General features: G+C 65.3%; 49 protein-coding genes, 1 other RNA gene and 1 riboswitch (1 of these 51 cut by a window edge). Of the genes, 19 read left to right on the top strand and 31 right to left on the bottom strand.

Translation table 11 applies throughout. The features are described 5' to 3' along the window. The 3 genes from RTQ83_RS15205 to RTQ83_RS15195 all read right to left on the bottom strand — a co-directional run. Positions 1 to 598, bottom strand: partial view of a thiol:disulfide interchange protein DsbA/DsbL gene (locus RTQ83_RS15205; protein ID WP_312516291.1) — the 5' portion only. It extends 74 nt beyond the left edge of the window; the window shows 598 of its 672 coding nt (coding positions 1–598); the start codon lies at positions 596 to 598; the stop codon falls past the left edge of the window. Between the two features lie 158 nt (positions 599 to 756). Beyond that, complete coding sequence (locus RTQ83_RS15200; protein ID WP_312516290.1) at positions 757 to 1,086, bottom strand: hypothetical protein; 330 nt, start codon at positions 1,084 to 1,086, stop codon at positions 757 to 759. Then, positions 1,083 to 1,745 carry a thiol:disulfide interchange protein DsbA/DsbL gene (locus RTQ83_RS15195; RefSeq protein WP_312516288.1) on the bottom strand — a complete coding sequence of 221 codons (663 nt, stop codon included), beginning with the start codon at positions 1,743 to 1,745 and terminating at the stop codon, positions 1,083 to 1,085. The genes RTQ83_RS15200 and RTQ83_RS15195 overlap by 4 nt, the downstream gene beginning before the upstream one ends. Positions 1,746 to 2,003: 258 nt before the next feature. On the opposite strand from RTQ83_RS15195, the gene RTQ83_RS15190 reads away from it, so the two are divergent. After that, positions 2,004 to 2,825, top strand: coding sequence for a class III extradiol ring-cleavage dioxygenase (locus tag RTQ83_RS15190; RefSeq protein ID WP_312516286.1), 822 nt, complete (start codon positions 2,004 to 2,006; stop codon positions 2,823 to 2,825). On the opposite strand, the gene ylqF is transcribed toward RTQ83_RS15190, so the two are convergent. The 4 genes from ylqF to RTQ83_RS15170 form a co-directional block, all read right to left on the bottom strand. Then, on the bottom strand, positions 2,826 to 3,773 hold the full coding sequence (ylqF, locus tag RTQ83_RS15185; RefSeq protein ID WP_312516284.1) for a ribosome biogenesis GTPase YlqF: 948 nt from the start codon (positions 3,771 to 3,773) through the stop codon (positions 2,826 to 2,828). A 330-nt stretch (positions 3,774 to 4,103) separates the two neighbouring features. After that, entirely contained in the window at positions 4,104 to 5,309 is a 1,206-nt protein-coding gene (locus tag RTQ83_RS15180) for a hypothetical protein (protein ID WP_312516282.1), read from the bottom strand. Then, complete coding sequence (locus tag RTQ83_RS15175) at positions 5,299 to 6,171, bottom strand: hypothetical protein (protein ID WP_312516280.1); 873 nt, start codon at positions 6,169 to 6,171, stop codon at positions 5,299 to 5,301. The genes RTQ83_RS15180 and RTQ83_RS15175 overlap by 11 nt, the downstream gene beginning before the upstream one ends. 100 nt (positions 6,172 to 6,271) lie before the next feature. Then, on the bottom strand, positions 6,272 to 7,204 hold the full coding sequence (locus RTQ83_RS15170) for a histone deacetylase family protein (protein ID WP_312516278.1): 933 nt from the start codon (positions 7,202 to 7,204) through the stop codon (positions 6,272 to 6,274). Between the two features lie 205 nt (positions 7,205 to 7,409). Here RTQ83_RS15170 and RTQ83_RS15165 point away from each other — a divergent pair, with 205 nt between their 5' ends. The 5 genes from RTQ83_RS15165 to RTQ83_RS15145 all read left to right on the top strand — a co-directional run bounded on the left by RTQ83_RS15165 (position 7,410) and on the right by RTQ83_RS15145 (position 13,311). Further along, the gene (locus RTQ83_RS15165; RefSeq protein ID WP_312516276.1) at positions 7,410 to 8,330 is read left to right on the top strand and encodes a MoxR family ATPase; all 921 of its coding nucleotides are present in this window, start codon (positions 7,410 to 7,412) and stop codon (positions 8,328 to 8,330) included. Then, positions 8,330 to 9,322, top strand: a complete 993-nt coding sequence (locus RTQ83_RS15160; RefSeq protein WP_312516274.1) for a DUF58 domain-containing protein — start codon at positions 8,330 to 8,332, stop codon at positions 9,320 to 9,322. The genes RTQ83_RS15165 and RTQ83_RS15160 overlap by 1 nt, the downstream gene beginning before the upstream one ends. After that, positions 9,319 to 11,349, top strand: coding sequence for a DUF3488 and transglutaminase-like domain-containing protein (locus tag RTQ83_RS15155; RefSeq protein WP_312516272.1), 2,031 nt, complete (start codon positions 9,319 to 9,321; stop codon positions 11,347 to 11,349). Before RTQ83_RS15160 ends, RTQ83_RS15155 begins: the two co-directional genes overlap by 4 nt. Then, positions 11,346 to 12,524 (top strand): lytic murein transglycosylase B, encoded by a 1,179-nt coding sequence (gene mltB / locus RTQ83_RS15150; protein ID WP_312516270.1) that lies wholly within the window; start codon positions 11,346 to 11,348, stop codon positions 12,522 to 12,524. The genes RTQ83_RS15155 and mltB overlap by 4 nt, the downstream gene beginning before the upstream one ends. 448 nt (positions 12,525 to 12,972) lie before the next feature. Next, positions 12,973 to 13,311: a hypothetical protein gene (locus RTQ83_RS15145; RefSeq protein WP_312516267.1), complete on the top strand. Its 339-nt coding sequence runs from the start codon at positions 12,973 to 12,975 to the stop codon at positions 13,309 to 13,311. Between the two features lie 223 nt (positions 13,312 to 13,534). Here RTQ83_RS15145 and cysM read toward each other — a convergent pair whose 3' ends face one another. The 16 genes from cysM to gyrA all read right to left on the bottom strand — a co-directional run bounded on the left by cysM (position 13,535) and on the right by gyrA (position 31,316). Further along, a complete protein-coding gene (gene cysM / locus RTQ83_RS15140; protein WP_312516265.1) occupies positions 13,535 to 14,437 on the bottom strand; it encodes a cysteine synthase CysM in 903 nt (300 codons plus the stop codon). 71 nt (positions 14,438 to 14,508) lie between these two features. Beyond that, complete coding sequence (locus RTQ83_RS15135) at positions 14,509 to 15,888, bottom strand: M20/M25/M40 family metallo-hydrolase (RefSeq protein ID WP_312516263.1); 1,380 nt, start codon at positions 15,886 to 15,888, stop codon at positions 14,509 to 14,511. Between the two features lie 112 nt (positions 15,889 to 16,000). After that, positions 16,001 to 16,345 carry a helix-hairpin-helix domain-containing protein gene (locus RTQ83_RS15130; protein WP_312516261.1) on the bottom strand — a complete coding sequence of 115 codons (345 nt, stop codon included), beginning with the start codon at positions 16,343 to 16,345 and terminating at the stop codon, positions 16,001 to 16,003. Positions 16,346 to 16,455: 110 nt separating this feature from the next. Next, positions 16,456 to 17,433 (bottom strand): D-glycero-beta-D-manno-heptose-7-phosphate kinase, encoded by a 978-nt coding sequence (gene rfaE1 / locus RTQ83_RS15125; RefSeq protein ID WP_312516259.1) that lies wholly within the window; start codon positions 17,431 to 17,433, stop codon positions 16,456 to 16,458. Between the two features lie 56 nt (positions 17,434 to 17,489). After that, complete coding sequence (gene lapB, locus RTQ83_RS15120; protein ID WP_312516257.1) at positions 17,490 to 18,665, bottom strand: lipopolysaccharide assembly protein LapB; 1,176 nt, start codon at positions 18,663 to 18,665, stop codon at positions 17,490 to 17,492. A gap of 19 nt (positions 18,666 to 18,684) precedes the next feature. Then, positions 18,685 to 19,008, bottom strand: coding sequence for a LapA family protein (locus RTQ83_RS15115; RefSeq protein WP_312516255.1), 324 nt, complete (start codon positions 19,006 to 19,008; stop codon positions 18,685 to 18,687). A 159-nt stretch (positions 19,009 to 19,167) separates the two neighbouring features. After that, a complete protein-coding gene (locus RTQ83_RS15110) occupies positions 19,168 to 19,473 on the bottom strand; it encodes an integration host factor subunit beta (protein ID WP_290417414.1) in 306 nt (101 codons plus the stop codon). Positions 19,474 to 19,502: 29 nt separating this feature from the next. Beyond that, a complete protein-coding gene (gene rpsA, locus RTQ83_RS15105; protein WP_312516251.1) occupies positions 19,503 to 21,209 on the bottom strand; it encodes a 30S ribosomal protein S1 in 1,707 nt (568 codons plus the stop codon). A gap of 406 nt (positions 21,210 to 21,615) precedes the next feature. Continuing rightward, complete coding sequence (cmk, locus tag RTQ83_RS15100) at positions 21,616 to 22,278, bottom strand: (d)CMP kinase (protein ID WP_312516249.1); 663 nt, start codon at positions 22,276 to 22,278, stop codon at positions 21,616 to 21,618. Between the two features lie 18 nt (positions 22,279 to 22,296). Further along, positions 22,297 to 23,628 (bottom strand): 3-phosphoshikimate 1-carboxyvinyltransferase, encoded by a 1,332-nt coding sequence (gene aroA / locus RTQ83_RS15095; protein ID WP_312516247.1) that lies wholly within the window; start codon positions 23,626 to 23,628, stop codon positions 22,297 to 22,299. Then, positions 23,625 to 24,527 carry a prephenate dehydrogenase gene (locus tag RTQ83_RS15090; RefSeq protein WP_312516245.1) on the bottom strand — a complete coding sequence of 301 codons (903 nt, stop codon included), beginning with the start codon at positions 24,525 to 24,527 and terminating at the stop codon, positions 23,625 to 23,627. The genes aroA and RTQ83_RS15090 overlap by 4 nt, the downstream gene beginning before the upstream one ends. Further along, positions 24,528 to 25,643: a histidinol-phosphate transaminase gene (gene hisC, locus RTQ83_RS15085; protein WP_312516243.1), complete on the bottom strand. Its 1,116-nt coding sequence runs from the start codon at positions 25,641 to 25,643 to the stop codon at positions 24,528 to 24,530. A gap of 24 nt (positions 25,644 to 25,667) precedes the next feature. Then, complete coding sequence (gene pheA / locus RTQ83_RS15080) at positions 25,668 to 26,738, bottom strand: prephenate dehydratase (RefSeq protein WP_312516241.1); 1,071 nt, start codon at positions 26,736 to 26,738, stop codon at positions 25,668 to 25,670. A gap of 172 nt (positions 26,739 to 26,910) precedes the next feature. Beyond that, positions 26,911 to 27,996 (bottom strand): 3-phosphoserine/phosphohydroxythreonine transaminase, encoded by a 1,086-nt coding sequence (gene serC, locus RTQ83_RS15075; protein ID WP_312516239.1) that lies wholly within the window; start codon positions 27,994 to 27,996, stop codon positions 26,911 to 26,913. Positions 27,997 to 28,015: 19 nt separating this feature from the next. Beyond that, positions 28,016 to 28,591 carry a DUF2059 domain-containing protein gene (locus tag RTQ83_RS15070; protein ID WP_312516238.1) on the bottom strand — a complete coding sequence of 192 codons (576 nt, stop codon included), beginning with the start codon at positions 28,589 to 28,591 and terminating at the stop codon, positions 28,016 to 28,018. A 109-nt stretch (positions 28,592 to 28,700) separates the two neighbouring features. After that, entirely contained in the window at positions 28,701 to 31,316 is a 2,616-nt protein-coding gene (gene gyrA / locus RTQ83_RS15065) for a DNA gyrase subunit A (protein ID WP_312516236.1), read from the bottom strand. 375 nt (positions 31,317 to 31,691) lie between these two features. On the opposite strand from gyrA, the gene ompA reads away from it, so the two are divergent. The 8 genes from ompA to RTQ83_RS15025 all read left to right on the top strand — a co-directional run bounded on the left by ompA (position 31,692) and on the right by RTQ83_RS15025 (position 40,237). Continuing rightward, positions 31,692 to 32,399 (top strand): outer membrane protein OmpA, encoded by a 708-nt coding sequence (gene ompA / locus RTQ83_RS15060; RefSeq protein WP_312516234.1) that lies wholly within the window; start codon positions 31,692 to 31,694, stop codon positions 32,397 to 32,399. 132 nt (positions 32,400 to 32,531) lie between these two features. Then, positions 32,532 to 33,236: a bifunctional 2-polyprenyl-6-hydroxyphenol methylase/3-demethylubiquinol 3-O-methyltransferase UbiG gene (gene ubiG / locus RTQ83_RS15055; protein WP_312516232.1), complete on the top strand. Its 705-nt coding sequence runs from the start codon at positions 32,532 to 32,534 to the stop codon at positions 33,234 to 33,236. A 14-nt stretch (positions 33,237 to 33,250) separates the two neighbouring features. Next, a complete protein-coding gene (locus RTQ83_RS15050; RefSeq protein WP_312516230.1) occupies positions 33,251 to 33,958 on the top strand; it encodes an HAD-IA family hydrolase in 708 nt (235 codons plus the stop codon). Between the two features lie 176 nt (positions 33,959 to 34,134). Then, on the top strand, positions 34,135 to 34,755 hold the full coding sequence (locus tag RTQ83_RS15045; RefSeq protein WP_312516228.1) for a glycine zipper 2TM domain-containing protein: 621 nt from the start codon (positions 34,135 to 34,137) through the stop codon (positions 34,753 to 34,755). Between the two features lie 379 nt (positions 34,756 to 35,134). After that, positions 35,135 to 35,493, top strand: a transfer-messenger RNA (tmRNA) gene (ssrA, locus tag RTQ83_RS15040). A 198-nt stretch (positions 35,494 to 35,691) separates the two neighbouring features. Beyond that, positions 35,692 to 37,401, top strand: a complete 1,710-nt coding sequence (locus RTQ83_RS15035; RefSeq protein ID WP_312516226.1) for a hypothetical protein — start codon at positions 35,692 to 35,694, stop codon at positions 37,399 to 37,401. Between the two features lie 304 nt (positions 37,402 to 37,705). Beyond that, entirely contained in the window at positions 37,706 to 39,448 is a 1,743-nt protein-coding gene (locus RTQ83_RS15030) for a hypothetical protein (protein WP_312516224.1), read from the top strand. Positions 39,449 to 39,495: 47 nt separating this feature from the next. Continuing rightward, a riboswitch (yybP-ykoY riboswitch) is annotated at positions 39,496 to 39,655 on the top strand. A gap of 24 nt (positions 39,656 to 39,679) precedes the next feature. Then, positions 39,680 to 40,237, top strand: coding sequence for a manganese efflux pump MntP family protein (locus RTQ83_RS15025; protein ID WP_312516222.1), 558 nt, complete (start codon positions 39,680 to 39,682; stop codon positions 40,235 to 40,237). Between the two features lie 21 nt (positions 40,238 to 40,258). Here the strand turns inward: RTQ83_RS15025 and RTQ83_RS15020 are convergent, their stop codons facing one another. From RTQ83_RS15020 to tssF, 3 genes are all read right to left on the bottom strand, one after another. Further along, the gene (locus RTQ83_RS15020; RefSeq protein ID WP_312516220.1) at positions 40,259 to 40,870 is read right to left on the bottom strand and encodes a type 1 glutamine amidotransferase domain-containing protein; all 612 of its coding nucleotides are present in this window, start codon (positions 40,868 to 40,870) and stop codon (positions 40,259 to 40,261) included. 151 nt (positions 40,871 to 41,021) lie between these two features. Beyond that, positions 41,022 to 42,062, bottom strand: a complete 1,041-nt coding sequence (tssG, locus tag RTQ83_RS15015) for a type VI secretion system baseplate subunit TssG (RefSeq protein ID WP_312516218.1) — start codon at positions 42,060 to 42,062, stop codon at positions 41,022 to 41,024. Next, positions 42,062 to 43,906, bottom strand: coding sequence for a type VI secretion system baseplate subunit TssF (gene tssF / locus RTQ83_RS15010; protein ID WP_312516216.1), 1,845 nt, complete (start codon positions 43,904 to 43,906; stop codon positions 42,062 to 42,064). Before tssF ends, tssG begins: the two co-directional genes overlap by 1 nt. Before the next feature lie 164 nt (positions 43,907 to 44,070). Here tssF and RTQ83_RS15005 point away from each other — a divergent pair, with 164 nt between their 5' ends. Both RTQ83_RS15005 and RTQ83_RS15000 read left to right on the top strand, forming a co-directional pair. Next, the gene (locus RTQ83_RS15005; RefSeq protein WP_312516214.1) at positions 44,071 to 45,519 is read left to right on the top strand and encodes an MATE family efflux transporter; all 1,449 of its coding nucleotides are present in this window, start codon (positions 44,071 to 44,073) and stop codon (positions 45,517 to 45,519) included. A 106-nt stretch (positions 45,520 to 45,625) separates the two neighbouring features. Next, positions 45,626 to 47,845: a S9 family peptidase gene (locus tag RTQ83_RS15000; protein ID WP_312516212.1), complete on the top strand. Its 2,220-nt coding sequence runs from the start codon at positions 45,626 to 45,628 to the stop codon at positions 47,843 to 47,845. A 175-nt stretch (positions 47,846 to 48,020) separates the two neighbouring features. Here RTQ83_RS15000 and RTQ83_RS14995 read toward each other — a convergent pair whose 3' ends face one another. Next, positions 48,021 to 48,242 carry a CsbD family protein gene (locus tag RTQ83_RS14995; protein ID WP_312516210.1) on the bottom strand — a complete coding sequence of 74 codons (222 nt, stop codon included), beginning with the start codon at positions 48,240 to 48,242 and terminating at the stop codon, positions 48,021 to 48,023. A 177-nt stretch (positions 48,243 to 48,419) separates the two neighbouring features. On the opposite strand from RTQ83_RS14995, the gene RTQ83_RS14990 reads away from it, so the two are divergent. Beyond that, the gene (locus RTQ83_RS14990) at positions 48,420 to 49,526 is read left to right on the top strand and encodes an AI-2E family transporter (RefSeq protein ID WP_312516208.1); all 1,107 of its coding nucleotides are present in this window, start codon (positions 48,420 to 48,422) and stop codon (positions 49,524 to 49,526) included. 105 nt (positions 49,527 to 49,631) lie between these two features. Here RTQ83_RS14990 and RTQ83_RS14985 read toward each other — a convergent pair whose 3' ends face one another. The 3 genes from RTQ83_RS14985 to RTQ83_RS14975 all read right to left on the bottom strand — a co-directional run bounded on the left by RTQ83_RS14985 (position 49,632) and on the right by RTQ83_RS14975 (position 52,632). Continuing rightward, positions 49,632 to 49,808, bottom strand: a complete 177-nt coding sequence (locus tag RTQ83_RS14985) for a CsbD family protein (RefSeq protein ID WP_312516206.1) — start codon at positions 49,806 to 49,808, stop codon at positions 49,632 to 49,634. 71 nt (positions 49,809 to 49,879) lie between these two features. Beyond that, positions 49,880 to 50,497, bottom strand: a complete 618-nt coding sequence (locus RTQ83_RS14980) for a class I SAM-dependent methyltransferase (protein WP_312516204.1) — start codon at positions 50,495 to 50,497, stop codon at positions 49,880 to 49,882. A 68-nt stretch (positions 50,498 to 50,565) separates the two neighbouring features. After that, positions 50,566 to 52,632 (bottom strand): M13 family metallopeptidase, encoded by a 2,067-nt coding sequence (locus RTQ83_RS14975; protein WP_312516202.1) that lies wholly within the window; start codon positions 52,630 to 52,632, stop codon positions 50,566 to 50,568. Between the two features lie 252 nt (positions 52,633 to 52,884). Here RTQ83_RS14975 and RTQ83_RS14970 point away from each other — a divergent pair, with 252 nt between their 5' ends. Further along, positions 52,885 to 53,166: a flagellar protein FliT gene (locus RTQ83_RS14970; RefSeq protein WP_312516200.1), complete on the top strand. Its 282-nt coding sequence runs from the start codon at positions 52,885 to 52,887 to the stop codon at positions 53,164 to 53,166. 366 nt (positions 53,167 to 53,532) lie between these two features. Here the strand turns inward: RTQ83_RS14970 and RTQ83_RS14965 are convergent, their stop codons facing one another. Then, positions 53,533 to 54,666, bottom strand: coding sequence for a hypothetical protein (locus tag RTQ83_RS14965; RefSeq protein ID WP_312516198.1), 1,134 nt, complete (start codon positions 54,664 to 54,666; stop codon positions 53,533 to 53,535). A gap of 126 nt (positions 54,667 to 54,792) precedes the next feature. Here RTQ83_RS14965 and fumC point away from each other — a divergent pair, with 126 nt between their 5' ends. Beyond that, positions 54,793 to 56,187: a class II fumarate hydratase gene (gene fumC / locus RTQ83_RS14960; protein WP_312516196.1), complete on the top strand. Its 1,395-nt coding sequence runs from the start codon at positions 54,793 to 54,795 to the stop codon at positions 56,185 to 56,187. Positions 56,188 to 56,317: the final 130 nt, after the last annotated feature.

Below are 56,317 nucleotides of genomic sequence, written 5' to 3'. Positions count from 1 at the left end.
CTTCGATGCCGGTCGCCTCGGCCACCACATCCGGCGAGGTCATGTATTTGCCGTCGACGATGATGGTCGGGGTGCTGTTGACTTTATAGGCCTGGGCCTGCTGCGCCAGGCGGCGCAGCCTGGTCTGCACGCCGAACGAATTCCATGCTTCCATGAACTTGGCCTTGTCCAGTCCGTTCGACGTGGCCCAGGCGATGATGTCGTCGTCGCGCATCAGGCGCTTGCGCTCGACGTGCACGGCGCGGAACACACGCTCGTGGTATTCGCCCAGCTTGCCCATCGCTTCCAGCGTCAGGAACAGGTGCGCCTCTGGATCGGCCGGACCCTGGAACGGCATGTGGAAGCGGCGCATCACGATGTTGTCGCCCTGTTTTTTCGCCCAGGCGTTCAGGGCCGGCTCCAGCATATTGCAGGCCGGGCAGTGGTATGCGAAGAACTCGATTACCTCGACTTTCTTGCCCACGGTCTGGGCCGGCTGCGGGGTGGCCAGCGTGATGTACTCGGCGCCGCTGCGCGGTGCGGTTGGGGAAGCGTTGGCAAAACCCGTCACCAGGGCGGCGGCAACGAGGGCAAGGCGCAGGGAACGCGGGAAGCGCATGGAAATCCTTTGATGGGGTGGGAAGCGAACAACTTGCAGATTAGCATCGTTGACTCCCATGCGTCCATCTGCCGAAGCGCATGCGGCATGCAAGCACACGGGATGTGCTTGCATGCGCAGATGATGCAGCTGTGGGTGCGGGTAGCTGCGCAGGACGCCTAGCGGCGCGCGTCCGACACTTCCGGGCGTACGTGGGTGACGCCGTACCACAGGTGTTCCCACCAGTGGTCGCGCGAGCTGACGGTGACGAGGCACTTCTTGTCCACGCCGGTATTGAAGACCTGGTCGGGACACATATTGTTGACGAGCGCGTTGCGCTGGTTCTCGGCATTGACCAGAGCGATGCAGAGCCAGATGACGGCCAGTCCGAAGACGGCCGCCAGCGACCAGGCCACGTGGTTCACGTGGCTGGTCTCAAACAGGTCGTCCTCGTTGGGTCGGGACCCTTCGTACATCTTGAGGACTTCGCGTTCGACGTCATTGCTCATTTGCTTGCGGCTGCCTTTGCGACCAGTGCGTCCAGCACCTGGGTGGTTGCCTGCATCAGCTGGCCCATGTCCTGGATCTTGTTAGCCTGCGACACCTGCGATGGCGAGGTCACGAACTTGCCGTCGACGATGATGGTCGGGGTGCCGCTGACCTTGTAGGCGTCGGCCTGCTGCGACAGGCGACGCAGCTTGGTCTGCACGCCGAACGAATTCCACGCTTCCATGAACTTGGCCTTGTCCAGGCCGTTCGAGGTGGCCCAGGCGATGATGTCCTCGTCCTTCATCAGGCGCTTGCGCTCGACGTGCACGGCGCGGAACACGCGGTCATGGTATTCGTTCAGCTTGCCCATGGCGTCGAGGGTCAGGAACAGGTGTGCTTCCGGATCGGCCGGGCCCTGGAACGGCAGGTGGATGCGGCGCATCACGATATTGTCGCCCTGCTTTTTGACCCAGGCGTTCAGGGTTGGTTCCAGCGCGTTGCAGGCCGGGCAGTGGTAAGCGAAGAACTCGACCACTTCGACTTTCTTGCCCACGGTCTGGGTCGGTTGCGGGGTCGCCAGCGTGGTGTATTCGGCGCCGTTACGCGGGTCAGTCGGCGAAGCATTGGCGAAACCGGCAACCAGGGCAGCGGCGACGAGGGCAAAACGCAGGGAACGCATAGGTATCCTTCCACAAATGAGTGAGCAAACGACCGGCAGATTACCATTTTTTGGAGTTCCCCTGCGTGAGAGGCGCTATTTTTTGCATTTGCTTACCGGTGAAACAAAAGCCTCGTGCAAATGCGGCATCGCGTTGCGGCGCCTGCCTCCGGCGAGCGCCTCGGTCCACACTGCGATGATCGGCCTCGCGGCGGGTCCCCGGCAAGGGTCGTCCGGATCGGTTAGCATCGATTCTTTGACGCGTCGCAAGGAGCATTCATGGCCACTCTTCCCACCTATTTCGTCTCGCACGGCGGCGGTCCCTGGCCGTGGATGAGGGAACAGTACGGGCCGGCGTACGACAAGCTGGCCGAGTCGCTGGCGGCGATCCGGCGTGCGGCGGATGCGAGTGGCGCAGTGCGCGCGGTGCTGGTGGTGACCAGCCACTGGGAAACGCCGCAGTTCATGGTCTCTTCCGGCACGGCGCCGGGCATGATCTACGACTATGGCGGTTTTCCGCCGCATACGTACCAGGTGAAATATCCGGCGCCGGGCGAACCGGCCCTGGCGCAGCGCGTGGCCGACCTGTTGAATGCGGCCGGCCATCCCGCCGGGCTCGATCCGGAGCGCGGCTTCGACCATGGCACCTTTTCGATGCTGTATCCGGTGTATCCGGAAGCGCAGATGCCGGTGGTGCAATTGTCGCTGCGGCGCGACCTCGATCCGGCGGCGCACCTGGCGGCGGGACGCGCGCTGGCGCCGCTACGTGACGAAGGTGTCTTGATCATCGGCAGCGGGCTGTCGTTCCACAACCTGCGCCAGTTCGGGCCGAGCGGCAAGATCGCGTCGCATGCCTTCGACGCCTGGCTGCGCGATACGCTGCTCGAACACGATCCGGCGCAGCGCGAGGCGGCGCTGCTGCGCTGGGACACGGCGCCGCAGGCGCGCGCGGCCCATCCGCGCGAGGAGCACCTGATTCCGCTGATGGTGGCGCTCGGGGCAGCCGAACAGGAGCCGGCCGCGTGCGTGTATCACGAAGACGATTTCTTCGGCAGCCTGGCGGTGTCGAGCTTCAGGTTCGGCCAGGCGGCCGGCGGCTGATCAGGTCCCGCGCTTGCCGCGCGCCGCCAGCTCGGCCTTCTCGGCTGCCTTCTCGGCGGCGATGCGCTCTTTCTCGGCCATCTCGGCCGCGTGCGCCGCCAGGCTGGCGGCGCGCGATTCGGGGGTTTCCAGGCTGATACGGCCCAGCGCGCCCTGGCGGTAGTCCTGCAGCAGCGTGTGCGCCGCCTTTTCGTAGTCGTATTCGCCGCCGCGCACGCGGAAGCCGCGCCGCATCGCCACGCCTTCGACCACGTCGACGCCGTCCATGCCCTCGGTCTTGAGGCCATAGCGCGCGGCCAGCAGCTGCGGGTAGCGCTGCAGCAGCAGGCCGCCCAGGTACTCCGCCACTTCTTCCTCGACCAGCGCGTTGGTGCCGATCGCGTGGCTGGCGGCCAGCATCAGGCCGTCGCTCGCCATGGCGATCTTCGGCCACAGCATGCCGGGGGTATCGACCAGCACCACGTTCTTGTTCAGGTACAGGCGCTGCTGGGTCTTGGTCACCGCCGGCTCGTCGCCGACTTTGGCCACACGCTTTTTCAGCAGCGCGTTCATCAGGGTCGATTTGCCGACGTTGGGGATGCCCATGATCATGATGCGCAGCGGCTTGGTCGGCACGCCGCGGTGCGGCGCCAGCGACAGCGCCAGGTCCGGGATGCGCGCCACATCAAGCGGCTTCTTGGTCGTCATCGGGTAGGCCGTGACGCCGTCCTGGGCGTCGTAATACGCTTTCCAGGCCGCGGTGGCGGCCGGATCGGCCAGGTCGATCTTGTTCAGGACCTTCAGGCAGGGGCGCTGGCGGAACTTGCGCAGCTGGTCCACCAGCGGGTTGCAGCTCGCCTCGGGCAGGCGCGCATCCAGGACTTCGATCACCAGATCGATGTTCTCCATCTGCTCGGCCGCTTCCTTCTTGGCCGCGTTCATGTGCCCAGGGAACCATTGTATCGACATGCTATTGCTCTCTTAATCTTGCGTTTAACGTGCTATTTTACGCTGGTGCGGCACTGTCCAGTATCCTCGGCGCCACAATCGCCCTCCCCCACGCGCGTACCGTTGAGCGGTTGCAACACTGTTGACATATTCGGCATGCACACTGGCCGCTTGTCTGCACGGGTCAGCCAGGGAGCCAGGGAAAATGCGCATACGGGAAAAGGTGAAACGGTCGGTGGCCCGCTGGGGCGGCGTGGCGATGCTGTGCTGCGCGATCGTGGCGGCGTCGATGGCCGAGCACTTGCCGTTGTTCGCGGGCTGAGCGGATTGCGGTTGGACGCGTCGGCAGCGCTAGCGCAACCCTGCCTTGTCCTCGCCAGCCGACACGCAAGCACTGGCCGGTAACTCCACGCCCGGATCGAACTGCGCAAGCCTGCCACGCGCCGCACTGCGATCCTTGGCATACTCGGCCAGATAGCGGCTGCGCTCCTCGCTCTGCCATTCGGCGTTCGACATGCCATCCAGCGAGCGCGCCGCGCTGCCGAGCACCTTGCCCTCCAGGCGCGGCAGCAGCAGCCGGTCGGGATCGGCATTCTCGCGCAGCAGGTAGCCGTCGACGTCGCGCAGCACCAGCGGCAACGCCGGCGCGCCGTCGTGCAGCAGCTTGCCGAACACGGTCAGGCGCACTTCCCGCGCCCCCATCCCCAGCAGCTCGTTGAAGGTGGCCAGCGCGAACGGTCGCCCCTCGGCATCGTCGACCCGGCCGCTGACCACGTAGCGTCCCGGCTGGCGCACGTCCAGGCCCAGCATGAACTGCAGCGAACCGTCCTCGCGCGCCTCGCGCCGCTGGCCAGACCACACTGCAGGCAGCGCCGGCGAGTACAGCACGTCGAACAGCACGAAGCCGTCGCGCCCGTTGACGTGGTAGCGCACCTCGGTGCGGATGGTGCCGTGAAAGCCGGCCAGCCCGGTCTGGGCCGGCGTCAGTGCGGCGCTCCAGGCGCCGGCGCCGCCGTCGGCGAAATCGAGCGTCACGCGCGGCGCCGGGCGCTGGGCGCCATAGCTCATGCCCTGCGCCACGGCGCGCATCACCGTCAGCGGCAGCGCCTGGCCGCGCCCATCCACCGCGCGCAGCGACAAGGTGGCGCTCTCGCCGGCGGCCAGGTAGACCCGCGACTGCGTCGTCTGCAGCATCACCGACGGGTCGCTGTCGCCGCCCTCGATCCGCATCGGATTCGACTCCAGCAACGACCGGTTCGGGTACAGCTGGTCGGGATTGTGGCCGGCCGGGCGCGATTCGTGCGGGTAGCGCGAGTTCTGCAGGTAGCTGCAATAGGTGTGGTCGGTGAGGCGCACCTGTTCGATCAGCTGGCGCCGCTGCAGCTCCCTGGCGGCGGGCGGGACTTCGACCGCCGGTATCGGGCCGAAGAACTGCAGCTTGGTCGGCGTCATGGCCGCCACCTGCGGCTGCGGCGCAGCGTCGCGCGCCAGGTACCAGGCCAGCGCCGCCAGCACGGCGCACGCGACGACCGGCCAGATGGCGCGCCTAGTTTGCACTGGCGGCTACCGCGGCGCGCACCACGCCGATGATGCCGGCCCAGTTGCCGTCGCCGTAGTGGTTGTAGTCTTCGCCATCGTCGCGGAACTCGACCGAGTGGTAGCTCCACTTGGTGCTGCCGCCCTGGTTGGCGGCGGTGCCGAGGCGCAGGTCGTCGCACAGCCAGTCGCCCGGATTGCACAGCGAGCGCCCGCCGCTGCCGGCCGCCGCGCCGCTGCTGTGGTAGGCCACCACCTCGTCGTCCTGGCCCGGCAGCAGGAAGGAATACGCGGTGCCGCGCGCGCCGGCGTACATGTAGAACCAGATGTTGCGCGTGGCGTTGTGGTTGTACATGGCGCGCGCGGTGCCGACCTTCAGGTCCTGCACCAGCGGTTCGGAGGTGGTCCAGGCGCCGGCATCGGCGATCTCGGAGCCGCCCGCCGCGCCCGAGGCGACGCGGACCCACTTGATGTTCCAGCCGGTCTGGGTGCCGCCGGCGGCGCCGCAGACGCCCGCCGCGTTCGGCGTGGCGTTCTTGCGCTCGCGCGCCGAGCCGCCGTAGTTGGCCAGCGTGTAGCCGAGCAGCAGGTCGCCGGCGCTGTAGCTGGCGATGTAGCACCAGTTGGCGCCGGTGCAGAAGCAGTCGAGCGCGTCGCGCACGCGGCTGCTCTGCGAGGCGATGCTGCTGCGGCCGTCCCAGTTGACCGCCTTCTTGTTGACGCCGGCCTGCACGGTGTCCGGGCCCCAGTAGCGGAAGTCGTTGTAGTTGCCGGGGGTACCGCCGGCGTTGCGGCCGTTGATCCAGAGGGTGTAGTTGGCGGCTTGGGCGAGGCTTGCGGCGGACAGCAGGCACAGCGTGCACAGGGCGTGTTTCTTGTTCATGGTCGTCTCCTCTACGCATGGCCGGCGCGTGTGATTGCCGGGTTAGCGTTAGTGGCCGCGAGACGATGTTGGGTTCCCGCCGCCGCGAAAACGAAACCGTTTACTCCAATTCCGCCAGCACCTTCACGTGCGCGACCACGCTCCTGCCCAGCGACGACAACTCGTATCCCCCCTCCAGGCAGCTGACGATGCGCCCGCCCGCATGCGCCTTGGCCACCGCCATCACCTGCCGCGTAATCCACGCGTAATCCGCCTCCACCAGCCCGATCCCGCCCATGTCGTCATCGCGGTGTCCGTCGAACCCGGCCGAGATGAAGATCATCTGCGGCCTGAACGCGTTCAACGCCGGCAGCCACTGCTCGCGCACCAGCTGGCGGATCGCGTCGCCGTCGCAGTAGGCCGGCACCGGCAGGTTGACGCGGTTGGGCGTGACCGGCTCGACCTCGCTGTACGGGAAGAACGGATGCTGGAAGAAGCTCGCCATCAGCACGCGCGGATCGTCCCTGAAGGCGTCGGCGGTGCCGTTGCCATGGTGGACGTCGAAGTCGACGATCGCCACCCGCTCCAGCCCGTGCGCCTCGAGCGCGTGGCGCGCGGCGATGGCGACGTTGTTGAACAGGCAGAAGCCCATCGGCTCGGTCGGCGTGGCGTGGTGGCCCGGCGGGCGGACCGAGCAGAAGGCGTTGTCGATGCTGCCGGCGATGACGGCGTCGGTGGCCGCCACCGCGGCGCCGGCCGCGCGCCGCGCCGCCTGGTAGCTGTAGTGATTCAGCGAGGTGTCGCCGTCGAGCGGGTAGTACTCGCCCGGCGTGGCCGGCACCTGGTCGCGCACCAGCGCCAGCGCGCCCGGCGTGTGGTTGCGCAGGATCTGCTCCGGCTCGGCCAGCGGCGCGCTGCGCTGCTCGACCAGGTCCGAGACCCGTGCCAGGATCAGCTGGTCGTCGATCGCCTGCAGGCGCGCCGGGGATTCGGGGTGCCAGCTGCCCATCTCGTGACGCATGCAGTCCGGGTGGCTGTAAATCGCTGTGCTCATGGTGCTCGTGTCTCCGCATGTCATCCAACTCCCCCTGCGGCGCCGTTCTCGCATAGAATTCCCCGACGGCTTGTTGCTTTGCAGCAGGTGGGTTGCCAATGGCGTTAATCTACCATGACGGCAGCACGCTTCGCACGGGCCGCCGCACCGCCGCACAGAGTAACGCCACGAACCAGAAGAACCAGACAACAACCGGAATCGATCCATGTTCAACAAACTGCACGCCGTCGCACGCCAGGTCAACGAAGTCGTGGTCGGCAAGGACCAGCAGGTGCGCCTGGCCCTGACCTGCATGCTGGCCGGCGGCCACCTGCTGCTGGACGACCTGCCCGGCGTCGGCAAGACCACGCTGGCCCATGCGCTGGCGATCTCGCTCGGCCTGAAGTTCAACCGCGTCCAGTTCACCAGCGACCTGCTGCCGGCCGACGTGGCCGGCATTTCGATCTACGAGCGCGAGAAAAGCGAGTTCGTGTTCCACCCCGGCCCGATCTTCACCCAGGTGCTGCTGGCCGACGAGATCAACCGGGCCACGCCCAAGACCCAGTCGGGCCTCTTGGAAGCGATGGAAGAGCGCCAGGTCTCGGCCGACGGCGTCACCCGCCCGCTGCCGCGCCCGTTCTTCGTGATCGCGACCCAGAACCCCGCCAACCAGGTCGGCGTGTTCCCGCTGCCCGAGTCGCAGCTTGACCGCTTCCTGATGTGCCTGACCCTCGGCTATCCGGACGCCGCCGCCGAGCGTGCGCTGCTGATGGGCGAAGACCGGCGCAGCATGCTCAAGACCCTGCAGCCGGCGATGCAGGCGGCCGAACTGTCGGTGGCGCAGCGCGCGCTGAAAGAGATCCACGCCTCGCCATCGCTGGTGACCTACGTCCAGGCGCTGGCCCAGGCCTCGCGCCAGAACGGCCTGTTCGCCGAAGGCCTGTCGCCGCGCGCGGCGCTGGCGCTGCTGCAGGCCGGACGCGCCTGGGCCGCGCTCGAAGGGCGCGACCACGTGCTGCCGGAAGACATCCAGGCGGTGCTGGTGCCGGTCTGCGCGCACCGCCTGCGTCCGCTGCGCGCGGCGCACGGGATGGCGGCGGCCAGCCGCGACCTGGTGCTGCAACTGCAGAAATCGGTCCCGGTCTGATGGCGCAGGGTTTTCGCGGCTGGGTACGGCGCAGCACCGGCGCCTGGCTGCCGCGCGCCGGCAAGTTCGACGCCGCCGAAATCGAGATCAAGAGCCGGCGCGTGTTCATCCTGCCGACCCGGGCCGGCCTGGGCTTCGCGGCGCTGCTGCTGGTGCTGTTGATCGGATCGGTCAATTATTCGCTCGGCCTGGGCTTCGGATTGACGTTCCTGGCGGTGTCGTGCGCGCTGGTGGACATGGTCGCCACTTACCGCAACCTGGCCCACCTGCGCCTGCAGCAGGGCCGCGTGGCGCCGGTGTTCGCCGGCCAGGAAGCGCAGTTCGAACTGCTGCTCACCAACCGCACGCGCCTGGCACGCTACGCCGTGTGGGCCGATTTCTCGAACGTCGCCGAGCCGCGCCACGTGGCCGACATCGCACCCGGCGCCCAGGCCACCATGACGCTGTCGCTGCCGACCGTTGAACGCGGCTGGCTGGCGCCGGCGCGGGTCAAGCTGTTCACCCGCTTTCCGCTCGGCCTGTTCCAGGCCTGGAGCTACTGGCGTCCGGCGGCGCGCGCGCTGGTCTATCCGCGTCCCGAAGACGGCGCCCCGCCGCTGCCGCTGGCCGGCGGCGCGGGCAACAATCCTCGCCCCGGCGGCAACGACGACTTCGCCGGTGTGCGCAGCTACCAGGCCGGCGACTCGCCGCGCCAGATGGCGTGGCGCCAGATCGCGCGCCTCGATCCCGAGATCGGCGGGCAGCTGATGACCAAGCATTTCGAAGGCACCGGCGGCGACCAGCTGGTGCTGGACTTCGACGCCGTCCCCGCCTGGCTCGATGTCGAACTGCGTCTGGCGCGCATGACGCGCTGGGTACTGGACGCCGAAGCGCAAGCCCTGCCCTATGCGTTCCGCCTGGGCGCGGTACGCTATGACGCCGCCAACGGCGCCGCGCACCAGGCCGCGTGCCTGCGCGCGCTGGCTCTGTACGGCAGGGTAGAAGCCCCATGAAAAGCCAGGTGAAACCGGCGACCGCCATGCTGCCGCTGTCGCGCGACAAGGCCGACACCATGCTGCTCCTGGCCAGCGCGGTGCTGGTGCTGGCGCCGCACGCGGCCCACCTGCCGCTGTGGGTGTCGGCACTGTGCGGCGTGACGCTGCTGTGGCGCGCCCTGATCACGCTGCGCGGACGGCGCATGCCGCCGGCGCTGGTGCTGCTGCCGATCGCGGCCGGCGCCATGATCGGTGTCCAGTTCAGTTACGACACCCTGATCGGCAAGGATGCCGGGGTGGCGATGCTGGTGCTGCTGGTGGCTTTCAAGATGCTCGAGATGCACGCGCGGCGCGACCTGTACGTGGTGATCTTCCTGTGCTTCTTCCTGGTGCTGACCAACTTCTTCTACGCCCAGGGCATCGGCACCGCGCTGTTGATGGTGGCCTCGGTGCTGCTGTTGCTGACCGCCCAGATGTCGTTCGCCTTCACCGGCGCGGTGCCGCCGCTGCGCACGCGACTCGGCATGGCGGCGCGCACGCTGGCCTTCGCGGCGCCGCTGGCGGCGCTGCTGTTCGTGGTGTTCCCGCGCATCCAGGGACCGCTGTGGGGCATGCCGGGCAGTTCGGGCTCGGGCAAGTCGGGGCTGTCGGAACAGATGGCGCCCGGCCAGATGTCGAACCTGGCGCTGTCCGAAGAACCGGCCTTCCGCGTGCGCTTCTTCGGCCACGCGCCGGAAAAAGCGCAGCTGTACTGGCGCGGCCCGGTGCTCGACGTATTCGATGGTCTGACCTGGAGCCGCGGCCAGGGCCGCGTCTCGGGCCGCAACCTGCACCTGGCGGTGGGCGAACCGGCGCACGACTACGAAGTGACGCTCGAACCGTCGCAATCGCGCTGGGTGTTCGCGCTCGAGATGGCGGGCGAACTGCCCGAGGTTCCGGGCCACCAGGTGCGGCTGTCGTCGCAGTTCGAACTGACGTCCGACGCGCCGCTCGATGCGCGCCTGCGCTACCGCGCCAGCTCGCACACCGACTATGCGCTGCAGCGCGGCGAGCAGCTCGAGAACGCCGAGCGCTGGCTGCTGCTGCCCTACGGCTTCAATCCGCGTGCGCTGGCCGAAGGGCGTGCGCTGCGCCGGCTGGCCGATCCGGCCGCACGAGTCGAGGCAGTGCTGCGGCGTTTCCGCGAGCAGCCGTTCTCGTACACGCTCGAGCCGCCGCTGCTGGGGCGGCACGCGGTCGACGAATTCATGTACGGCGCGCGTGCCGGCTTTTGCGAGCATTACTCCGGCGCGTTTGTCTTCCTGATGCGCGCCGCCGGGGTGCCGGCGCGCGTGGTGACCGGCTACCAGGGCGGCGAGATCAACCAACTCGACGGCTTCATGACGGTGCGCCAGTCCGACGCCCACGCCTGGGCCGAGGTCTGGCTGGCCGGACGCGGCTGGACCCGGGTCGATCCGACCGCGGCGGTGGCGCCCGAGCGCGTGAACCGCGGCCTTGGCGCGTCGGTACCGCGCCCCGCCCCGTTCGGCATCGACGCGCTGCGCGGCATGAACCCGTTCGGCAGCGATGGCCACGCCTGGCTGGCGCGGCTGCGCGACGCGGTGAATGCCGCGAATAACGGCTGGAACCAGTGGGTGCTGAACTACACGCCGGAGCGCCAGCGCAATGTGGTGCAAGGACTGCAAGACAAGCTGTTCGGCTGGCCTTTTGCCGTCTTGCTAACGCTTGCCTGCGCCACGTTGCTCATCGTTAGATTTTTGCGGCGACGTCGGGAAATTGATCCGGTCGATGCTCTATACTCGACCCTGTGCAAGCGCCTCGGGCAGGCCGGACTGGCCCGGGCCGCGGACGAAAGTCCGAGCGCGTATGCGGCGCGCCTGATGCTCGATGCCAATGCTACAGTCCCTGCTGGCAAGCTGGCGCCGCAGGCACGCGCAGCGGCGCTCGAATTCCTGCGCCGCTACAGCGCCTGGCGCTATGCGCCGCCAAACGCCGATCCCCGATTCACCGCCACGTTGAAAAATCTATTGTCGCAAGTCAGATGAAATTCGTTCCCCTGTTTGCCGCGCTGGCGCTCGCTGCCGCCGCGCATGGCGACGCGTTCGCCGCCACCAAAGACACTCCGCGTTCCTCCAAGGCCAAGGCGGTCGCCAAGACCAAGCCGGTCAAGGCCAAGCGCGCTCCGGCCCGCGTTGCCAAGACCGCGCTGGCTGCCGGCGCGGCAGGCGCCACCGTCGCTGCCGCCACGCCGATCGACGGCGAGCACGTCAACTTCCTGGAGTGGATGCCGGTACGTGAATTCGTCAACGAGATGGTGACCCAGCGCGGCTTCGAGCGCGCCGCGCTCGAGTCGCTGTTCAAACAGGTGCGCTTCGTCGATTCGGCGGTGCAGCTGGTGAAACCGGCGCCGCCGGGCAAGCCAAAGAACTGGCAGGCCTACAGCGCCCGCTTCATCGAGCCGATCCGCATCAACGCCGGCGTGCGTTTCTGGAACGAGAACGCCGAGGCGCTGGCGCGCGCCGAGGCCGCGTATGGCGTGCCGGCCGAGATCATCGTCGGCATCATCGGCATCGAGACCATCTATGGCCGCGACACCGGGCGCTTCCGCGTGGTCGATGCGCTCACCACTCTCGCCTTCGCCTATCCCGAGACCCCGAACCAGGCCGCGCGCAAGGCCTTCTTCCGCGACGAGCTGGCCAACACGCTGGTGCTGTCGCGCGAGCACAATGAAGATCCGTTCTCGCTGCTGGGCTCGTTCGCCGGGGCGGTAGGGATGCCGCAGTTCATGCCGGGCAATATTTTGAAATATGGCGTCGACTTCGACAACAATGGCCACGTCGATCTGCGCGGCTCGAGCCAGGATGCGATCGGCAGCGTCGCCAACTTCCTGGTGCAGCATGGCTGGAATGCTGAACACCGCGGTCCACCGGTGTTTGCGGCCGACGTCTCGCCGACGCGCGCCTGGGAAAGCCTGCTCGATCGCGGCCTGAGCGCGACCCTGCGACCGGAGGAGCTGCGCCAGGCCGGCGTGGTGACCTCGACTGCACTGCCGGCCGACCGTTTATATGGCCTGGTCGACCTGCAGAATGGCGCCGAGCCGACCGAGTACTGGGTGGCCAACGATAATTTCTTTGCTATCACCAAATACAATCGCAGTTATTTCTATGCCATGTCGGTCGTCGAGCTCGGCCGAGCAGTACGTCTGTCACGCGGCAGCTGACCTTTCCAAGCGGGAAAGTTTGTAATCGTTTGTAACACGTTTCCCGCCTGCTCTTCTATTTGTCCTGCATCATCGAGGCGCATACCCCCAGGGGTATGCACCTCATGCTTTCCTCTGTTCTTAGCGGAAATACCACGTTCCCTTCCATACCCCCCGGTTTCTTTCAATTTAGTCAGCAATTTTCGTACCGTGCGGCATCATAATCTTGTGTCCCGTACACTGATGATTAATCAAAAAACAATTATTTAATCAGTGAGTTTATGAGAGAATTGCATTGCGGCTATTGTTGCAGCTAGACAACATCAGTCGTGATCGCGAAGTGATTCCGCCTTGCTCCTGAGTATCGGAATAAAAATAGTTGTACAATTGAATAGAAAATTACGAAATTAAACTTCTGAAATCGAAACGCCGCCCGCGATTTCGCCCAACCCATATAGGAATTTAAATCATGACTAACCAAGTCGGCATTGATATGAACAGCGATTCGGAAGGCGACGAACTGCTGCAGTACAACCCGAACCGTCTGCTCGACACCCTGATCGAGAACCTGCGCCTGAAGAACGACGCCGCCCTGTCGCGCGCTCTGGAAGTGCAACCGCCGGTGATCTCGAAGATCCGCCACCACCGCCTGCCGGTCGGCGCTTCGCTGCTGATCCGCATGCACGAAGTCAGCGACCTGTCGATCCGCGACCTGCGTTACCTGATGGGCGACCGCCGCGCCAAGTTCCGCATCAGCGACAAGCAGTTCAAACCGAAGGAAGGCGCCGTTCCGGCAGCCAAGGACTGATCGCTGCGGCGTCCATTCGGCGCCGGTTGTGCGGTTGGTTTTTCCGTCCCTTGGGACGGTCCACGGCTGCGCCGCGAGCGCCTGCCAGTAGTGCGTGTGCCCGCGCGGGCAGACGAGCCGCCGCATTGGCGGCAGAAACAACAAAGCCGCCCGTGACCCGGGCGGCTTTATTTTTTGGGGATGCAACCGTAGGGTTGGCGGCTTCGCGCCAACCCTACGCAAATCAGGCGGGGAACACGCCGGTCGACAGATAACGGTCGCCGCGGTCGCACACCACGAACACGATGGTCGCGTTCTCCACCGTGTGCGCGATGCGCAGCGCCACTTCGCAGGCGCCCGCAGCCGAGATGCCACCGAAGATGCCTTCTTCGATCGCCAGCCGGCGTGCCATCTGTTCGGCCGCAGCCTGGCTCACGCTCTCGACCTGGTCCACGCGCGCCTTCTCGAAAATCTTCGGCAGGTAGGCTTCCGGCCACTTGCGGATACCCGGAATTGACGAACCTTCTTCCGGCTGGGCGCCGACGATCTGCACCGCCGCGTTCTGTTCCTTCAGATAGCGCGACACGCCCATGATGGTGCCGGTGGTGCCCATGGCGCTCACGAAGTGGGTCACACGGCCTTCGGTGTCGCGCCAGATCTCGGGGCCAGTGGTTTCGTAGTGGGCGCGCGGATTGTCGAAGTTGGCGAACTGGTCGAGGATGATGCCCTGGCCGTCCTTCTGCATCTGCTCGGCCATGTCGCGCGCGTATTCCATGCCGCCCGACTTCGGGGTCAGGATGATCTGGGCGCCGTAGGCGGCCATGCTCTGGCGGCGTTCGACCGACAGGTTATCCGGCATCAGGAGGATCATCTTGTAGCCGCGGATCGCCGCCGCCATCGCCAGCGCGATACCGGTGTTGCCGCTGGTCGCTTCGATCAGCGTGTCGCCACGCTTGATCTGGCCGCGCTCCTCGGCGCCGCGCAGCATCGCCATCGCGGCGCGGTCCTTGACCGAACCGGCCGGGTTGTTGCCCTCGAGCTTGGCCAAGATGATGTTGTTGCGGGCCGCGATCTCGTCACCCGGCAGGCGCTGCAGCTGCACGAGCGGCGTGTTGCCGATCGTGGCTTCGATGGTCATGTATACCATTGCTTTCTCAAACCTTTGCGATACCAAAGCGTCATTTTAATCCGAGAAGCAATAAGGCGTTGGCCCGGGCTTCAGCGCAGCGGCATCGGATAAGTGGCGACGCTGACGTTGCCGTCCTTGTCGACCGCCTGCACGCCGAAGAACACATTGTCCTTCGACAGGTCGAGCGTTGCCTCGGTCACGTTGCCGACCCATTTCGAGCCCTGCCAGTTGGCGGCGGTGGTATCGCGCCAGACGATGCGGTAGCCGGCCAGGTCCGGTTCGGCGTTCGCCTTCCACACCAGGGTCGAATCGTTGGTCAGGCCCGCGGTGCGCAGTTTGACTTCCTGCGGGGCGGCTGGCGCCAGCGCCAAGGATGCCATGGCGGCGGCATTCACCTTCGCCACCTTGGCCACGTAGTCGAAGTCGACGAACTCGATCAGGTCGCCATACACCTTGCCGTTCTCGGTGCGCAGGTCCTGGTGCTGGTGCGCGAAGTCCTCCGCCGGTTCGGTGAAGCGCAGCGCGGCGTAACCCTGTTCCAGGAACGGCATGTGGTCGCCCCCGCGCAGGTAGCGGTCGTGGCGCTGGATCACCGAGACCTTGAAGCCCTTGACGTAGCGCTCACCCTGCTCCTTGGTGTGGCGTGCCAGCTGGCGCGACAGCGAATCGTTCTCGCCGCCGGTGGCCACCAGCTGGCGCACGGTCTCGCTCATTTCCTTGGTCGCCGGGATGCTCTGGGCGAACAGGCGCACCTGCTTGTTGTCGACATGGCCGTCGTCGGCGCGCGAGCTGCCGATGATGTCGTTGGTGAACATGCCGGCCACGTTCCAGTTCTTCTGGCGTGCGCCTTCGGCCCAGTGGCGGGCGCCGATCAGGCCCTGCTCTTCGGCGGCGACCGCCATGAACACCAGGGTGGCGTCGAACTTGTACTTGGCCATGGTGCAGGCCAGCTCCATGATGGCGGCGGTGCCCGAGGCGTCGTCGTTGGCGCCCGGCGCGTCCGAGGTGGCGTCCATCACGTCGCTGGCGCGCGAATCGTAGTGGCCGCTGACCACGTACATGCGCTCCTTCGATTCGGCCTGCGTGCCCGGCAGGGTGGCGACCACATTGACGATTTCGGTCGGCTTCGAGATGCGGGACGAGACCGGGGCCACGTGGCTGTCGTAGCTCACCTGCAGCGGGGTGCCGGCGCCGCAGCGTTCCAGCTCGGCCTTGATCCAGCGGCGGGCAGCGCCGATGCCGCGCGTGTCCGATTCAGTTTCCGACATCGTGTGGCGGGTGCCGAAGCTGACCAGTTTCTTGATGTGGCTTTCGATGCGCTGCTGGGAGATTTCGCCGAGGATCTTCTTGATCTGGGCTTGTTCGCGCGCGATGTCTGGTTGTTTCGGGGCGGCGGGGGTGGCGGCTGCTGCGGTCCCCGCAAGCAGGGAGGCAGCCAGGGCGATGGAGGTGATGCGGGCGTGAGGCATGAGAACCTTTCTGATATTGATGTGCAATTTACTTGTCACATCTTCTCATGCGCCCGACGCGGTGTCAGTCATTACGTAGGGTTGACAGCTTCGCTGCCAACCCTTCGCTACATCACGAGGCGGCTTTGGCTTCGGCTGGTTTGGCTGCGGCTTTGTCGCCCTTCGCAGCCGGCTTGGCGGCGGCGCCTTCCTTGGCCTTGCCGTTCACCACCAGGCCGGCTTCGGACAGTTTTGCGGCCTTCTTGTCGCCCATGCCCTTCACGCGGCCCTGCAGGTCGGACCAGTCCTTGAACTCGCCCTTGGCACGCTCGTCCAGTATGGCCTTGGACATGCTCGGCCCCACGCCCTTCACACCGTCCAGTGCTGCGGCGTCGGCCTTGTTAACGTCGACCTGGGCAAAGGCAAAGCTGGTCGAAGCGACCAGGGCAGCGACTGCCAGCATCAGTTTCTTGATCATCGAATTCTCCGTTGGTTGAATGCGCTGGACGGCGGCGCCGCCCATCGTTCGCCTAACGGATCACCCCGGCCGCCGTTGACGGTCCGGGGTTGAGCAAGCTCAAGCGCGAATCAGGCTGAAAACAGCTCGTCGCGGGTGACGGTAGCCGTGCCCAGCTTGCCGACCACGATGCCGCCGGCGCGGTTGGCCGTCACCAGCGCTTCGTCCAGCGGCGCACCGGTGCCGAGCATGGTGGCCAGCGTCGCGATCACGGTGTCGCCGGCGCCCGAGACGTCGAACACTTCGCGCGCGTCGGCATGCACGTGCAGCACCTCGTTCGCGGTGAACAGGCTCATGCCCTCTTCCGAGCGCGTCAGCAGCAGCGCGTCCAGGCCCAGTTCTTCGCGCAGCTTCTGCGCCTTCTCGAGCAATTGCTCTTCGGTCTTCCAGCCGCCGACCACGCGCTGCAGCTCGGAGCGGTTTGGAGTCAGGATGCTGGCGCCTTTATACGGCGTGAAATCGTCGCCCTTCGGATCGACCAGCACGATCTTGCCGGCTGCGCGCGCCAGCGCGATCATCTCGGCCACGTTGACCAGCGCGCCCTTGTTGTAGTCGGAGAAGACGATCACGTCGTAGTCCGGCAACAGCGCCTTGAACTGGGTCAGCTTGTCGCGCAGCACGTTCTCGGTCGGCGCATCCTCGAAGTCGATGCGCACCATCTGCTGCTGGCGGCCGATGACGCGCAGCTTGATGATGGTGGAAATAGCCTCGTCACGCTTCAGGTAGCTGTGGATGCCGCCTTCTTTCAGCAGCGCGTCCATCTGGTCGCCCGCCTCGTCGGCGCCGGCCACGCCCAGCAGGCCCGTATGGGCGCCAAGCGCAGCCGCATTGCGCGCCACGTTGGCGGCGCCGCCGAGGCGCTCTTCGCGGCGCTCGATGCGCACCACCGGCACCGGCGCTTCGGGCGAAATGCGCGAGACGTCGCCGAACCAGTAGCGGTCGAGCATCACGTCGCCCACCACCAGCAGGCGCACGGTGGACAGTTGCGGGGCCGCCTGCTGGCGGAAGCTGTCGGCCGCCAACAGGCGGCTCGGGGTCGGATTGTTCATGGAGTTCAGGGCAAAAAACGGCCGGCGCCCGATGGGATCAAGGCGCCGGCGCGGGGTCAGTTCATGACGTTGAGTTCTTCGGTGCGGCGTGGCGGATAGGTTTCCCAGCGGTTGCAGCCCGGGCAATGCCAGTAGAACTGGCGCGCCTTGAAGCCGCAGTGGCTGCACTGGTAGCGCGCCAGCTTCTGGGTGTAGCGCTGCACCAGGTTCTTGACCATCGACAGTTCTTCCCACACATGGGCCGGCGCATCCATCAGGCGCGCTTCCAGCAGCTTGTCCAGGCCCAGCAGGGTCGGATTGCGGCGCAGTTCTTCCACCACCAGCTGCTTGGCCGCTTCCACGCCGTCGAGTTCGATGACGGCCTTGAACACGACTTCGATCAGGTCGATCGAGGAAGCCTCCGCCAGGTAGTTGCGCAGCAGGTTGACGCCCTCTTGCGGACGGCCCACCTTGCGGTAGCCGTCCATCAGGCGCTGCGCCACCAGCGCCACGTGCGGCACGCTCTGCTGCTCGACACGGCGCCAGGCCACCAGCGCGCCTTCGACGTCGCCCTGGGCCAGCAGCGCGTCGCCGCGCAAGATGGTCGCGCGCACGCTGTTGCGGTCGGCTTCGATGGCCTTGTCCAGCAGCTGCATGGCGTCGCTCGGGGCGATGTGCACCAGCGCATCCTCGGCCAGTTCGCAGTAGAACTGGGCGATCTCTTTCTGGCGCGAGCCGGCGCCCGACTGCTGCAGGCCTTCGGCGGCCTCGATGGCGCGCTTCCACTCTTTCTCGCGCTGGTAGATCTCCAGCAGCGCCTTCCTCGCCTGCACCGCATACGGGGTGTCGACCAGCAGGTTGAAGGTTTCCTCGGCGCGATCGAGCAGGCCGGCCTTCAGGTAGTCGATGCCGAGTTCGTACTGGGCGTGGGCCTTCTGCTCGGATGGCAGGTCGGGCCGCGCCAGCAGGTTCTGGTGCACGCGGATGGCGCGTTCGGTCTCGCCGCGGCGGCGGAACAGGTTGCCAAGGGCAAAGTGCATGTCGGCCGACTCGGGATCGGCCTTGACGATGTCGATGAAGGAATCGATCGCCTTGTCGGGCTGGTCGTTGAGCAGGTGGTTCAGGCCCTTGAAGTAGCCGCGCGGCAAGGTGCGCGATTCGGACACCACTTCGTTGATGTCGACCCGCGCGGCGAGCCAGCCGAGACCGAAAAAGAAGGGGATGCCAAGCAGCATCCAGAGTTCGAAGTCCATAAATCCTTGGTTCTTGTTGTTAGTTACGCGGCAGTGCCGGATTGACGCTGTCCGGCTGCGGCTGCACCGGGGCCGCGGCGCCGGTGCCGGCGGCGCTCTGCAGGGCCTGGATGGTGTTGCGGTGCTGCGAACGTTCGCGCCGCTGGCGGAACACGGTCGGCGTCAGCGCCAGGATGCCGAGCGCGGCGCCGGCCACGAAGAAGGCCAGCAGCATCAGCACCAGCGGGCCGCGCAGTTCATAGTCGAGGAAGAAGCGCAGGTCGACCTCCTGGGTGTTCTTCAGGGCGAAGCCGAAGAACAGGATGAACAGGATGCAACCGACGATGGTCGAGACGAATTTCATCAGCAGGTTCCGCTGGGTGATGGCGTGAGGGCGAAGTGTCGCATATTCGCCATGATATTTCAAAGTGGCACTGGGTGCATCGCGCATCGGCCATCGCCGCACCCACGAAAAAAAAACGGCACCCTCACGGATGCCGTTTCTCGAAGTTAGCAGACGACGTCAGTCGTTGATGATCGGTTGCCCCACCATCGCATCCACCCGCTCGCGCAACTGCTTGCCCGGCTTGAAGTGCGGCACCCGTTTTTCGGGCACCATCACCTTGTCGCCGGACTTCGGATTGCGTCCGATGCGCGGGGGACGGCTGTTCAGCGCGAAGCTGCCGAAACCACGGATCTCGATGCGCTGGCCGCTCGCCAGGGCGTTGGTCATCGCATCGAGGATGGTCTTGACCGCGAACTCCGCATCCTTGGCCACGAGCTGCGAATAGCGCTCGGCCAGACGGTTGATCAGCTCGGACTTGGTCATCTGCTCACTCCTGGTCAGGAAATACCTGATTAGTTCTTATTGTCGAACTTGGCCTTCAGCAGTGCGCCCAGGCTGGTGGTGCCCGACGCTGCGCTGTTGTCGTTCGACAGCTTGCTCATCGCTTCCTGGGTGTCAGCATTGTCTTTCGCCTTGATCGACAGCTGGATGCTGCGAGCCTTGCGATCGATGTTGATGACCAGGGCTTCGACCTTGTCGCCCACTTTCAGGTGGGTGCCGGCATCTTCCACGCGGTCACGCGAGATTTCCGAAGCGCGCAGGTAGCCTTCGACTTCTTCGGTCAGCGCGATCACGGCGCCTTTCGGCTCAACCGATTTCACGGTGCCGGTGACCAGCGAACCCTTGTCGTTCAGCGACGAGAAGGTGTTGAACGGGTCGCCTTCCAGCTGCTTCACGCCCAGCGAAACACGCTCGCGCTCGACGTCGATGGCCAGAACCACGGCTTCCAGCTCGTCGCCCTTCTTGAACTTGCGCACGGCTTCTTCGCCGGCTTCGGTCCAGGACAGGTCCGACAGGTGCACCAGACCATCGATGTTGCCTGGCAGGCCGATGAACACGCCGAAGTCGGTGATCGACTTGATCGAACCCTTGACCTTGTCGCCCTTCTTGTGGGTCATGCCGAAGTCGTCCCATGGGTTCGCTTTGCACTGCTTCATGCCCAGCGAGATACGGCGACGCTCTTCGTCGATCTCCAGAACCATGACTTCGACTTCGTCGCCCAGCTGCACGACTTTGTTCGGGGCCACGTTCTTGTTGGTCCAGTCCATTTCCGACACGTGGACCAGGCCTTCGATGCCTTGTTCCACTTCGACGAACGCGCCGTAGTCGGTCAGGTTGGTGACTTTACCGAACAGGCGGGTGCCTTGTGGGTAACGACGCGACAGACCGGTCCAAGGATCGTCGCCCAGCTGCTTGACGCCCAGCGAGACGCGGTTCTTTTCCTGATCGTACTTGAGGACCTTAGCGGTGATCTCTTGGCCAACCGACAGAACTTCCGACGGGTGACGCACGCGACGCCATGCCAGGTCGGTGATGTGCAGCAGGCCGTCGATGCCGCCCAGGTCGACGAACGCACCGTAGTCGGTGATGTTCTTGACGACGCCGGTGACCACGGTGCCTTCTTTCAGGGTTTCCATCAGCTTGGCGCGCTCTTCGCCCATCGATGCTTCGATGACGGCACGGCGCGACAGCACGACGTTGTTACGCTTGCGGTCCAGCTTGATGACCTTGAATTCCAGGGTCTTGCCTTCGAACGGGGTGGTGTCCTTGACCGGACGGGTGTCGACCAGCGAACCCGGCAGGAATGCGCGGATGCCGTTGGTCAGGACGGTCAGGCCGCCTTTGACTTTACCGTTGACGGTACCGGTGACGATCTCGCCCGATTCCATTGCTTTTTCCAGAGCCAGCCACGATGCCAGGCGCTTGGCCTTGTCGCGCGACAGGATGGTATCGCCGAAGCCGTTTTCCAGCGACTCGATAGCCACGGAAACGAAATCGCCGATTTGAACTTCCAGTTCGCCCTGGTCGTTCTTGAATTCTTCAACAGGGATGAAGGCTTCCGACTTCAGGCCCGCGTTGACGATCACGAAGTTGTGATCCAGACGCACGACTTCAGCCGAAATGACTTCGCCCGAGCGCATATCTTGACGCGACAGCGATTCCTCGAAGAGGGCTGCGAAGCTTTCCATGCCGGAATCTTGGGTGGTTGCAGTAGACATAAAAGAGAGGATATTTCACGTTAGCCAGCAGCCCGGCGAAAGTGCGGACTGAACTGGGTCAGGTTGATACACACCCGCGCTGGCAGGATTGCCGGTGCGGGCACCAAAGGATGACGGCTCAGGATGGGTCTTACTTGCTTCGCCACCCGACATCGAGACCGATACCAGGACCGACTCGGATATCGCCGAACGAAGCCCCCACCCTAAAAACCGTCATCCCCGCGAAGGCGGGGATCCAAGTTTGCCTGCATACCACGGCGATGACTCGAGCCAACGGTACGCTTCGAACTGGGATTCCCGCCTGCGCGGGAATGACGTTTGAATGCTGACGATTACCGGCAAATTGCTTTGCCGATCAACGCAACACCACAAACGCCATTCAAAGTCTTAACTACTTGTTCACTAACTACTTCTGCGCATACCAGGCCAGCACCTGCTCGACCGCCTGATCCACGCCCATGTCGGACGTATCCAGGATATGCGCATCGTCTGCCGGCACCAGCGGCGCGACTGCGCGATTGGTGTCGCGCTCGTCACGGGCCTGCAAATCAGCCAGCAGACCTTCCATATTAGCAGAAAAACCTTTGTCAATCAATTGCTTATATCGGCGTTGCGCACGGGCCTCGACACTTGCCGTGAGGAACACCTTCGTCTCAGCCGTGGGGAAGATCACCGTGCCCATGTCGCGCCCGTCGGCCACCAGTCCCGGCGCCTGGCGGAAGTTCAGCTGCAGCCCGAACAGCGCCTGGCGCACCGCCGGCAGCGCCGCGATTTTGGAGGCCAGATTGCCCACCTGCTCGGCGCGGATCGCATCGGCGACGTTCTCGCCTGCAAGCAGGATCTCGCCACCGACGAAGCGCACCGGCAGCTGCGCGCCGACCGTGGCGACCGCATGCTCATCGCCCAGGTCGATGCCGTCGCGCAGCGCCTGCAGCGCCGTCAGGCGGTACAGCGCGCCCGAGTCGAGCAGATGAAAACCGAGACGTTCGGCGACGCGGGCCGCCACCGTGCCCTTGCCGGACGCGGTCGGGCCGTCGATGGTAATGACTGGAACGTTGGAATTGGGCATAGGCTTGTGATAAATCGTTTAGAACAATTCGTTGCGCGCCACGCTGGCGAACGCTTCGAAATAGTCGGGGAAGGTCTTGGCCACGCACTTCGGATCGTTGATGCGCATGGCGTTGCCGCGGCGCGCCTTGCCGTCCAGCGAGGCGAGCGAGAAGCACATCGCCATGCGGTGGTCGTCGTAGGTGTCGATGGTGGCGGGTTTGAGCTGCTCGGGTGGGGTGATGCGGATGTAGTCCGGCCCCTCCTCCACCTCGGCGCCGACCTTGCGCAATTCGGCCGCCATCGCTGCAAGGCGGTCGGTTTCCTTGACCCGCCAGCTGGCGATATTGCGCAGCGTGCTCGGGCCGTCGGCGTACAGCGCCGCCACCGCGATCGTCATCGCCGCATCCGGGATGTGGTTGAAGTCGGCATCGATGGCCTTGAGTTCACCGTTCGAGCGCGCCTCGATCCAGTTGTCGCCGCGCGTGACGATGGCACCCATCCGCTCCAGGGCATCGGCAAAGCGCACATCGCCCTGGATACTGTTCTCGCCCACGCCTTCGACCCGCACCGGACCGCCGGCAATCGCGCCGGCCGCCAGGAAGTAGGACGCCGACGAGGCGTCGCCTTCGACATGGATCATGCCCGGGCTTTTGTAGCGCTGGCCCGGTTCGACCGTGAACGAGGACCAGCCGTTTTGCAGCACCTCGACGCCGAAGCGGCGCATCAGGTTCAGCGTGATCTCGATGTAGGGTTTCGAGATCAGTTCGCCGACCACGTCGATCGACACCGGATGGGTCTTGGCCATCAGCGGCGCGGACATCAAGAGCGCGGTCAGGAACTGGCTCGACACGTTGCCGCGCACGCTGATGCGGCTGGCGGTAATGTGGCCGCGGCGGATGCGCAGCGGCGGAAAGCCCTGCTCGCCCGTGTATTCGATCTGGGCGCCGACGTCGTTCAGCGCGTCGACCAGGTCACCGATCGGACGCTCGTGCATGCGCGACACGCCGTGCAGCGTATAGTCGCCGCCGATCACGGCCAGTGCCGCGGTGAGCGGACGGATCGCGGTACCGGCATTGCCCATGAACAGATCGGCTTCATGGTTCGGCAGCTCGCCGCCGTTGCCGTGCACGATCACGGTGCGCTCGTCGACTTCATCCCACTGAATGCCGAGCGAGCGCAGCGCGCCCAGCATCACCATGGTGTCGTCCGAGGCCAGCAGGTCGTGGATGGTGGTCGTGCCCTCGGACAGCGCCGCCAGCAGCAGCGTGCGGTTCGAGATGCTCTTGGAACCCGGCAGGCGCACCGACCCTTCCACGTGCAGGACGGGCTCGAGGTCGATGTGCTGGGGGTAGTGTTTTTGCTGCGTCATGTGTTGTCCTGGGGTTGCGGCCGCATGGATCCCGCCTCGATGGCTTCGATCCATGCGCACCGGGCGCGCTGGGCGTTGGTGTAGACGGCCTCCAGCGCGGCGCCGTCGGCGGCGGCCAGCATGGCGCGCATCGACGTCAATTGTGCCAGATATGCATCCAGCTCGGTAAGCAGCGCGGCGCGGTTGGCCAGGCTGATGTCACGCCACATTTCGGGCGACGAGCCGGCGATGCGGGTGAAGTCGCGAAAGCCACTGGCGGCGTACTGGAACAGCAGGTCGGCGTGCGGCTTGGCGGCGACGTCGTCCACCAGCGCATAGGCCAGCAGGTGCGGCAGGTGGCTGACGGCGGCGAACACGCGGTCGTGGTCTTCCGGGCTGAGCGTGTGGATGATGGCGCCGCAGGCGCGCCAGGCGGCGGCGACGCGCTCGACGGCTTCGGCCGCGTTTTCCGGCAGCGCGGTCAGCACCACCTTCTTGCCCTGGTACAGGCCGGCCAGCGCGGCGTCGGGACCGTTCGACTCGCTGCCTGCGATCGGGTGGCCCGGCACGAACTGGTGCACCCGGTCCTGCAATGCTTCGCGCGCGGCCGCGACCACGTCGCACTTGGTGCTGCCGGCATCGGTGACGATCGTGCCCTGCTCCAGATACGGCAGCAGCGCCTGCAGGATCGGGCCGGTCTGCGCCACCGGCGCGGCCAGCAAGACCAGGTCGGCGCCACGCAGCGCATCTTCATACGAAGTGCTGACGCTGTCGACGATGCCCAGCGCCAGCGCACGCGCCGTGGCTTCCGGATGGCGGCCGATGCCGACCACCTCTGCTACCGCCCCGGCCCGCTTCAGGCCCAGCGCGAACGAACCGCCGATCAGGCCGACGCCAATAATGACGACCTTGTTCAGCATTCAGCCTTCCGCGTTCGCGAGCGCCTGCTTGAGCGCTGCGATGAACGCCGCATTCTCTTGCGGCAGGCCGATCGAAATGCGCAGCCACTGCGGCAGACCATAGGCGCCGACCGGACGCACGATCACGCCCTGCTTGAGCAGCGCGGTATTCACGCGCGCACCGGCCGCGTCGTCGTCGCCGACCCGCACCAGCACGAAGTTGCCGAACGACGGCACGTACTCGAGCTTGAGTTCATCGAAGGCGGCGATCATCTGCTGGTAGCCCTCGGCATTGTTACGCGCGCCCTTTTCCAGGAATGCCTTGTCGTTCAGCGCCGCGATCGCCGCCGCCTGGGCCAGCGAGTTGACGTTGAACGGCTGGCGGATGCGGTTCATCAGGTCGGTGACTTCCGGCTGGGCGATCGCGAAACCGACGCGCAGGCCGGCCAGGCCGTAGGCCTTGGAGAAGGTGCGCGACACGATCAGGTTCGGGTACTTGCGCACCCAGGCGCTCGACTCGAACTGGTGTTCCGGCGCCAGGTATTCGTTATAGGCTTCGTCCAGCACCACGATCACGTTCGACGGCACTTTCTGCAGGAAGGCTTCGATCCGCTCGGCCGGGATGAAGGTGCCGGTCGGGTTGTTCGGGTTGGCGACATAGACCAGGCGCGTATCGAGGTCGATCGCTTCGGCCATCGCGTCCAGGTCGTGACCGTAGTCCACCGCCGGGACCACGATCGCGCGCCCGCCCACGCCCTGCGTGGCCAGCGCATACACCGCGAACGAGTACTGCGAATAGACGACGGCTTCGCCCTTCTGCACGAAGGCGTGGGCCGCGATTTCCAGGATGTCGTTGCTGCCGTTGCCGAGCGTGATCCATTCCATCGGCACGTCGTAGCGCTGCGACAGTGCGGTCTTGAGCTCGAAGCCGTTGGCGTCCGGGTAGCGCCCCAGATCGGCGGCTGCTTCCAGCATCGCGGCGCGGCTCGATTCCGGCAGGCCGAACGGGTTTTCATTGGACGCCAGCTTGACGATGGTCGCTTCGTCGAGACCGAACTCGCGGGCGACTTCGGCGATGGGTTTGCCGGCCTGGTAAGGGGCGATGGCGCGGACGTATTCAGGACCGAATTGCGGCATGTGTGTCTCTCAGTGAAATGTGATTTACAGGCTTTGCGGGTAGGAACCCAGCACCTTGAAGAAGGCGGCGTTGTCTTTCAGCTCCTCGAGCGCGCGCGCGACGGCCGCGTCATGCACGTGGCCTTCGATGTCGACGTAGAAGTAGTACTCCCAGGTGCCGATGCGCGCCGGGCGCGATTCGAAGCGGGTCATCGACACGCCGTGCTTGGCCAGTGGCGCCAGCAGGTTGTAGACAGCGCCCGCCTTGTTCGGCACCGCCAGCACGATGCCGGTGCGGTCCTTGCCCGACGGGCCGGTCTGCAGCTGGCCGATGATCACGAAGCGGGTGCGGTTGTGCGGGTCGTCCTGGATGTGGGCCTGTACGACGCCGAGCTGGTACTGCTCGCCGGCCATCTCGCTGGCGATCGCGGCGACCGTCGGATCCGAGCTCGCCAGCACTGCGGCTTCCGCGTTGGAGGCCACGGCGCGCCGTTCCAGCTGCGGGTAGTGCTGGTTGAGCCAGACCTGGCACTGGGCCAGCGCCTGCGAATGCGCACACACCACAGTGACGCCATCCATCGAACCGGTCTTGCTCATCAGGCTGTGGTGCACGGGGATCGAGACTTCACCGCTGATGATGGTCGTGGTCGCGAGCAGCAGGTCGAGGGTGCGGTTGATCGCGCCCTCGGACGAATTCTCGACCGGGACCACGCCGAAGTCGGCGGTGCCGGCCTCGGTGGCGCGGAACACTTCGTCGATCGACACGCACGGCAGCGTTTCGATCGCGCTGCCGAATTGCTGGAACACGGCCTGCTCGCTGAAAGTGCCCGACGGGCCGAGATAGGCGACCGTCACGCGCTTTTCCAGCGCGCGGCACGAGGACATGATCTCGCGGAAGATGGTCTGGACGTCGCGGTCCAGCAGCGGGCCCGGATTGCGCTCGGCGACGCCGCGCAGCACCTGCGCTTCGCGTTCGGGACGGAATACCGGGGCGTTGGTCTCGGCTTTTACATGGCCGACCTCCTGCGCCACCTTGCCGCGCTGGCTCAGGAGCTGGAGGATTTGCGCGTCGATCGCATCGATCTGTTCGCGCAGGGGTTTGAGTTTGTCTGTCATCGTTATGCTGTGTGGTCGATTCGTTCGCGTGCACGGTGGTGCGGGGGTGCGTTGAACGCGTCGGCGGCATAGCCGCCAACCCTACGGGAACCGGCACGTAGGGTTGGCGGGTCCCCCGCCGACGCGTTCACCCGGCCAATGCGTCATCGCGCATCACGCCGGCAAACCCGCCTCACCGCCCCGCGAACTCGTTCAAATAATCGACGAGAGCCTGTACGCCCTCGATCGGCATCGCGTTGTAGATGGATGCCCGCATGCCGCCGACGGACTTGTGGCCCTTCAGTTGCAGCAGCCCGCGCGCCTTCGCGCCGGCCAGGAATTGTTCGTTCAGCGCTTCGTCGCGCAGGTAGAACGGTACGTTCATGCGCGAACGGAACTCGGGCGCCACCCGGTTCTGGTAAAAATCGTCGGCGTCCAGCGCAGCGTACAGCAGCCGCGCCTTCTCGATATTGCGCGCCTCGATCGCCGCCACCCCGCCCTGCTGCTTGAGCCAGGCGAACACCAGCCCCGCGATATAGATCGCATAGGTCGGCGGCGTGTTGTACAGCGAATCGTGCTCGGCGCAGGTCTTCCAGTTGAAGGCCGACGGGCACTGCGGCGACGCATAGTCGAGCAGGTCCTCGCGCACGATCACCAGCGTCAGCCCGGCCGGGCCGATGTTCTTCTGGGCGCCGGCGAAGATCACGCCGTACTTCGAGACATCGATTTGACGCGACAGGATGTGCGACGACATGTCGGCGACAATCGGCGCATCAGGACCGATCTCGGGCGCGTCAGGGTACTCGACGCCGTCGATGGTCTCGTTGGTGCAGATGTGCAGGTAGGATGCGCCAGGGCTCAAGCGCCACGACTCGCGCGCCGGCACGCGGGCGAACCGGTCCGCTTCGCTCGATGCGGCGACGTTGACGCGCGCATAGCGCGCCGCTTCCTTGATCGACTTGCCCGACCACGAACCGGTGTGGACGAAGTCGACCACCGGATCGGGACGGCGCCCCGCCAGGTTGAGCGGAACGATGGCGTTCTGCCCCAGTCCCCCGCCCTGCTGGAACAGGATGCGATAGTTGGCAGGGACGTTCAGCAGCTCGCGCAGGTCGTCGAGCGCCTGGCGGTGGATGCTGGAAAACTCGGGACCGCGATGGCTCATCTCCATCACCGACATGCCGCTGCCGTGCCAGTCGAGCATCTCGCTCGCGGCTTGCTGCAGCACTTCCGTTGGCAACACGGCCGGGCCGGCCGAGAAGTTGAATATCCGGGTCATGCGGTCCTTTCTACGGTGTTTATTTTGCCTGCGCGGCGGCCTGCATGATGTCCTGCATCAAGGTATTCAGGCGCGGCGCCACCAGGCGCTGGCCGATCGCCATGCTCTCGGCCGACAGGCGCGGCGTCAGCGCCAGCATCTTGCGTCCCAGCGGGGTGGCATAGAACGCGGTCAGCTGCTTGATCTCGGCGGTGGTGTAGTTGTTGGCGTACAGCGGCACCATCTCGGCCATCATCTCGTCGATCAGGGCCGGATCGCGGAACAGCTTGGCGATCGCCTCGACCGCGCCCGGCAGGATCTGTTCGACCTTGGCCATCGCCTCCTGCTTCTTGGCCGCGTCGAGCGAGGTGTCGGCGTTGATCACGGCGGTGACCTGGGCGCGCATCATCTGCGGCAGCGTCTTTTGCATCTCGGCGAACGAAGCCACCAGCATCTTGCGCACTTCCATCGCGTCGAGCATCTGCTTGACGGCGGCGGTGGTTTGCGGATCGACGGTTGCAGTTGCGGCTGCAGGCGCGGTCGCCTGGGCCATGGCAAACGAAGGAATGCCGGCGAAGGCGGCGCTGACGGCGACTGCTGCGAGGAGTTTTTTCATTATAGTTATCCAGTGCGGGCCACGGGCCCATCGACTTCATACACGGCCGGCCCGGTCTCCAGGGCCGGCCACCGGCGGGGCAGCAAGTGCCCCGCCCTTCGCGCCGGATTTACTCCGGCGGCTGCTCGAACTCGACCTCTTCCAGGTCGGTTTCGACGATACGCTGCAGGCCCGACAGCTTGGTGCCGTCTTCGACCGCGATCAGGGTCACGCCTTGCGTTGCACGACCCATCTCGCGGATCTCGGCCACGCGGGTGCGGATCAGGACGCCGCCGGTGGTGATCAGCATGATCTCGTCGCTCGGCTCGACCAGGGTCGCGGCCACCACTTTGCCGTTACGCTCGCTGGTCTGGATCGCAATCATGCCCTTGGTGCCGCGGCCATGGCGGGTGTACTCGACGATCGGGGTGCGCTTGCCGAAGCCGTTCTCGGTTGCCGTCAGCACCGACTGCTGCTCGCTCTCGGCCACCAGCAGCGCGATCACGCCTTGTCCCTCTTCCAGGTTCATGCCGCGCACGCCGCGTGCGGTACGGCCCATCGGACGCACGTCGTTCTCGTCGAAGCGCACCGCCTTGCCGCCGTCCGAAAACAGCATCACGTCGTGCTTGCCGTCGGTGAGGGCGGCGCCGACCAGCACGTCGCCATCGTCCAGGTCGACGGCGATGATGCCGGCCTTGCGCGGGTTGCTGAAGTCGCGCAGCGGCGTCTTCTTGACGGTGCCGAGCGAGGTCGCCATGAACACGTAGTGGTCTTCCGGGAAGGTGCGGTTCTCGCCCTGCAGCGGCAGGATGACCGTGATCTTCTCGTTGTCCTGCAGCGGGAACATGTTGACGATTGGTTTACCGCGCGAGTTGCGCGAACCCTGCGGCACTTCCCACACCTTCAGCCAGTACATGCGGCCGCGGTTCGAGAAGCACAGCATGTAGTCGTGGGTGTTGGCGATGAACAGCTGGTCGATCCAGTCGTCGTCCTTGGTCGCCATCGCCTGCTTGCCGCGGCCGCCGCGCTTCTGGGCGCGGTATTCGGCGATCGGCTGCGACTTCATGTAGCCCGAGTGCGACAGGGTCACCACCATGTCCTGCGGGGTGATCAGGTCTTCGGTTTCCAGGTCGCTGGCGTTGTGCTCGATGGCCGAACGGCGGGTGTCCTTGCCGTTGTCGGCGTATTCGGCCTTGATCTGGCCCATCTCGTCGACGATGATGGTCGTGACGCGTTCCGGCTTGGCCAGGATGTCGAGCAGGTCGGCGATGTGGGCCATCACTTCCTTGTACTCGTTGACGATCTTGTCCTGCTCCAGACCGGTCAGGCGCTGCAGGCGCATCTGCAGGATCTCTTGCGCCTGCTCGTCCGACAGCTTGTACAGGCCGTCCGGCTGCATGCCGTAGTGCTTCGGCAGGTGCTCCGGACGGAAGGCCTCGATGCCGCCGGCGGCGCCGGTTTCGGTGCGGTTCAACATCTCGCGCACCAGCGACGAATCCCAGGCCTTCTGCATCAGTTCCACTTTCGCGACCGGCGGGGTCGGCGCGGCCTTGATGATGGCGATGAAGTCGTCGATGTTGGCCAGGGCAACCGCCAGGCCTTCCAGCATGTGCCCGCGGTCGCGCGCCTTGCGCAGCTCGAACACGGTGCGGCGGGTGACCACTTCGCGGCGGTGCGACAGGAAGCATTCCAGCATCTGCTTCAGGTTCAGCAGCTTCGGCTGGCCATTGACCAGCGCCACCATGTTCATGCCGAAGGTGTCTTGCAGCTGGGTCTGCTTATACAGATTGTTCAGCACGACTTCCGGCACTTCGCCGCGTTTCAGCTCGATTACCACGCGCATGCCCGACTTGTCGGACTCGTCGCGGATGTCGCTGATGCCTTCCAGCTTCTTGTCGCGCACGTTCTCGGCGATACGCTCGAGCAGCGACTTCTTGTTCACCTGGTACGGCAGCTCGTCGACGATGATCGCGGTGCGGCCGCCGTCCTTGCCATACTCTTCGAAGTGGGTCTTGGCGCGCATCACCACGCGGCCGCGGCCGGTGCGGTAACCGTCGCGCACGCCCGAGACGCCATAGATGATGCCGGCGGTCGGGAAGTCCGGCGCGGGGATCAGCTCGATCAGCTCGTCGATCGTGCATTCCGGATTGCGCAGCACGTGCAGCGCGCCGTTGATGACTTCCGACAGGTTGTGCGGCGGGATGTTGGTGGCCATGCCGACCGCGATGCCTGACGAACCATTGATCAAGAGGTTCGGGATGCGGGTCGGCAGGACGGTCGGTTCTTTTTCTTTGCCGTCATAGTTCGGCTGGAAGTCGACGGTGTCCTTGTCGATGTCGGCCAGAATTTCGCTAGCGATCTTGTCCAGGCGGCACTCGGTGTAACGCATCGCCGCGGCGCTGTCGCCGTCGATCGAGCCGAAGTTGCCCTGACCGTCGACCAGGGTGTAGCGCAGCGAGAAGTCCTGGGCCATGCGCACCAGCGTGTCATAGATCGACGCGTCGCCGTGCGGGTGGTACTTACCCATGGTGTCGCCGACCACGCGCGCGCACTTCACGTACGGGCGGTTATGGACGTAGTTACTTTCGTGCATGGAGTACAGCACGCGGCGGTGCACCGGCTTCAGGCCGTCGCGCACGTCCGGCAGCGCACGGCCCACGATCACGCTCATCGCGTAATCGAGGTAGCTCTTGCGCATCTCTTCTTCGAGGGAAATCGGGACTGTTTCTTTTGCGAATTGATCCATGGGGCGGGTCGACTACTTCCAGGCGAAGGTGATTAGTTATAACGGTCGATTCTACCACGCGCGTCATAGCATCTGCGCAATTCCGGCCAGTGCCCTTTCGCCACAAACTTTGTTATCGGAAACGCAAAACTTCCAGTATTGTCGTCGCCAAGCTGTTCCGCTTGTGGAAATGTTGCGGTAAAACAACGTATGCGAATTAAATGCTTGATGTTTGTTTTAGGTGCAGTCGTGCGATTTTGGTGCATGTGGCAAAATGGCCAGGAAGTTAATTGCTTGTTTCACAATTCGAAACGGACAGCGCGGCCGCCGTGTTAATCTCTTGACTACATCGAGCCTGTTCCGAATCGACACGGAATTTACCGAAAGGAAAAGAATATGAAGAAACTGATCACCGTTCTGCTCGCAGCATCGGCCGCGATCGCGGGCATCGCCTCGGCACAAAGCGCGCCTCCATACGCTCCGCTGACCACCGATATCCAGGCCCGTACCCCGTACAGCGCCTACCTGCAGGACGCCCGCGGCGTGATCGCGCGCAATCCTTTCGGCCTGTGCTGGCGCACCGGCTACTGGACCCCGGCCGACGCGGTCCCAGGCTGCGACGCCCCACTGTGCGTCGAGCCAGAGAAACTGGAAAACGGCAAGTGCGTCGCTCCACCGCCGCCACCGGCCCCGGTTGCTGAAGCCGCACCGGCCCCGGTCGCCGCCGCTCCGGTCCCGACCTCCGAAAAAGTGAGCTACTCGGCTGACGCCTTCTTCGACTTCGACAAGGCGATCCTGAAGCCGGCAGGCAAGGCGTCGCTGGACGAACTGACCGGCAAGCTGGGCGACATGAACCTGGAAGTCATCATCGCCGTCGGCCACACCGACTCGATCGGCACCGATGCCTACAACCAGAAGCTGTCGATCCGCCGCGCCGAAGCCGTCAAGGCCTACCTGAAGACCAAGGGCGTCGAAGACACCCGCATCTACACCGAAGGCAAGGGCGAAAGCCAGCCGAAGGCCGACAACAAGTCCGCCGAAGGCCGCGCCCAGAACCGCCGCGTAGAGATCGAAGTCGTCGGTACCCGTACCGTCAACAAGTAATCCCGGCTCTGGCCACTCAAACCCCGCTGCGGCGGGGTTTTTTCATATCTGTCCCGACAATATGAAATCAGCCCCGCTTGCTGGGCGACTTTATCCGCCGGGTAAAGTCGAATTCCGCTATTATTCCCCGCTATGACGACGACAAACGTAGACCACCAAGAAGTTCAGAAATTCAGCGAATTGGCCCACCGCTGGTGGGATCCGACTTCGGAATTCCGTCCGCTGCATGAAATCAATCCCTTGCGCCTGGAGTGGATCAACGCGCGCGCCCCGCTGGCGGGCAAGAACGTGATCGACATCGGCTGCGGCGGCGGCGTGCTGTCCGAAGCCATGGCCAAGAAAGGCGCCAAGGTGACCGGCATCGACCTGTCCAAGAAGGCGCTGAAAGTGGCCGACCTGCACAGCCTGGAATCGGGTGTCGAGGTGCGCTACAAGCACATCGCGGCCGAGGAGATGGCGGCCGAGGAGCCGGGCCAGTTCGACGTGGTCACCTGCATGGAAATGCTCGAGCACGTGCCCGATCCGGCCTCGATCGTGCGCGCCGCGGCGGCGCTGGTGAAACCGGGCGGCTACGTGTTCTTCTCGACCCTGAACCGCAACCCCAAGTCGTACCTGTTCGCGGTGATCGGCGCCGAATACATCCTGCGCATGCTGCCGCGCGGCACCCACGACTACGGCAAGTTCATCACGCCGGCCGAGCTGTCGCAGTACGTACGCTCGGCCGGCCTGCAGGTCGACGGCCTGAAGGGCCTGACCTACAACCCGCTGACCAAGATCTATTCGCTCAACAACGACACCGATGTGAACTACATGGTGGCGTGCAGCAAGCCGCTTTGACGTGATGCTTTGACATGACCTTCCCTTCCGTGATGCCGGCGCCGCGCGCCGTTCTGTTCGACCTCGACGGCACGCTGGCCGACACCGCGCCCGACCTGGCGGCGGCCGTCAACTGGCTGCGTACCGAGCGCGGCCTGGAACCGACGCCGTACGAGGTGCTGCGTCCCACCGCTTCGGCCGGCGCACGCGGCATGATCGGCGCCGCCTTCGGCCTGGCGCCGGGCGACGAGGGTTACGAAGAACTGCGCCTGGCCTGGTTCGACCGCTACCAGTCGGCGATGGCGCTGCACACCACGCTGTTCGACGGCATCGTCGAGCTGCTGGCCGGCATCGAAGACGCCGGCATGGCCTGGGGCATCGTCACCAACAAGCCGATGCGCTTCACCGATCCGCTGGTGCCGCAGATCGCGCTCGACCACGCCGGCTGCATCGTCTCGGGCGACACCACGCCGCATGCCAAGCCGCATCCGGCGCCGCTGCTGGAAGGCGCGCGCCGGCTCGGGATTGCACCGGAACAGTGCTGGTACGTCGGCGACGACCTGCGCGACATCGAGGCCGGCCGCGCGGCGGGCATGGTAACGGTGGCCTGCGCCTGGGGTTATTGTGGCGCGATCGCACCATCGAACTGGGGCGCGGATTATTTGCTCGATACGCCGCAGCATTTGCTGGCGACGCTGCGGGAAGTGGCGCTGGCGGCGCGGCAGGCCGAACAGGCTGCCTGAGTTTTAGCTGCAACTCCCCTCGAAGGGCGCCGGTGACGGCGCCCTTTTTCATTCCCCGCTGTACTGCCGAGCACGCTTACAAGTCTTTACGATTGATACAGGAGCACGTCTATCTCCGGGCCGGACTCGCCATTAATCTACACCCATACGACAACGCAACGTCACTGGAGCAGATCATGCAAAACCCGACCGCCACCCGCATCCACCCGCTGATCGCAGCAGCCGCCGCATCGGTGATCATCGTCAGCCTGACCGGCGCCGCCGCCATCACCGGCCTGCTGCCGACGTCGAAGAGCGCACCTGAGCCGGCCCTGCCGCTGGCAGCCGCGTCGCCGTACGCGATGCAGCAAGCCGGTCTGAATGGCCAGGTCCCTGCTCAGCTCGCCGTCCAGCCGGGCCAGATGGCGCAGCAGCTGACCGCCGCCACGGCGCCGCAAATGGTTCCGGCGATGGTGCCTGCGATGGTGCCGGCCCAGCAGGTGGCCTACGCACCAGTCCAGGCCCAGCCTCAACCGCAGCCGACCGTGATCGTCAAGGAAAAGCCGGTGGTCAAGGTGGTCGAGAAAACCCGCGTGGTGCACGCGGCACCGAAGCCGGTACGCTATGAAGAGCCGCGCTATGCGCAGCCAGCCCCGGCTCCGGCCCAACCGAATTATGTCGGCATCGGCGCCGGCGCCGTGATCGGCGGCCTGATCGGCAACCAGATCGGCGGCGGCAGCGGCAAGAAGCTCGCCACCGCGGCCGGCGTGATCGGCGGCGGCATCATCGGCAACGAGATCGCCAACCGCAACCGCTGATCCGGCAACAATCTCCCTCCCCTTGGCCGCAGGCGTTCAGCTTGCGGCTTTTTTCTTGCATTCGCCGCCTCGAGACCGGCTTCGCGCTCGCCCGCGTCCACCGCCGGCCCGCTGTGGGCGTTGATCGCGACATCCAGCGCCGCGCTTTCATAGTCGCACGCCGGGCATGTCGCATGCCAACCGGCGAGGCCGGCCACCTTGGTGTTGCCACATACGATACAGGCCATAGCAGGATTCTCTCGTCGGGTCATGGGTCCACCTGCGTATTGCAATTTGAACATGCATTGTGCATTTCTTCAGCAACTCGCCGTTAAGGCGCGTCTAAGGAACAGGTCTGTACATGACCCGCGATTGGGGTACAATGGAGGTTCTTGACGTTGGGGGCGACCTGGTTTCGACGTAGGTTGCAAAGCAGCGCAGGGCATACCGAGGACTGGTTACCTCGTAAATACATCCAGAAATCAATAACTGCAAACGATAACTCGTACGCACAAGCAGCTTAATTGCTGCTAGCTCTACAACACCTCGCCTCTGGGGTGAGTCGCAAGACTGGTAGAGTCATTTACAGAGGCTAGGAATCAACCGGGTTACTTGGTTGCTTCCGAAATTTAAGGTAACTCGCTTGTTCAAAGGGTGCACATCCCCGTTGACCAGGTCAAATCAAATGATAGTGCTAAGTATGTAGAACTGTCTGTAGAGTGCTTGCGGACGCGGGTTCGATTCCCGCCGCCTCCACCAACCTCTTCCGAAAAAGCCGCTGATTCGTCAGCGGCTTTTTTATTTCCGCTCCGGGTATTCCGCGCAGCTTGGAGATCACCGCAAAGTCGAAAACAATAGACATTAATACAACGCACTGCTACATTTCGCCACGCAACTTCTTACTCCGAACTGCGATGGGCCTGTGTGCCTGCAGCTTAATGTCCAGGACTTCGACCCATGCAGCAACAACCCGCTTCAAACGCCGATAACGTTCGCTCCACCAGCATCATCGCGGCCAGCCAATCCAGGCTTTCCCCGATCCCGATCCTGCTGCTCGCCAGCCTGTGCGTGATGCTGCCGGTATGGCTGATCGGCCTGCCCTTCAGCGGCCATGACGCTCCCACCCACCTGCGCTGGCAAACCCTCTTCGCCGCGCAATTCTGGAACGGCGACCTGTATCCACGCTGGCTGGTCGACATCAACCGCGGCCTGGGCAGCCCGGCCTTCTTCATCTATCCGCCTCTGCCGCACTTCGTGGCCGCCCTGCTGGCGCCGCTGTCTGACGGCATCGCGTGGACGCAGCAGCGCCTCGGTATCTCGGCTGCATTGGCCCTGTTCGTCGGCAGCACCGGCGCCTACTTGTGGCTGCGCGAGCTGACCCGCGAGCGCGTTAGCGCACTGTGCGGCGCGCTGGTGTTCCTGCTCTCGCCCTACCACCTGTTCCTGGATACCTATCACCGCGCAGCCTATGCGGAATTGTGGGCCTTCGCCTGGGCACCGTTCTCGCTGTGGGCGATCCACCTGATCGCCAGGAATCCGGCGCGCGGCGTGTTCGTCTATTCGCTGGCCACCGCGGCACTGGCCCTGAGCCATGCCCCATCTTGCCTGGTACTGCCGCCGCTGTATGTCATCTACGCGGCGCTGCTGTCCTACTCGTCGAAACGGAAAGACATCTTCCTCTGGACCTGCGCCGCGTCGGCTGCTGCGATCATGATCGCTGCGGTGTATCTCGCCACCGCATTGACGCATCAAGGCAATATCAACGACGCCGCTTTATATACCGGCTTCTTCGAATTCGACCGCTGGCTGCTGCTGTCGGGACGCTGGCAAGGCGGCGAGCTGGCGATTTCCGGCATTACGGTCGTGCAGTTCGGCGCCCTGTTCCTGCTCGGCGCTCTGGCGCTGCGTTCGGCGCGGCTCGATGCCGGCCAGCGCATGCTGGTGATCGCCGCGATTGCCGGTTCGGTCTTCCTGCTGTTCATGATGACGATCGTCGCCGCACCGGTCTGGAAATTGATTCCGGCGGCCCAGAAGATCCAGTTCCCCTGGCGCCTGCTGACCGCGCAGACCATGCTGCTGTCGCTGGTCGCGGCCTTGTATGTGCTGTGGGCGCGTGGTGCCGGCGACGCGCCGCGCGGCATGCTCCGGCGCCTGGCGCTGCCGCTGCTCGCCGCACTGTTCGCCGTGAACGCGGGCCTGACTTTCCTCGGCAAGCCGGCGTTCGAACGCAACCCGGATCCGGGCGGCGCCGATGTGCCGGAATACCGGATGGGCGACATCGCCAATTCCTCCGGCCTGTTCGAACAGGGCAGCGCTATCCGGACCGCCGCCGGTGAAGGCAGCGCGCGGCTGGAAAGGCTAGCGCCGCGGCATCTGCGGATCCACCTCGACGCCCGCACCGACGTACGCCTGATCGTCCGCCAGTTCTACTATCCCGGATGGGAATGCGCCGGCAATCCGGCCGGCTGCGCGGTTAGCAAACACAGCCCAGAGACGCCGGTGCTGACCATCGACGCCGGTGCCGGCCGGCGTGAGATCGACATCGTGCTCGCGCAGACGCCGAGCGAACGCATCGGCGCCCTGGCCAGCTGGAGCGGCTTGCTGGTGCTGGCGGTGCTATGCCTGCTTGCACGCTTCTGGAGCGCACGGCAAAACAACCGCCGGTAACCCAGGCGTTTCTGTCAAGGCCGCTGATGCGTCAGCGGCTTTTTTCGTTTACCGGGCCGCGAAATCGATCACGCTTTCCGCACCCGCAAACAGCGAATCTCCGGGCACTAGCAAGTAAAGACACGGCCTGTCCAGAATAATTTGCTGCGGTTGCAAAATTACATCGAAATACATACAGCGAATAAAAAATGGTCAATATTGATAGACCAATTTATAACTCACTGTTACATTCCCACAGCTGTCTGATTACCTGAGTTCCAACTTGCGCGTGTACCAGCAGTCCAATCCTTTATCTGCCATCGCCATGCAACTTCAATCCGACTCGGTAACCCAAGGCTACCTCCAGCCCGGCAGCTTTTTCGCGTTCGGCCGCCTGCGCCTGTCGCCCTACACCATCCTGTTTCTCGTGTCCGCTGCCCTGCTGCTGCCGATCTGGCTGATCGGCCTGCCGGTGAGCGGCCACGACGCATTGGCGCATGTGCGCTGGCAGCAGGATTTCGCCAACCAGCTCTGGAATGGCGAGCTGTATCCGCGCTGGCTGCCCGACCTCAATCAAGGCCTGGGCAGCCCGGCCTTCTTCATCTATCCGCCGCTGCCGCATTACCTGGCCGCGATCCTGGCGCCGCTGTCGGACGGCCACGCCTGGGCGCAACTGCGTCTGGGCATCCTGGCCGCACTGGGGTTCTATGCCAGCGGCGCCGGTGCCTATCTGTGGCTGATGCAGGTCACGCGCGACCGCACCAGCGCCCTGCTGGGCGCGCTCGTGTTCCTGGTCGCGCCGTATCACCTGTTCATCGACATGTATTACCGCTCGGCCTACGCCGAACTGTGGGCATTCACCTGGGCCCCGTTCTCGCTGTACGCGGTGCACCTGTTCGAGCGCAAGCCGGTGCGCGCGATCGTCATCTTCACCCTGTCCACCGCGGCCCTGTTCCTGAGCCATGCGCCGTCCTGCATCGCCTTGCCGCCGCTATACGTCGCCTACGCCGCGGTGCTGTCGCTGCTGACGCGCAACAAGAGCATCCTGCTGTGGACCTGCGCCGCGTCGGTGGCCGCCACCGCCCTGGCCGGCATCTACCTGGCCACGGCGCTGACGCACCAGCACTTCATCGATTCCTCGGCCCTGTACGCCGGCTACTTCGACTTCTTCCGCTGGCTGCTGCTGGCGGGCCAGCGCTGGCCGCGCCCCGGCGCCGAGGTTGGCATCGCCGCGATCTCGGTGGTCCAGTGCGGCGCCGTGTTCGTGCTGGGCTGGCTGATGCTGCGCTCGCAGATCCTGAACCCGACCCAGCGCGCCCTGACCCAGCTGTCGATCGCCGGATCGCTGGCGATCCTGTTCCTGATGACCAAGCTGTCCGCGCCGCTCTGGATCCTGGTTCCGATCGCGCAAAAGATCCAGTTCCCATGGCGCCTGCTGACCGCCCAGACCGTGCTGCTGGCGCTGGTCGCCGCGCTGTACCTGCACTGGGTGCGCAACCGCGCCGCCGGAACCCTGCGCACCAAGCGCCAGCGCCTGCTGCTGCCGGTGCTGCTGGCGATGGCGGCGCTGAATATCGGCCTGATGTTCGTGCTCAAGCCGATCTTCAGCGACACCCCCAAGCCGGGCTCGATCGACGTGCCGGAGTATCAGATGGGCCCGCTCGACCCCGCCACTGCCCTGTTCGCCAAGAAGAGCAATGTGCGCCTGCTCGCCGGCCAGGGCAATGCCAGGGTAGAGACGATTTCTCCACGCCATTTGCGCCTGCACCTGGACGGCAGCGGTGAAGCGCGTGCGCTGCTGCGCGACTTCTATTATCCGGGCTGGGAATGCGTCGCCGGCGGCACGCGCAAGTCGTGCTCGGTGCAGAAGTTCAATGCCGGTACGCCGGTGCTGTCCGTCATTGCCGGCCCCGGCAGAGGTCCCGTCGACCTGGTCCTGGGCCAGACCCGGATCGAGCGCATCGGAGAAATGATCAGCCTGGCAGGCCTGACCCTGATGGCTGTGCTGTGCGCTGTTGCGGCCCTGCTGCGCCGGCCGCGTCGCCACGAACCAGACCAGGCCGCCTGAGCCTCGAAGCTGTTCCTTGCTATCAACATCGGGTTTGCGTTACCATGACGCCCGCCCTTGGGGAGTAGCCTGCTTCCTTCAACGGAAGTTCCCGCATCAACATACTTGACGCGCTCGCGTCATGGTGCGGAAGCCTTCTGGTTGGCAAGACCAATGGCATGTACGCGTGACGTTCGGGCCACGCGGCATGCCATTGCCGTTTACGGTCAATGCCCGATCAGAAAAGCTGTCATGACGCTCACCGCCATCATCATCCTCGCCTTTGCCATGTCCACCGACGCCTTTGCCGTCGCCATCGCCATGGGCGCCCGCCGCAACAACGTGCGCTTCGGCGAAGCGCTCAAGACCGGCCTGCTGTTCGGCGTGATCGAAGGCGTCACGCCGCTGATCGGCTGGGCGCTGGGCAGCATCGCGGCCTCGTATGTGGAAAGCTGGGATCACTGGATCGCCTTCGTGCTGCTGGGTGGACTCGGCCTGCGCATGATCTACGAAGGATGGCAGGAGCCGGAAGTCGGCGAGGAACCGGCGCCGCGCGCGTTCTGGCTGCTGGCGCTGACCGGGTTTGCCACCAGCATCGACGCGATGGTGGTCGGCGCCGGCCTCGCCTTTGTCGACACCACGATCCTGGAGCCGGCGCTGGCGATCGGCCTGGCCACCTTGACCATGGTCACGATCGGGATGCTGGTCGGGCGCCGCATCGGCGCCGCGATCGGCAAGCGCGCCGAAGTGTTCGGCGGCCTGGTGCTGATCGCGATCGGCAGCCTGACACTGTGGCAGCACCTGCACTGACTGCCGATCGGGTAAGACCAATCAGGAAGTGGGGCCCGGATCGACGTTGGCTTCCTGCAGCACCATTAGCTGCTTTTTCAATGCATCGTTAAAGGCCGGGATGTCGTCCGGCTTGCGGCTCGTAATCAGCTTGCCGTCGACGACCACTTCCTCGTCGGTCCATTCGGCGCCGGCGTTCTTGAGGTCGGTCTGCAGCGACGGCCAGCTGGTCATGTGCTTCGACTCGGCCACGCCGGCGTCGATCAGCGGCCACGGGCCATGGCAGATCGCGGCGATCGGCTTGTCCTCGTCGCCGAAAGCCTTGATGAAGGCGATCGCGTCCGGGCTCAGGCGCAGCTGGTCCGGGTTGGCGACGCCGCCCGGCAACAGCAGCAGGTCGTAGTCGCCCGGGGTTGCATCCTTGACGTTGAGGTCGACCTTGAACTTGTCGGCCGGCTCCAGGTGGTTGAAACCCTGGATCTCTTCGCCGGCGTTTTTCGGCGACAGCAAGGTCACATGCACGCCGAGCTTCTCGAGGAAGCTGCGCGGCTCGGTGTACTCCACCTGCTCGACGCCGTCGGTCATCAGGACCGCCACGCGCCGGCCCTGCAAGGAATCGGTATTCACGTATTCCACCTGCTCTGCTGGTTCCATATAACCTCCATGTTCGATGTGATGTTCGATGCCTGATTTCGCCGCATGGTCGGGCGCATGGTCGATCGCGTGACATGCGGCGAAAGCGTTGCAACAATTGTAGGTCGGCGCTACGCCGCGCGGCGCGCGCATGCTCTGGAGGAAGGCGGGCTCAAGGCAGCAGATAGCAGACGTCGTCGCGGTCGCGCTTGCCGGATGCCGTGCACAGAAAACCATCCAGTCCGAGCCGGGTGGCGCCATCCAGGCTGACGCCGCCGATGGCATCGCGCCGCAGCACCACCTGCAGTTCGCGGTACGGCACCTCGATCGCGAAGCGGTCGAGCAAGGCGGCCAGTGCGCGGCTGCCGGCGGCGCCCGGCAAAAAGCGCTCGAACGCCTCACGCTCCAGCGGCCCCAGCCGCACTCGGATGCCGAGCTCGGGACGCAGCAGACGTCCGCCGGCGGTGGCGCCGGCGCCGAGTTCGCAGTTGCCGCGCGCCAGATGGGTGCGCTGCCCCGGCCCCAGCACATCCCAGCGTCCGCTGAATTGCTCGACAGCTACCGGCACCTGGAAATAGGCGCGCAGCACGCCCGCGATCAGCTCGGCGCTGACGACGCGGCTGCGCAGCGCGGCGGCGAACCTCGCCTGCGACAGCATCTCCGGATCGGGCGTGCCAGGCGCCTCGTCGCTCAGACGCTGCGCGCCTGCCAGCGCCAGCAGCAGCGGCAGGAAGCGGTCATGCTCGCCGTCGGCCGGATGGCGCACCCGGTACTTGCACCAGGCGCGATAGAACAGCGTCACCTGGCGGCTGGAAAACAGGTCGAGAAAGGCGCGCGCGCCGCCGTCGCGCGATTCGGCTTCCCAGGCCGCAAAGCGTTCGGTGTAGTGCAGCGGCAAGGCCCCCGTCACGCCCAGCAGCCCCATCAGCGCGGGGGTGACGTTGACCGCCGGCGCGCCTTCGGTGGTGCAGGCGATGGCTTCGATCTCGCTCGGCGGGAAGCCGAGCGCCAGGCTGTTGCGAAAGCGGATCAGCCCCAGTGCATGTTCCGGCGCGATGCCCTGGCGCCCGAGCCAGCGCACCAGCAGCCGCACCGCCTGGAAGAAGGCATAGCGTTGCGGATGGGCCAGCAGGTCCGGGATCACGCCCGGCAACGCGGCCGGCGCCGTGTCCACGACGGCGCATCTGCCCAGGTCGTCGCTCGCCTCCGCCATCACAGCAGCGCCAGGCTGCCGTTGCGCGGCTCGCAGCGCAGCAGCTCGCGTCCCTGCTGCCCTTCCCCGTTCGAGACCAGCACCAGCCGCGTGAAACTGTTCACGTGCACGTACAGGCCGAGGAAGCGGCTGATCACCTGCCCGAACACGAACAGGCTGCTGCCCGCGAATGCGTCTTCGTCGATCGTCATCCTGACCTCGACCCCGTGCACCAGGGCGGCGCCGTAGCGGTTGCGCAGCCAGGCGGTGCCGGGACGCGCCGCCAGCGCCACGATGCCGCCGATCTGGCGCTGCGAGGTGCTTGAACGCGGCAGGTCGTACAGCGCCAGCGTCTCGCGCATGGTGTCCAGGTCGGCCAGCGAGCGGTGGTTCAATGCCAGCTGGGCCACGAGACGCCAGGCAGTGCCGGCGCGTTTGCCGAAATGCAGTGGCGCGCTCGGCTTGCGCAGCAGGTGGATCGGCAAGCCGTTGCTGGCGGTTTCGCTGACCAGGTCGCCACCCGGCGCCGCGAAGCCGGCGCTGCAGGCGTGCACGCCGTTGCTGCAGGTCAGCTCGATCGACGCGACGCAGTCCTGCAGGCCGCACAGGTCGAAGTCGTCGTCGCTGAAGCCGATCTTCATGCGTTGATGGCGCTCGCCGGTATCGTCGCGGCGCGCGAACCAGTAGCGGCGGCCGGCGCCCTCGCCGCTTTCGCCATGACGCAAGCCGTAGTACGGGCGATACGCGACGCTGCTGGTCTTGCCGTCCTCGCTGCGCAGCACGTGCACCGCGTCGATGCTGTATACCTCGACGCCGTCTTCATGGCGGTTCGGCACCACGTCGTACAGTGTCGCGCGCTGGGTGATGCGCACCGGCGCCGCCGGCTGGCGGAACAGGTTGACCACCGGTGCGCAGCCCGGCGCCAGGTGGCCGGCCGCGAGCGTGCGCAACAGGCGCACTGGGGTGGCATCGGCCGCCATTCCCGCCAGCAGGAAGTGCAGCGTCACGCGCCGCGCACCGGCCGGCAGCAGCGGCGCCAGCTGGGCCAGGTCAACGTCGATGAAATGGAACTTGTCGGGGAAGGCGAAGTATTCGAGCAGCAGCCGGTAGGCGGGATGGGCGTGGGTTTCCTCCGGCACCAGCGCCTCCTCGGGCTCCAGTCCGCCCAGGCGCAGCGGCAGCCGTTCCAGGCGGCGCCAGGTATCCAGGCCCTCGGCCTCGACCCAGGTCTCGAGCACGCCCATGAACAGGCTGTCGAGCAGCGCCGCCGCCAGCAGGCCGTCGGCATCGACGTGCAGGCGCAGGTACGGCAGGCCGAGCTGGGGCAGCATGCGCAGCGGTGTCGCGCTGTCGAAGGCGATGCCGATCTGCGCGCCGGCACGCGGCGGCATGCGCACCCGCGGCGGCAGGTGCGCCACCGGCTCGAACCAGGCGCGCGCCACGCTGACCGGCGCCAGCGCCAGCTCGGCCGTGGTGCGCATCCGCACCGGCCCACCCTTGCCGGCCAGCGCCTGCATCTCGGTACCGCGCGGCACCACGTGCATGTGCTCGATCTTGCCCGCGCGCGCTGCATCTGCCGTATCGATGCGCGCGATCGAGCAGCTCGGCAAGCCGTGCAGAAAGTGCGGGTACAGGCTGCCCAGCAGCGCTTCGGTGAATTCGGGATAGTCGTCGTCGAGCTTGCGGGCGGTGCGGGCGTTGAGCAGGGCCACGGCCTGGATCAGACGCCGGATGTGCGGGTCTTCGCTGGCATCAAAGCCCAGGCCCAGTTCGGCGGCCAGGCGCGGGTATTGATGGGCCAGCTCGCGCCCGGCGGTGTTCAGGTAGACCAGCTCGCGCTCGTAGTACGGCAACAGCTCTTCCATGGCGCTCTCCCCGTCTGGCTGACACTCTACGGTCATGCAGATCGTGGAGACTGGCATTGCGACGGCGCAATGTATCGAAGGATGCATTTCGGGACACAAGCGCGTCGTCAGCGGGACGCGTCGCACCGCCCGGATACCGGCCTTGTCAATAACTCAGTAAAATCATGGGTTCCGTCGAATCCAGCTCCCGCATCATGACCACTACCGCCACCCGTCAACCCGTCCGCACTGAAATCGCCACCCTCTGGCGGCTGTCGTGGCCGGTGCTGGTCGGGCAGTTGGCCACGGTCGGCATGGGCGTGGTCGACGTCGCCATGACTGGCCACGTCAGCGCCGAAGAACTGGCCGCGGTGTCGCTCGGCACCGCCGTGTGGTCGATCGTGCTGGTCACCGTGATGGGCACCATGATGGCGATCAATACCGTGGTCGCGCACGAGATCGGCGCCGCGCGCCACGACCAGGTGCCGCACTCGGTGCGCCAGTCGATGTGGAAAGGGCTGCTGGTGGGTGTGGCCGCCTGCCTGTTCGCCAACCTGTGCACGCTGCTGTTCGACCATGTCGGGCTCGATGCGCCGGTGGCGGCGCGCGCCTCGCTGTTCCTGCACGTGATCAGCCTCGGCATGCCGGCCTTCGGCGTGTACCGCGCGCTGTATGGCTACACCACCAGCATCAACCAGACCAAGCCGATCATGTGGATCGCGATCGCGGGCCTGGTCTGGAACACGCTCGTCAGCTGGCTGCTGGTGTACGGCAAGCTCGGCTTCCCGCAACTGGGCGCGGTCGGCTGCGCCATCGCCACCGCCAGCGGCATGTGGCTGATGCTGTTCGCCATGCTGTGGTGGATCACACGCTCGCCCGCCTACCGCCTGACCTATCCCTTCGACCGCTACGAAGGTCCCAACGGCAAGAGCATCGGTTCGATGCTGCGCCTGGGCCTGCCGATCGGCGTCACCTATTTCGCCGAGGTCAGTGCCTTCGGTTTGATCAGCCTGCTGGTGGCGCGCTTCGGCGTGGTGCAGGTGTCGTCGCACCAGATCGCACTGAACTTTTCTTCGCTGGTGTTCATGGTGCCGCTCAGCTTTGCGATCGGCATGCTGACCCGCGTCGGCCAGGCCATGGGCGAAGGCGATCCGGTGCGGGCGCGCTTCGTCGGCTGGGTTGGCGTGGGCGTTTCGGTCGCCTTCGGCGCCGTGTCGGCAATCGGCATCGCCCTGTTCCGCTGGCAGATCGCAGCCGCCTACACTTCCGATCCGGCGGTGCAGGCGGTCACGGCCGACCTGCTGCTGTTCGCCGCCCTGTTCCAGTTGTCGGACGCGACCCAGGTCGCCACCGCCTCCGCAATCCGCGGCTACCAGGTGACACGCCCGCCGATGGTGATCCAGCTGCTGTCGTTCTGGGGACTGTCGCTGCCGCTCGGCTGCATCCTCGGCCTCGCGCCGCAGTGGTTCCCGTGGGCGCCGGCCGAACCGATGCAGGCGACCGGGTTCTGGATCGGGCTGGTGGTGGCGCTGACCGTGGCGGCGGCCCTGCTGACCTGGCAGTTCGAGCGTCTGGCGCGCCAGCGTATCCGCGAGGGCGCGCAGCAGCAGTTAGCGGCCAGTGTGACAGCCTAAAACTTAGCTTGGGGGCAAGTAATTACAGCGTTTTCAGGCTGACTCTGGTATCGTCTCGCGGTTGCTCGCAGTTTGCATACCGTTAATAATCTTTCCAGAGACATCCATGCGCCCTCTCCTCCTTCTCCTGGCCGCTCTCGCGGCCGCGCCTGCTTCGGCCGAACGCCTGACCCTGGACCGCATCCACGGCGAAACTTCGCTGGCCGGTCCCGGCGTGCGCAACCTGCGCGTGTCGCCGGACGGCGAACGCGTCACCTTCCTGCGCGGCAGTGCCGACAACCAGTACCAGCTGGACCTTTGGGAATACAACACCAAGAGCAAGGCCACGCGCCGCCTGATCGACTCCAAGAAGCTGGTGCCGACCGAGGAACTGTCGCTGGAAGAAAAAGCGCGCCGCGAGCGCGCCCGTACCGCCGGCCTGTCGGGCATCCTGAACTATTTCTGGTCGCCGGACGGCAAGCAACTGCTGGTGCCGATCGCCGGCAACCTGTACCTGTTGGAAGCCGCGAAGCCGGATGTCGCGCGTAAAGTCGCCTCGGGCAACGTCACCGATCCGAAGATCTCGCCGCGCGGCCGCTACGTGTCGTTCGTGCGCGACCAGAACCTGATCGTGATCGACCTGAAAACCGGCGCCGAGCGCGCGCTGACCACCGACGGCAAGGGCACCATCCACAACGGCGAAGCCGAGTTCGTGGCGCAGGAAGAGATGAGCCAGCACACCGGCTACTACTGGGCGCCGGACGATTCGGCGATTGCCTACCGCCGCTACGACGAAGCGCCGGTGCCAGTGGCGCGCCGCTTCGAGATCTTCGCCGACCGCACCGAAGTGATCGACCAGCACTACCCGGCCGCGGGCGACCCGAACGTGCTGATCGACCTGATGGTCGTCAATCCCGCCACTGGCGAGCAGCGCAAGGTCGACCTCGGTGCCGAGAAAGACATCTACCTGATCCGCGCCGACTTCAGCGCCGACGCCAAGACCCTGGTCTACCAGCGCCAGTCGCGCGACCAGAAGCGCCTGGACCTGGTGGCGGTCGATGTCGCCACGCTGACACAGCGTCCACTGTTGACCGAAACCTCGAAGACCTGGGTCGAGATCAACAACGACCTGCGTTTCCTGAAGGGCCGCAATGCCTTCATCTGGGCCTCGGAACGCACCGGCCGCAAGCACCTGTACCTGTACGACCTGAACGGCAAGCTGCTGCACCCGATCTCGCGCGGCGAGTGGGGCGTGGACGACATCCTGGCGGTCGACGAAGGCGCCAACAAGGTCTACATTTCGTCGAACCGCGAGGCCGTGATCGACAAGCAGACTTATGTGCTGGCACTCGACGGCAGCACTGCCGACAAGCCGAACCGCATCACCAAGGGCGACGGCTGGCACGAAGCCTCGTTCGCCGGCAACGGCAAGCTGTTCGTCGAGACCTATTCGAGCCCGAGCGTCCCGCCGCAAGTGTCGATCCGCAAACCGGACGGCAGCATGGTCGAGTGGCTCGAAAAGAACGAACTCAACGCCAACCACCCGTACGCCAAGTACCTGCCTGACCACCTGCCGACCGAATACGGCAGCATGAAGGCGGCCGACGGCCAGACGCTGTACTACTCGATCATCAAGCCGGCCAACTTCGATGCCTCGAAGCGCTATCCGGTGTTCCTGTTCACCTATGGCGGCCCGCACTCGCAGCGCGTGACCCGCGCCTGGGGCAATTACTTTGACCAGTACATGGCGCAGCAGGGCTTCGTCGTGTTCCGCCTGGATAACCGCGGTTCGGGCCGCCGCGAGCGCCAGTTCACCGACACCCTGTACGGCAACCTCGGCAAGCATGAAGTCGAAGACCAGGTGGCCGGCGTGGACTGGCTGGCCAAGCAGAGCTTCGTCGATCCGAAGCGCATCGGCGTGTTCGGCTGGAGCTACGGCGGCTTCATGACGCTGCGCCTGCTGGCGGCGGCGTCGGACAAGATCGCGATGGGCGTCTCGGTGGCGCCGGTGACCGACTGGGCGCTGTACGACACCCACTACACCGAACGCTACGTCGGCGCCACGCCGAAGAGCAACCCGGCGGCGTACGAGCAAAGCGGCGTGTTCGCGCACCTGGACGGCCTGAAGTCGCCGCTGCTGCTGATCCACGGCATGGCCGACGACAACGTGCTGTTCACCAACACCACGCGCCTGATCGACGACCTGGTCAAGCGCAACGTGCAGTTCGAGCTGATGACCTACCCGGGCGCCAAGCACGGCATCTCGGGCCGCAGCAGCCAGCGCCATGTGTATGGGCTGATCGAGTCGTTCTTCAAGAAACAGCTGGGCGGTACCGAGCCGAAATAAGCGTGCACAACGCTTGAATACAAAGGCCGCGCCGGCAACGTCGCGGCCTTTTTGTATCGTTGGCCTCGGCGGTCCCGCGCTCCGCCGCCAACCATACAAACAAAAACAGCCGCACATGGCGGCTGTTCTCACTTGGCGGGACCTGACTTGGCAGAAATCTCCGCCGCAGACCCGATTACGGACGGGTAGTCGTCGTGGTCGTGGTCGGACGATGCAGGTCGTCGACGGCGTCCTTGACTGCTTCTTTGGCGTCGCCCACCGAACCCTGGATCTTGCCTTCAGCCTGGTTCGCCAGGCCCTTGGCTTGCTGTTCCTTGCTATCGACCAGCTTGCCGGCGCCTTCTTGAATCTTGCCGCCAACTTCCTTCAGTTTGCCTTCGACTTGGTCCTTGTTCATGGTGCTCTCCTTTTCAAGTACATGCCGGGTGGCGATGTTTCGAGTACAGATTAACCGCTGCAGCTCAACCGTTCTGTTCGTGTCCTAACACATCTATACAAGCACTTCCGCGCGACATTTTGCTCATGTAAATGCTAATCTTTTTGCAACACGTACAAACAAGATCAGGCCTCCATCATGAATAACAAGACCCCCGCCTACGACCAGCAAGAACACCATGGTCAACCGGCCTCGAACGCCCAGCGCACGCTGGCGCGCCGCGCCGCCGTCGTCTACGGCATCGGCGCCCTGTTCCTCGCCGGCCTGGCCGCCGCGGTACTGGCCTACGACGCCCTGCTGCTGATCTTCGCCTGCATCCTGTTCGCGATCCTGCTCTACAAGCTGGCCGACATCGCGCACCGCCGCCTCGGCCTGAACCGCACCCTGGCGCTGACGCTGGTGGTGGCGCTGCTGGCCGCGATCATTGGCCTGGGCAGCTGGGCGATGGCGCCGCAGATTTCGGAACAGTCGAGTCAGCTGGCCAAGGAAGTGCCGGCCGCCATCGAACGCCTGCAAAGCGAAGTCGAGCGCCATCCGCTGATGCAGCGCGTGGTCGACGAACTGCCGGCGCCGGAAGAAGCCATGAAGCAGCTCGGCTCGATGATGCCGAACGCCGGCCTGCTGTTCGGCGGCGTGCTCGGCGCACTCGGCAATGTGGTGATCATCATCTTCGTCGGCATTTATTTCGCCGCCGCGCCGGGCGTGTACACGAACGGCTTCGTCCGCCTGTTCCCGCAGAGCAAACGCGGCCGTACGCGCGAAGTGCTGAACGAGATGGGCGATTCGCTCGCCAGCTGGCTGCTGGGCAAGGCGGTATCGATGCTGATCGTCGGCAGTGCCACCGCGATCGGCCTCAGTCTGCTGGGCGTGCCGCTGGCGCTGATCCTCGGCATCATCGCCGGCTTGCTCGACTTCATCCCGTATATCGGACCGATCATGGCCGGCATCCCCGCGGTGCTGCTGGCGCTGTCGATCAGTCCCGACATGGCGCTGTATGCGCTGCTGCTGTTCGCAGCCATCAACATGCTTGAGGGCTATGTCTTGCAGCCGATGATTGAAGCCAAGGCGATCGAGCTGCCGCCGGCGCTGGTGATCGTCACCCAGCTGATCTTCGGCACCCTGTTCGGCTTCGCCGGCGTGGCGCTGGCGACACCGCTGGCGGCCGTGCTGTCGGTGCTGACCAAGATGCTGTACATCGAGGACGTGCTGGGGGACAGACCGGCCAAAGGGGTCGATGCCGGCTGAGCCGGCTCCCTGCTCTCCTGCCACCGCCGGCGTGCAAGCGCCGGACGCGGCAGGGACGAAAAAAAGCCGCGCAATGCGCGGCTTTGTCATTCACGCTGAACCGGATCAGCGATTGCCTTTTGCAATTTCCTTCACGTCGCCGACTTTCTTCTGCGCTTTGCCTTCAGCCTGGTTCGACAGGCCTTCGCTCTGCTGCTGGCGGCTGCCCACGGCTTCGCCGACTTTCTGTTGAATCTTGCCGCCGACGTCCTTGGCCTTGCCTTTGACTTGGTCCTTGTTCATTGCGCTCTCCTTGCTGTTACATGGATGAGCCTTCAGATTAGTAGACACTTCCAGGCGGTTCTGTACGACGCTTAACAAACAGGCCTGCGCCACACGCTGGCCAGCCACGGTTGCTGTTCGCGCGGCAAGCCAGGCGGACGGTAATAGTGATGCAGCGCCTCGAAGCCGGCCGCCGTTAGCATGCGCTCCCAATTTTCCCAATCGTAATAGCTGCCGTAGCGCGGGCCGTTCCACCCTTCTTCATTGTGGCCGCGCGGATTGGAACTGAACAATACGCCGCCCGGTTTTAACGCATCGAACAGTGTCAACAGCACCTGCGGCAAGGCAGCGCTCGGCACATGGAACAGTACGGCGTTGGCGAACACGCCGTCGAAGGTCGCCGGTGGCAGGTCGAGGTGCAGGAAATCCTGCTGCCACACTTCGCAGCCGCTGTAGGCGCGCGCCATCTCGACAAAGCGTTCGCTGCCGTCAACGCCGATGGCGCGGTGGCCGAGCTCGCTAAAAGTCTTGAGGTCGCGCCCCGGCCCGCAGCCGAGGTCGAGGATGGTGTACGGCGCCGGCGCTTCGATCGCGCCGAGCAGCGCGTCGATGTTCTGGCTGACGTCGTGGTCGATCGTGCCGGCGAAGAAGGTGTCGGCCGAACGGTTGTAGTGGGCGAGCGTGCGCCGGGTGATGTCGTCATGGTCCATGACGACATTGTGCCAGTCCGGCGTCCCGTGCGGGGCGGCGGACTGGCCGGCTGTGCGTCGTCCGAGTATTACCAGATGCGCACGCGCTGTTCCGGCGCCAGGTACAGCGTCTGCCCCGGCTGCACATTGAAGGCCTTGTACCAGGCGTCCAGGTTGCGCACGGTATAGGTGCGGTACTGGGCCGGCGCATGGCCGTCGGTCACCACCACGCGGCGCAGCGCGGTTTCGCGCATCTTGCTGCGCCAGGCGCGTGCATAGCCGGTGAAGAATTCGCGATCGGCTTCAAGGCGTGCGGACGCGTCCTTGCTGGCGTGCGACAGCTTGAAGGCATCGTAGGCCGCGGCCAGACCGGCCAGGTCGGACAAGTTCTCGCTCAAGGTCAATTGCCCGTTCAGCGCCAGATCGTCGAACGGCTTGTAGCTCGAGTACTGCGCCACCAACTTTTGCGAAGCGGCGCGGAAGTGCGCCAGGTCCTCTTTGGTCCACCAGTCGTGCAGGCGGCCCTGGGCGTCGAACTGGGCGCCCATGTCGTCGAAGCTGTGGCTGATCTCGTGGCCGATCACGGCGCCGATCGCGCCGTAGTTGGCGGCGTCCGACGCCTTCGGATCGAAGAACGGCGCCTGCAGGATCGCCGCCGGGAAGTTCAGGGCGTTCTGCATCGGCAGGTTGAGGGCGTTGACCACGTGCGGCGGCATGGCCCAGGCCGAACGTGCTGGACGCTGCTTCAGCTTGGCCAGCTCGGTCACGTAACGGAACTCCTGCGCGCGCAGCACATTGCCCAGTGCATCGGTGGACGACACCTGCAGGCCGCCGTACGAGGCCCAGCTATCCGGATAGCCGACCCCGACATACATCGTGCGCACTTTTTCCTTGGCATGGTCACGGGTCGACGGCGCCATCCAGTCGAGCTTGTCGATACGGGCTTCGAAGGCGCTCTTGATGTCGGACACCATGCGCTGCACCTGGCGCTTGCTCTCGGCCGGGAAGTATTTGCTCACATACAGCTTGCCGACGGCATCCGGCAAGCCGGCAGTGGTCGCGCCGAGGGCGCGCTTGTTGCGCGCCGACTGTTGCGGCGTGCCGGCCAGCACCTTGCCGTAAAAATTGAAGCGCAGTTGCGCGAATGCCTTCGGCAGCGTGTCGGCGAACTGGTTCAGGGCGTTGAAGGCCAGGTAATCCTTCCAGGTTGCCAGGTCCGTGGCGGCCACCTCAGCGGCCGCGCCGCGGATCGCGCCCGGGTGGTAGACCATGAAGCGGTCCTGCTGGCCCAGGCGCGCGCCCTGCAGGAAAGCGTTCCAGTCCATGCCCGGCGCCTTGGCCGCGAAGTCCTTGGCACGCCAGACGTTGTTGGCTTTCTGGATGTCGGCGGACTCTTCGCGTGTGGCGTGGCTTTGTGCCAGTTTCAGCTCCAGCGCGAACACCCTGGCGGCGCGCTGTTCCGCATTGTCATGGCCGCCCAATTTCAGCATGTCGGCAATGTATTGCTGGTAGCGCGTGCGCAGCTCGGCCATGCGCGGGCTGGCGTCGACATAATAGGCGCGGTCCGGCAGGCCGAGGCCGCCCTGCAGCAGGTAAGGCAGGTTGACGTTCGGCTCGATCAAGCCCTGGTTGATCCACACGCCGAACAGGTTTGGGGTGCTGAAATTGGTGAAGTTCAGCGGATCGACGTCGGCGCGCAGCGATTGGCCCAGCACGCGCGACAGCGCGGCGCGGTCCTTGATCGCGGCGATCGCGTCGAGTTTCGGCTGCAGCGGCTTGAGGCCGGCCGCTTCGATCGCCGCTTCGTTCATCCAGGCTTTGTAGAAATCGGCGACCTTGCGGGTTTCGGCATCCGCTTTGGCATTGGCGCCGGCGTCCTCGATCAGCTTGATGATGCGGGCATTATTGTCGTCGGCCAGGGCCGCCATCGCGCCCCACGAGCCGCGGTCGGCCGGGATCTCGGTCTGGTCCAGCCATTCGCGGTTGGCCCAGGTGAAGAAGTCGTCGCCCGGCAGGACGGCGGCGGCGGCCGGTTTGGCGGCGGTGGCGGACTGTTGCTGCGCCTGCTCTGCCGCCAGTGCCGGCAAGGCGCCGGCCTGGGCCGCGCACAGTGCCAGGACGATGGCGGCCTTGATGGGTGTCCAGTTTGACTTCATGGTGTCCTTTCAGTGTTCTTGTCGGTTGTGCGATCGCGGCGCGCCGGCCCGATGGCAATGCGTCATATTATCGGCTTCGCAGGCATTCGTGGCAGAACAGACAATTTCCAAGCCGCGGTTGATGATCGTTCCGGCACGCTCCAAAAATATTTTGGATTTTTTTTGAAAAAACCCTAAAGTTCCCCCAAATGCGTCCGTAAATGATTCAGACAACCGGGCATCCGGCCGTAGAATTCTTGATGGCATAACAACATGAACGCAAACGAAGTCCTCGCGATGTACGAAAACCTGGCCGGCCTGACGGGCCAGATGGTGCAAGCCGCCAAGGCCGGCGACTGGAGCGACTTCGAGCAGCTGAACACCGAAGCCAAGGTGCAGGCGCATTCCGCCGCCACCGGCGTGCCGGCCCTGGAAGGCGCCAAGCGCCTGCGCAAGATCGACCTGCTCAAGCAGCTGATGGCCAACGACCGCGCGATCCGCGACGTGACCGAGCCGTGGAACGGCCAGCTCGACCGCGCGCTGCACGCGCACTGATCTCCGGATCGATCTACTCGACAAGGCGCCTGCGGGCGCCTTTTGTTTTGCCTGTCACTGTTGTCAAGGCACGCGTGGAGAGGATCGATGCGCGCACCAAAAGAAAAAGCGCCCGAAGGCGCTTTGAGTGCGACCGAGCCAAGGGCTCGATTGCGGAATAGGGAGAGAGCGAACCCCAGGTATCTCCTGGCGTCGCCTCTTGCCGGTTGCTTCCGGCGTCCACCGCCTCTGTCGGCAAATGGACTGCTTCCGGACGCAGGCGTTTCATCAACGGTTGTCTGCTTGTCGCGCCACGCTATCAGTGGTGGCTGCGCCAGACCCTGCGCCGTCCGTGATCTCGTCGACCACGGGTCAAGTATAGCGTAATTATTGGTCTTGTGTAGACAAGTCGTGTGCGCCCTCTTCCAGGCGCGGCTCGACCACCACAACCGGCTTCTTGCGCGTGAATTTACCGGCAAATCCCTGGCGCAGGCGATCCATCACCGGCACCCGCGGTTCGCCGACCGGCCGCAGCGTCACAGTCTTCCTGCGCCGCAGCCACCACAGCACGCCGCCGATCAGCGCCAGCAGCGCGGCCACGCCGGCACCGATCCAGCCCCACGGCGTTTCATCCTGCGCCTCGGGCGGCGGCGCCGGTTTCTTGCGGATCGGATGCGGCTTCGGGACGGCAGCCGGACGCGGCGCGCTCACTTCGGCCGGATTGGCGCCCATCGCCACCTGCAGCACCCTGACCTTGTCTTCCAGTGCGCCGATCTGCTGGCGCAACTGCGCGTTCTTGACGTCGAGCGCGGCGCAGACGGAAGGCGAGCCGGGGCTCGATGCCGGGGCGCAGGCGGCCGGCGCGGCCTTGGTCGCCGCTGCAATCGGCAACGGCGGTACGATGGATGGCGTCGGTTTCGGTTTCGGCTCCGGCGCCGGCTCGGGCGCCCGTTCCGGCGCCGGCTTCGGTTTACTTGCCACAACCGGGCGTGGCGGCGCGGGTCTGGACTTTGGCCTGACCGGCGCCTCGGTCGCCTTGACCGGCGCCGGCGCTTCCTGCACCACTTTCACCGGAGCGGCAACGGGAAGTGACGCCGGAACCGGAACCGGCGGCGGCGCCGGATTCGGATCCGGCGCCAGCGACAACGTCACCAGCCGCACATTGCGCTGCCCGCCGTCGAGCAACTCGAGATACAAATGCAGGCGGCTTGATTCAACCGGGGCCAGCGACGTGACATGCAGGAACTGGCGGCCGTCGCGCCGCATCACAGACATGGTCAGGGTCGACAGCACGTGCGGCATGCCGAGATTGCCGCCGCGGTACACGTTGGCATTGGCCAAGCGTGCCTCGACCTGCCCCGCCGGATTGTCCAGCGAGGTCAGCTCGATGTCGGCGGCCAGCGGCTGGCCGATGTAAGAGGCGACGCGCGCCTCGCCCAGTTCGGCTGCGCCGGCGCCGGTGGTCACGGCGGTAGCAGCCAGCAGCGCGCAGGGAATGTAGGAAGAAAGGCGGCCAGCCATAGAAAGACGATACAGAAACGAAAAAGAGTAGCCCGAGCGTAATTAACGGACATTGCGATAAACTCTTTAGCCACAGCCTCGACTTTCGGCTTTCCACCCTCGCCTTTCAAACACAGGAACCCATTCATGGACAACAGGATTGAGAAGGACAGCTTCGGCCCGATCGACGTACCGAGCGACCATCTGTGGGGCGCGCAGACCCAGCGCTCCCTGCACCACTTCCACATCTCGACCGAGCGCATGGCGCCCGAGCTGGTCGCGGCGCTGGCCCAGGTCAAGCGCGCGGCGGCGGCGGTCAACCGCTCGCTCGGCAAGCTGCCATCGGACAAGGCCGACGCCATCATCCGCGCCGCCGACGAGGTGCTCGAGGGCCATCATCCGGCCGAATTTCCGCTCGCCGTTTGGCAGACCGGCTCCGGCACCCAGAGCAACATGAACATGAATGAAGTGCTGGCCAACCGCGGCTCCGAGCTGATGGGCGGCGAGCGCGGCGAAGGCCGCCTGCTGCACCCGAACGACCACGTCAACATGGGCCAGTCGTCGAACGACATCTTCCCCACCGCGATGCACGTGGCCGCCGCCTGGGCCGTGGCCAAGGAAGTGCTGCCGGCGCTGGCGCAGTTGCGCGCCACGCTGACCGTCAAGTCGCGCGACTTCGAGCCGATCGTCAAGATCGGCCGCACCCACCTGCAGGACGCCACGCCGCTGACGCTGGGCCAGGAATTCTCGGGCTACGTGGCCCAGCTGGAATACTCCGAACAGGCGATCCGCGCCTCCCTGCCCGGCCTGCTGCTGCTGGCGGCCGGCGGCACCGCGGTCGGCACCGGGCTGAACGCGCACCCCGAATTCGCTCCGCGCATCGCGGCCGAGCTGGGTTCGCGCACCGGCCTGTCGTTCAAGAGCGCGCCCAACAAATTCATGGCGCTGGCCGGGCACGACGCCATGGTCGCGGCGCATGGCGCCCTCAAGACGCTGGCCACCGCCCTGATGAAGATCGCCAACGATGTGCGCTGGATGGCGTCCGGCCCGCGTTCGGGCCTGGGCGAGATCACCATCCCCGAGAACGAGCCGGGCAGCTCGATCATGCCGGGCAAGGTCAATCCGACCCAGTGCGAGGCGCTGACCATGCTGTGCTGCCAGGTGTTCGGCAACGACGTCGCCATCACCGTCGGCGGCTCGCAGGGTAACTTTGAGCTGAACGTGTTCAAGCCGATGATCGCGCATAACTTCCTGCAGAGCGCGCGCCTGCTGGCCGACGGCATGCGCTCGTTCGACGAGCACTGCGCCAAGGGCATCGAACCGAACCGCGCCCGGATCGGCGAGCTGATGGAAAAATCGCTGATGCTGGTGACCGCACTGGCGCCGCACATCGGGTATGATCGCGCCGCGCAGATCGCCAAGAAGGCCTCGCAAGACGGCCTGACCTTGCGCCAGGCAGCCCTGCAGAGCGGCTTCGTCGACGAACAGCAGTTCGACCAGTGGATCGTCCCGATCGACATGACCCGGCCCGATCCGGCATAAGGCCGGAGCGGCAATCCGGCTGCGCATTACCCGGCCGCGCGCACCCGTTGCGCCCGGCCGTCAAGCGGCCTCGTGAATCGTACGCCGCCTTTATTACCCCGAGGATAGAATGCAAAAAATAGTTTTCGAT

Source organism: Massilia sp. (genome assembly GCF_031995545.1).
Lineage (GTDB): Bacteria > Pseudomonadota > Gammaproteobacteria > Burkholderiales > Burkholderiaceae_D > Telluria.
Note: the sequence above shows the minus strand (reverse complement) of the source record. Positions and strands in the feature narration are given on the sequence as shown.

What these genes read in the sequence shown, in the direction of transcription:
- RTQ83_RS15200 (WP_312516290.1), bottom strand. Translation starts at nt 1,086, where the DNA reads ATGAGCAATGACGTCGAACGCGAAGTCCTCAAGATGTACGAAGGGTCC.
- RTQ83_RS15195 (WP_312516288.1), bottom strand. Translation starts at nt 1,745, where the DNA reads ATGCGTTCCCTGCGTTTTGCCCTCGTCGCCGCTGCCCTGGTTGCCGGT.
- RTQ83_RS15190 (WP_312516286.1), top strand. Translation starts at nt 2,004, where the DNA reads ATGGCCACTCTTCCCACCTATTTCGTCTCGCACGGCGGCGGTCCCTGG.
- ylqF (WP_312516284.1), bottom strand. Translation starts at nt 3,773, where the DNA reads ATGTCGATACAATGGTTCCCTGGGCACATGAACGCGGCCAAGAAGGAA.
- RTQ83_RS15175 (WP_312516280.1), bottom strand. Translation starts at nt 6,171, where the DNA reads ATGAACAAGAAACACGCCCTGTGCACGCTGTGCCTGCTGTCCGCCGCA.
- RTQ83_RS15170 (WP_312516278.1), bottom strand. Translation starts at nt 7,204, where the DNA reads ATGAGCACAGCGATTTACAGCCACCCGGACTGCATGCGTCACGAGATG.
- RTQ83_RS15165 (WP_312516276.1), top strand. Translation starts at nt 7,410, where the DNA reads ATGTTCAACAAACTGCACGCCGTCGCACGCCAGGTCAACGAAGTCGTG.
- RTQ83_RS15160 (WP_312516274.1), top strand. Translation starts at nt 8,330, where the DNA reads ATGGCGCAGGGTTTTCGCGGCTGGGTACGGCGCAGCACCGGCGCCTGG.
- RTQ83_RS15155 (WP_312516272.1), top strand. Translation starts at nt 9,319, where the DNA reads ATGAAAAGCCAGGTGAAACCGGCGACCGCCATGCTGCCGCTGTCGCGC.
- mltB (WP_312516270.1), top strand. Translation starts at nt 11,346, where the DNA reads ATGAAATTCGTTCCCCTGTTTGCCGCGCTGGCGCTCGCTGCCGCCGCG.
- RTQ83_RS15145 (WP_312516267.1), top strand. Translation starts at nt 12,973, where the DNA reads ATGACTAACCAAGTCGGCATTGATATGAACAGCGATTCGGAAGGCGAC.
- cysM (WP_312516265.1), bottom strand. Translation starts at nt 14,437, where the DNA reads ATGGTATACATGACCATCGAAGCCACGATCGGCAACACGCCGCTCGTG.
- RTQ83_RS15135 (WP_312516263.1), bottom strand. Translation starts at nt 15,888, where the DNA reads ATGCCTCACGCCCGCATCACCTCCATCGCCCTGGCTGCCTCCCTGCTT.
- RTQ83_RS15130 (WP_312516261.1), bottom strand. Translation starts at nt 16,345, where the DNA reads ATGATCAAGAAACTGATGCTGGCAGTCGCTGCCCTGGTCGCTTCGACC.
- rfaE1 (WP_312516259.1), bottom strand. Translation starts at nt 17,433, where the DNA reads ATGAACAATCCGACCCCGAGCCGCCTGTTGGCGGCCGACAGCTTCCGC.
- lapB (WP_312516257.1), bottom strand. Translation starts at nt 18,665, where the DNA reads ATGGACTTCGAACTCTGGATGCTGCTTGGCATCCCCTTCTTTTTCGGT.
- RTQ83_RS15115 (WP_312516255.1), bottom strand. Translation starts at nt 19,008, where the DNA reads ATGAAATTCGTCTCGACCATCGTCGGTTGCATCCTGTTCATCCTGTTC.
- RTQ83_RS15110 (WP_290417414.1), bottom strand. Translation starts at nt 19,473, where the DNA reads ATGACCAAGTCCGAGCTGATCAACCGTCTGGCCGAGCGCTATTCGCAG.
- rpsA (WP_312516251.1), bottom strand. Translation starts at nt 21,209, where the DNA reads ATGTCTACTGCAACCACCCAAGATTCCGGCATGGAAAGCTTCGCAGCC.
- cmk (WP_312516249.1), bottom strand. Translation starts at nt 22,278, where the DNA reads ATGCCCAATTCCAACGTTCCAGTCATTACCATCGACGGCCCGACCGCG.
- aroA (WP_312516247.1), bottom strand. Translation starts at nt 23,628, where the DNA reads ATGACGCAGCAAAAACACTACCCCCAGCACATCGACCTCGAGCCCGTC.
- RTQ83_RS15090 (WP_312516245.1), bottom strand. Translation starts at nt 24,527, where the DNA reads ATGCTGAACAAGGTCGTCATTATTGGCGTCGGCCTGATCGGCGGTTCG.
- hisC (WP_312516243.1), bottom strand. Translation starts at nt 25,643, where the DNA reads ATGCCGCAATTCGGTCCTGAATACGTCCGCGCCATCGCCCCTTACCAG.
- pheA (WP_312516241.1), bottom strand. Translation starts at nt 26,738, where the DNA reads ATGACAGACAAACTCAAACCCCTGCGCGAACAGATCGATGCGATCGAC.
- serC (WP_312516239.1), bottom strand. Translation starts at nt 27,996, where the DNA reads ATGACCCGGATATTCAACTTCTCGGCCGGCCCGGCCGTGTTGCCAACG.
- RTQ83_RS15070 (WP_312516238.1), bottom strand. Translation starts at nt 28,591, where the DNA reads ATGAAAAAACTCCTCGCAGCAGTCGCCGTCAGCGCCGCCTTCGCCGGC.
- gyrA (WP_312516236.1), bottom strand. Translation starts at nt 31,316, where the DNA reads ATGGATCAATTCGCAAAAGAAACAGTCCCGATTTCCCTCGAAGAAGAG.
- ompA (WP_312516234.1), top strand. Translation starts at nt 31,692, where the DNA reads ATGAAGAAACTGATCACCGTTCTGCTCGCAGCATCGGCCGCGATCGCG.
- ubiG (WP_312516232.1), top strand. Translation starts at nt 32,532, where the DNA reads ATGACGACGACAAACGTAGACCACCAAGAAGTTCAGAAATTCAGCGAA.
- RTQ83_RS15050 (WP_312516230.1), top strand. Translation starts at nt 33,251, where the DNA reads ATGACCTTCCCTTCCGTGATGCCGGCGCCGCGCGCCGTTCTGTTCGAC.
- RTQ83_RS15045 (WP_312516228.1), top strand. Translation starts at nt 34,135, where the DNA reads ATGCAAAACCCGACCGCCACCCGCATCCACCCGCTGATCGCAGCAGCC.
- RTQ83_RS15035 (WP_312516226.1), top strand. Translation starts at nt 35,692, where the DNA reads ATGCAGCAACAACCCGCTTCAAACGCCGATAACGTTCGCTCCACCAGC.
- RTQ83_RS15030 (WP_312516224.1), top strand. Translation starts at nt 37,706, where the DNA reads ATGCAACTTCAATCCGACTCGGTAACCCAAGGCTACCTCCAGCCCGGC.
- RTQ83_RS15025 (WP_312516222.1), top strand. Translation starts at nt 39,680, where the DNA reads ATGACGCTCACCGCCATCATCATCCTCGCCTTTGCCATGTCCACCGAC.
- RTQ83_RS15020 (WP_312516220.1), bottom strand. Translation starts at nt 40,870, where the DNA reads ATGGAACCAGCAGAGCAGGTGGAATACGTGAATACCGATTCCTTGCAG.
- tssG (WP_312516218.1), bottom strand. Translation starts at nt 42,062, where the DNA reads ATGGCGGAGGCGAGCGACGACCTGGGCAGATGCGCCGTCGTGGACACG.
- tssF (WP_312516216.1), bottom strand. Translation starts at nt 43,906, where the DNA reads ATGGAAGAGCTGTTGCCGTACTACGAGCGCGAGCTGGTCTACCTGAAC.
- RTQ83_RS15005 (WP_312516214.1), top strand. Translation starts at nt 44,071, where the DNA reads ATGGGTTCCGTCGAATCCAGCTCCCGCATCATGACCACTACCGCCACC.
- RTQ83_RS15000 (WP_312516212.1), top strand. Translation starts at nt 45,626, where the DNA reads ATGCGCCCTCTCCTCCTTCTCCTGGCCGCTCTCGCGGCCGCGCCTGCT.
- RTQ83_RS14995 (WP_312516210.1), bottom strand. Translation starts at nt 48,242, where the DNA reads ATGAACAAGGACCAAGTCGAAGGCAAACTGAAGGAAGTTGGCGGCAAG.
- RTQ83_RS14990 (WP_312516208.1), top strand. Translation starts at nt 48,420, where the DNA reads ATGAATAACAAGACCCCCGCCTACGACCAGCAAGAACACCATGGTCAA.
- RTQ83_RS14985 (WP_312516206.1), bottom strand. Translation starts at nt 49,808, where the DNA reads ATGAACAAGGACCAAGTCAAAGGCAAGGCCAAGGACGTCGGCGGCAAG.
- RTQ83_RS14980 (WP_312516204.1), bottom strand. Translation starts at nt 50,497, where the DNA reads ATGGACCATGACGACATCACCCGGCGCACGCTCGCCCACTACAACCGT.
- RTQ83_RS14975 (WP_312516202.1), bottom strand. Translation starts at nt 52,632, where the DNA reads ATGAAGTCAAACTGGACACCCATCAAGGCCGCCATCGTCCTGGCACTG.
- RTQ83_RS14970 (WP_312516200.1), top strand. Translation starts at nt 52,885, where the DNA reads ATGAACGCAAACGAAGTCCTCGCGATGTACGAAAACCTGGCCGGCCTG.
- RTQ83_RS14965 (WP_312516198.1), bottom strand. Translation starts at nt 54,666, where the DNA reads ATGGCTGGCCGCCTTTCTTCCTACATTCCCTGCGCGCTGCTGGCTGCT.
- fumC (WP_312516196.1), top strand. Translation starts at nt 54,793, where the DNA reads ATGGACAACAGGATTGAGAAGGACAGCTTCGGCCCGATCGACGTACCG.